Annotated in this window: 49 protein-coding genes and 12 pseudogenes; 44 read left to right on the top strand and 17 right to left on the bottom strand. The window is 32.4% G+C overall.

All coding sequences use genetic code 11. The features are described from left to right. Positions 1–273: 273 nt before the first annotated feature. A complete protein-coding gene (locus tag ACSG5Z_RS25415) occupies positions 274–2,256 on the top strand; it encodes a methyl-accepting chemotaxis protein (protein ID WP_435712475.1) in 1,983 nt (660 codons plus the stop codon). Positions 2,257–2,468: 212 nt separating this feature from the next. Here ACSG5Z_RS25415 and ACSG5Z_RS25410 read toward each other — a convergent pair whose 3' ends face one another. Continuing rightward, complete coding sequence (locus ACSG5Z_RS25410) at positions 2,469–2,690, bottom strand: helix-turn-helix transcriptional regulator (RefSeq protein WP_262720463.1); 222 nt, start codon at positions 2,688–2,690, stop codon at positions 2,469–2,471. 288 nt (positions 2,691–2,978) lie between these two features. On the opposite strand from ACSG5Z_RS25410, the gene ACSG5Z_RS25405 reads away from it, so the two are divergent. From ACSG5Z_RS25405 to ACSG5Z_RS25395, 3 genes are read left to right on the top strand one after another with little or no spacing between them, the layout of a single operon-like run. After that, complete coding sequence (locus ACSG5Z_RS25405; protein WP_435712474.1) at positions 2,979–3,299, top strand: hypothetical protein; 321 nt, start codon at positions 2,979–2,981, stop codon at positions 3,297–3,299. A 15-nt stretch (positions 3,300–3,314) separates the two neighbouring features. Then, complete coding sequence (locus ACSG5Z_RS25400) at positions 3,315–4,481, top strand: FtsK/SpoIIIE domain-containing protein (RefSeq protein ID WP_262720461.1); 1,167 nt, start codon at positions 3,315–3,317, stop codon at positions 4,479–4,481. After that, positions 4,468–5,079, top strand: coding sequence for a replication-relaxation family protein (locus ACSG5Z_RS25395; RefSeq protein ID WP_435712473.1), 612 nt, complete (start codon positions 4,468–4,470; stop codon positions 5,077–5,079). Before ACSG5Z_RS25400 ends, ACSG5Z_RS25395 begins: the two co-directional genes overlap by 14 nt. Positions 5,080–5,417: 338 nt before the next feature. Here ACSG5Z_RS25395 and ACSG5Z_RS25390 read toward each other — a convergent pair whose 3' ends face one another. Next, entirely contained in the window at positions 5,418–5,696 is a 279-nt protein-coding gene (locus tag ACSG5Z_RS25390) for a zinc ribbon domain-containing protein (RefSeq protein WP_255288473.1), read from the bottom strand. A gap of 406 nt (positions 5,697–6,102) precedes the next feature. On the opposite strand from ACSG5Z_RS25390, the gene ACSG5Z_RS25385 reads away from it, so the two are divergent. The 4 genes and pseudogenes from ACSG5Z_RS25385 to ACSG5Z_RS25370 all read left to right on the top strand — a co-directional run bounded on the left by ACSG5Z_RS25385 (position 6,103) and on the right by ACSG5Z_RS25370 (position 10,767). Beyond that, a complete protein-coding gene (locus tag ACSG5Z_RS25385) occupies positions 6,103–7,917 on the top strand; it encodes an acyltransferase family protein (RefSeq protein WP_435712472.1) in 1,815 nt (604 codons plus the stop codon). A 391-nt stretch (positions 7,918–8,308) separates the two neighbouring features. Then, positions 8,309–8,398, top strand: a pseudogene (locus tag ACSG5Z_RS25380) (nuclear transport factor 2 family protein); the annotation flags it as partial. A gap of 154 nt (positions 8,399–8,552) precedes the next feature. Beyond that, a pseudogene (locus tag ACSG5Z_RS25375) lies at positions 8,553–9,081 on the top strand (nuclear transport factor 2 family protein). A gap of 375 nt (positions 9,082–9,456) precedes the next feature. After that, positions 9,457–10,767 (top strand): S-layer homology domain-containing protein, encoded by a 1,311-nt coding sequence (locus tag ACSG5Z_RS25370; protein ID WP_435712471.1) that lies wholly within the window; start codon positions 9,457–9,459, stop codon positions 10,765–10,767. A 334-nt stretch (positions 10,768–11,101) separates the two neighbouring features. On the opposite strand, the pseudogene ACSG5Z_RS25365 reads toward ACSG5Z_RS25370, so the two are convergent. Beyond that, positions 11,102–11,286 (bottom strand): annotated as a pseudogene (locus ACSG5Z_RS25365) (hypothetical protein). A 663-nt stretch (positions 11,287–11,949) separates the two neighbouring features. Between ACSG5Z_RS25365 and ACSG5Z_RS25360 the strand changes: the two are divergent. The 9 genes and pseudogenes from ACSG5Z_RS25360 to ACSG5Z_RS25320 form a co-directional block, all read left to right on the top strand. After that, positions 11,950–12,045 (top strand): annotated as a pseudogene (locus ACSG5Z_RS25360) (AHH domain-containing protein); the annotation flags it as partial. A gap of 169 nt (positions 12,046–12,214) precedes the next feature. Continuing rightward, the gene (locus ACSG5Z_RS25355; RefSeq protein WP_002094847.1) at positions 12,215–12,415 is read left to right on the top strand and encodes a helix-turn-helix transcriptional regulator; all 201 of its coding nucleotides are present in this window, start codon (positions 12,215–12,217) and stop codon (positions 12,413–12,415) included. Positions 12,416–12,420: 5 nt separating this feature from the next. Further along, positions 12,421–12,713 (top strand): annotated as a pseudogene (locus ACSG5Z_RS25350) (hypothetical protein). A gap of 226 nt (positions 12,714–12,939) precedes the next feature. Next, positions 12,940–13,374 (top strand): annotated as a pseudogene (locus ACSG5Z_RS25345) (asparagine synthase-related protein); the annotation flags it as partial. A gap of 219 nt (positions 13,375–13,593) precedes the next feature. Further along, positions 13,594–14,148: a streptothricin N-acetyltransferase SatA gene (gene satA, locus ACSG5Z_RS25340; RefSeq protein WP_353842097.1), complete on the top strand. Its 555-nt coding sequence runs from the start codon at positions 13,594–13,596 to the stop codon at positions 14,146–14,148. Positions 14,149–14,605: 457 nt separating this feature from the next. Continuing rightward, entirely contained in the window at positions 14,606–16,438 is a 1,833-nt protein-coding gene (locus tag ACSG5Z_RS25335) for a GAF domain-containing sensor histidine kinase (protein WP_435712488.1), read from the top strand. Position 16,439: 1 nt separating this feature from the next. Further along, a pseudogene (locus tag ACSG5Z_RS25330) lies at positions 16,440–17,080 on the top strand (response regulator). A gap of 402 nt (positions 17,081–17,482) precedes the next feature. Next, the gene (locus ACSG5Z_RS25325; RefSeq protein WP_435712470.1) at positions 17,483–21,724 is read left to right on the top strand and encodes a S8 family serine peptidase; all 4,242 of its coding nucleotides are present in this window, start codon (positions 17,483–17,485) and stop codon (positions 21,722–21,724) included. 265 nt (positions 21,725–21,989) lie between these two features. Continuing rightward, positions 21,990–22,589, top strand: coding sequence for a TasA family protein (locus ACSG5Z_RS25320; RefSeq protein ID WP_435712469.1), 600 nt, complete (start codon positions 21,990–21,992; stop codon positions 22,587–22,589). A 208-nt stretch (positions 22,590–22,797) separates the two neighbouring features. On the opposite strand, the gene ACSG5Z_RS25315 is transcribed toward ACSG5Z_RS25320, so the two are convergent. Then, positions 22,798–23,586: an MBL fold metallo-hydrolase gene (locus ACSG5Z_RS25315; RefSeq protein WP_215559144.1), complete on the bottom strand. Its 789-nt coding sequence runs from the start codon at positions 23,584–23,586 to the stop codon at positions 22,798–22,800. 716 nt (positions 23,587–24,302) lie between these two features. Continuing rightward, a complete protein-coding gene (locus tag ACSG5Z_RS25310; RefSeq protein ID WP_431145041.1) occupies positions 24,303–24,602 on the bottom strand; it encodes a contact-dependent growth inhibition system immunity protein in 300 nt (99 codons plus the stop codon). Positions 24,603–24,795: 193 nt separating this feature from the next. Between ACSG5Z_RS25310 and ACSG5Z_RS25305 the strand changes: the two genes are divergently transcribed. Together ACSG5Z_RS25305 and ACSG5Z_RS25300 are read left to right on the top strand one after the other, a co-directional pair. Continuing rightward, the gene (locus ACSG5Z_RS25305; RefSeq protein WP_435712468.1) at positions 24,796–25,503 is read left to right on the top strand and encodes an IS6 family transposase; all 708 of its coding nucleotides are present in this window, start codon (positions 24,796–24,798) and stop codon (positions 25,501–25,503) included. Between the two features lie 65 nt (positions 25,504–25,568). Continuing rightward, positions 25,569–26,150: pseudogene (locus ACSG5Z_RS25300) on the top strand (5-deoxy-glucuronate isomerase); the annotation flags it as partial. 246 nt (positions 26,151–26,396) lie between these two features. Here ACSG5Z_RS25300 and ACSG5Z_RS25295 read toward each other — a convergent pair. After that, on the bottom strand, positions 26,397–26,627 hold the full coding sequence (locus ACSG5Z_RS25295) for a hypothetical protein (RefSeq protein ID WP_435712467.1): 231 nt from the start codon (positions 26,625–26,627) through the stop codon (positions 26,397–26,399). A 274-nt stretch (positions 26,628–26,901) separates the two neighbouring features. Between ACSG5Z_RS25295 and ACSG5Z_RS25290 the strand changes: the two genes are divergently transcribed. From ACSG5Z_RS25290 to ACSG5Z_RS25280, 3 genes are all read left to right on the top strand, one after another. Continuing rightward, positions 26,902–27,483, top strand: coding sequence for a hypothetical protein (locus ACSG5Z_RS25290; RefSeq protein ID WP_435712466.1), 582 nt, complete (start codon positions 26,902–26,904; stop codon positions 27,481–27,483). A gap of 162 nt (positions 27,484–27,645) precedes the next feature. Next, entirely contained in the window at positions 27,646–27,873 is a 228-nt protein-coding gene (locus tag ACSG5Z_RS25285; protein WP_435712487.1) for a hypothetical protein, read from the top strand. Positions 27,874–28,026: 153 nt separating this feature from the next. Further along, a complete protein-coding gene (locus ACSG5Z_RS25280) occupies positions 28,027–28,149 on the top strand; it encodes a hypothetical protein (protein ID WP_257146665.1) in 123 nt (40 codons plus the stop codon). An 87-nt stretch (positions 28,150–28,236) separates the two neighbouring features. Here the strand turns inward: ACSG5Z_RS25280 and ACSG5Z_RS25275 are convergent. The 7 genes and pseudogenes from ACSG5Z_RS25275 to ACSG5Z_RS25245 form a co-directional block, all read right to left on the bottom strand. Further along, positions 28,237–29,342 (bottom strand): annotated as a pseudogene (locus ACSG5Z_RS25275) (IS3 family transposase). A gap of 167 nt (positions 29,343–29,509) precedes the next feature. After that, a complete protein-coding gene (locus tag ACSG5Z_RS25270; RefSeq protein WP_435712486.1) occupies positions 29,510–29,665 on the bottom strand; it encodes an antitoxin VbhA family protein in 156 nt (51 codons plus the stop codon). An 8-nt stretch (positions 29,666–29,673) separates the two neighbouring features. Further along, positions 29,674–29,868, bottom strand: a pseudogene (locus ACSG5Z_RS25265) (ABC transporter permease); the annotation flags it as partial. A gap of 95 nt (positions 29,869–29,963) precedes the next feature. Next, positions 29,964–30,338 carry a hypothetical protein gene (locus ACSG5Z_RS25260; protein WP_435712465.1) on the bottom strand — a complete coding sequence of 125 codons (375 nt, stop codon included), beginning with the start codon at positions 30,336–30,338 and terminating at the stop codon, positions 29,964–29,966. A gap of 42 nt (positions 30,339–30,380) precedes the next feature. Beyond that, positions 30,381–30,701: a YolD-like family protein gene (locus ACSG5Z_RS25255; protein ID WP_327988448.1), complete on the bottom strand. Its 321-nt coding sequence runs from the start codon at positions 30,699–30,701 to the stop codon at positions 30,381–30,383. Then, positions 30,698–30,946, bottom strand: a pseudogene (locus ACSG5Z_RS25250) (Y-family DNA polymerase); the annotation flags it as partial. The pseudogene ACSG5Z_RS25250 and the gene ACSG5Z_RS25255, both read right to left, overlap by 4 nt. 1,101 nt (positions 30,947–32,047) lie before the next feature. Next, positions 32,048–33,175: a replication initiator protein A gene (locus ACSG5Z_RS25245; protein ID WP_435712464.1), complete on the bottom strand. Its 1,128-nt coding sequence runs from the start codon at positions 33,173–33,175 to the stop codon at positions 32,048–32,050. A gap of 687 nt (positions 33,176–33,862) precedes the next feature. Here ACSG5Z_RS25245 and ACSG5Z_RS25240 point away from each other — a divergent pair. The 18 genes and pseudogenes from ACSG5Z_RS25240 (at position 33,863) to ACSG5Z_RS25155 (ending at position 50,774) form a co-directional block, all read left to right on the top strand. Next, positions 33,863–34,297, top strand: coding sequence for an ArsC/Spx/MgsR family protein (locus ACSG5Z_RS25240; RefSeq protein ID WP_435712463.1), 435 nt, complete (start codon positions 33,863–33,865; stop codon positions 34,295–34,297). Between the two features lie 727 nt (positions 34,298–35,024). Then, positions 35,025–35,489, top strand: coding sequence for a DNA-binding protein (locus tag ACSG5Z_RS25235; protein ID WP_435712462.1), 465 nt, complete (start codon positions 35,025–35,027; stop codon positions 35,487–35,489). A gap of 480 nt (positions 35,490–35,969) precedes the next feature. Then, positions 35,970–36,764, top strand: a complete 795-nt coding sequence (locus tag ACSG5Z_RS25230; protein WP_435712461.1) for a hypothetical protein — start codon at positions 35,970–35,972, stop codon at positions 36,762–36,764. A gap of 223 nt (positions 36,765–36,987) precedes the next feature. Further along, positions 36,988–37,974, top strand: coding sequence for an N-acetylmuramoyl-L-alanine amidase (locus ACSG5Z_RS25225; RefSeq protein WP_435712460.1), 987 nt, complete (start codon positions 36,988–36,990; stop codon positions 37,972–37,974). Between the two features lie 1,205 nt (positions 37,975–39,179). Continuing rightward, positions 39,180–39,551 (top strand): single-stranded DNA-binding protein, encoded by a 372-nt coding sequence (locus tag ACSG5Z_RS25220; RefSeq protein WP_435712459.1) that lies wholly within the window; start codon positions 39,180–39,182, stop codon positions 39,549–39,551. Between the two features lie 30 nt (positions 39,552–39,581). Next, the gene (locus ACSG5Z_RS25215) at positions 39,582–39,914 is read left to right on the top strand and encodes a hypothetical protein (protein ID WP_435712458.1); all 333 of its coding nucleotides are present in this window, start codon (positions 39,582–39,584) and stop codon (positions 39,912–39,914) included. Positions 39,915–40,242: 328 nt separating this feature from the next. Continuing rightward, the gene (locus ACSG5Z_RS25210) at positions 40,243–40,410 is read left to right on the top strand and encodes a dihydrofolate reductase family protein (protein WP_435712457.1); all 168 of its coding nucleotides are present in this window, start codon (positions 40,243–40,245) and stop codon (positions 40,408–40,410) included. Positions 40,411–40,425: 15 nt separating this feature from the next. Further along, on the top strand, positions 40,426–40,635 hold the full coding sequence (locus ACSG5Z_RS25205) for a hypothetical protein (RefSeq protein ID WP_435712456.1): 210 nt from the start codon (positions 40,426–40,428) through the stop codon (positions 40,633–40,635). Between the two features lie 619 nt (positions 40,636–41,254). Further along, the gene (locus ACSG5Z_RS25200) at positions 41,255–41,473 is read left to right on the top strand and encodes a phage holin (protein WP_000471768.1); all 219 of its coding nucleotides are present in this window, start codon (positions 41,255–41,257) and stop codon (positions 41,471–41,473) included. 292 nt (positions 41,474–41,765) lie between these two features. Next, the gene (locus ACSG5Z_RS25195; RefSeq protein ID WP_435712455.1) at positions 41,766–42,044 is read left to right on the top strand and encodes a hypothetical protein; all 279 of its coding nucleotides are present in this window, start codon (positions 41,766–41,768) and stop codon (positions 42,042–42,044) included. A 507-nt stretch (positions 42,045–42,551) separates the two neighbouring features. After that, on the top strand, positions 42,552–43,280 hold the full coding sequence (locus tag ACSG5Z_RS25190) for a hypothetical protein (RefSeq protein WP_435712454.1): 729 nt from the start codon (positions 42,552–42,554) through the stop codon (positions 43,278–43,280). 398 nt (positions 43,281–43,678) lie between these two features. Beyond that, complete coding sequence (locus ACSG5Z_RS25185) at positions 43,679–44,266, top strand: hypothetical protein (protein WP_435712453.1); 588 nt, start codon at positions 43,679–43,681, stop codon at positions 44,264–44,266. Positions 44,267–44,385: 119 nt separating this feature from the next. Then, the gene (locus ACSG5Z_RS25180) at positions 44,386–44,607 is read left to right on the top strand and encodes a zinc ribbon domain-containing protein (protein WP_000428645.1); all 222 of its coding nucleotides are present in this window, start codon (positions 44,386–44,388) and stop codon (positions 44,605–44,607) included. Between the two features lie 124 nt (positions 44,608–44,731). Continuing rightward, positions 44,732–45,469 (top strand): 3D domain-containing protein, encoded by a 738-nt coding sequence (locus tag ACSG5Z_RS25175; RefSeq protein ID WP_435712452.1) that lies wholly within the window; start codon positions 44,732–44,734, stop codon positions 45,467–45,469. A 417-nt stretch (positions 45,470–45,886) separates the two neighbouring features. Beyond that, positions 45,887–46,150, top strand: a pseudogene (locus ACSG5Z_RS25170) (IS200/IS605 family element RNA-guided endonuclease TnpB); the annotation flags it as partial. 922 nt (positions 46,151–47,072) lie between these two features. Next, positions 47,073–47,780 carry a response regulator transcription factor gene (locus ACSG5Z_RS25165; RefSeq protein ID WP_012259945.1) on the top strand — a complete coding sequence of 236 codons (708 nt, stop codon included), beginning with the start codon at positions 47,073–47,075 and terminating at the stop codon, positions 47,778–47,780. Further along, the gene (locus tag ACSG5Z_RS25160) at positions 47,755–49,245 is read left to right on the top strand and encodes a sensor histidine kinase (protein ID WP_435712451.1); all 1,491 of its coding nucleotides are present in this window, start codon (positions 47,755–47,757) and stop codon (positions 49,243–49,245) included. Before ACSG5Z_RS25165 ends, ACSG5Z_RS25160 begins: the two co-directional genes overlap by 26 nt. Next, positions 49,245–50,774, top strand: a complete 1,530-nt coding sequence (locus ACSG5Z_RS25155) for a sensor histidine kinase (RefSeq protein WP_435712450.1) — start codon at positions 49,245–49,247, stop codon at positions 50,772–50,774. Before ACSG5Z_RS25160 ends, ACSG5Z_RS25155 begins: the two co-directional genes overlap by 1 nt. Before the next feature lie 195 nt (positions 50,775–50,969). On the opposite strand, the gene ACSG5Z_RS25150 is transcribed toward ACSG5Z_RS25155, so the two are convergent. Further along, the gene (locus ACSG5Z_RS25150) at positions 50,970–51,239 is read right to left on the bottom strand and encodes a hypothetical protein (protein WP_435712449.1); all 270 of its coding nucleotides are present in this window, start codon (positions 51,237–51,239) and stop codon (positions 50,970–50,972) included. A gap of 631 nt (positions 51,240–51,870) precedes the next feature. On the opposite strand from ACSG5Z_RS25150, the gene ACSG5Z_RS25145 reads away from it, so the two are divergent. Both ACSG5Z_RS25145 and ACSG5Z_RS25140 read left to right on the top strand, forming a co-directional pair. After that, positions 51,871–52,203 carry a hypothetical protein gene (locus ACSG5Z_RS25145; protein ID WP_001041141.1) on the top strand — a complete coding sequence of 111 codons (333 nt, stop codon included), beginning with the start codon at positions 51,871–51,873 and terminating at the stop codon, positions 52,201–52,203. A 627-nt stretch (positions 52,204–52,830) separates the two neighbouring features. After that, positions 52,831–53,265 (top strand): hypothetical protein, encoded by a 435-nt coding sequence (locus ACSG5Z_RS25140; RefSeq protein ID WP_001208833.1) that lies wholly within the window; start codon positions 52,831–52,833, stop codon positions 53,263–53,265. Positions 53,266–54,125: 860 nt separating this feature from the next. On the opposite strand, the gene ACSG5Z_RS25135 is transcribed toward ACSG5Z_RS25140, so the two are convergent. From ACSG5Z_RS25135 to ACSG5Z_RS25125, 3 genes are all read right to left on the bottom strand, one after another. Beyond that, on the bottom strand, positions 54,126–54,563 hold the full coding sequence (locus tag ACSG5Z_RS25135) for a hypothetical protein (protein ID WP_435712448.1): 438 nt from the start codon (positions 54,561–54,563) through the stop codon (positions 54,126–54,128). Between the two features lie 575 nt (positions 54,564–55,138). Further along, on the bottom strand, positions 55,139–55,384 hold the full coding sequence (locus tag ACSG5Z_RS25130; RefSeq protein ID WP_221839881.1) for a hypothetical protein: 246 nt from the start codon (positions 55,382–55,384) through the stop codon (positions 55,139–55,141). A 3-nt stretch (positions 55,385–55,387) separates the two neighbouring features. Next, positions 55,388–55,564: a hypothetical protein gene (locus ACSG5Z_RS25125; protein WP_000842045.1), complete on the bottom strand. Its 177-nt coding sequence runs from the start codon at positions 55,562–55,564 to the stop codon at positions 55,388–55,390. Between the two features lie 155 nt (positions 55,565–55,719). On the opposite strand from ACSG5Z_RS25125, the gene ACSG5Z_RS25120 reads away from it, so the two are divergent. Beyond that, complete coding sequence (locus ACSG5Z_RS25120) at positions 55,720–56,178, top strand: hypothetical protein (RefSeq protein WP_435712485.1); 459 nt, start codon at positions 55,720–55,722, stop codon at positions 56,176–56,178. A 687-nt stretch (positions 56,179–56,865) separates the two neighbouring features. Further along, positions 56,866–57,111 (top strand): hypothetical protein, encoded by a 246-nt coding sequence (locus tag ACSG5Z_RS25115; protein WP_098000095.1) that lies wholly within the window; start codon positions 56,866–56,868, stop codon positions 57,109–57,111. Positions 57,112–57,671 lie beyond the last annotated feature (560 nt).

The following is a 57,671-nucleotide window of genomic DNA, read 5'->3' as shown; positions in this document are numbered from 1 at the left end:
AAAATCATCTTTTAAATGAAGTCTATGTTTCTACAGTTAATGTAGAATAATTTGTAGTTTTAACATTGCTTACTATAAAAAAATTACATAGTTGAAAGGGGGATAGATACAACTTCACTTGTAAAAAATAAATCGCTATATGAGAAGATGTGCGTAAAGGGATGGAACGGTAATTTCATTTCGAATAATACCATAAATCAACGTAGAAAAAATAAAGGAGCAAACAATTAAATAAACTATATCAGTTGTAAGAATGAAAGGGAGAAGTAGATAGTGTTTAAAATAAAAGAAAGATTGGAACAAATGAAGCTTAAAACGAAGTTGTCTATGGCATTTATTGCAATATTAATTATACCAAGTCTTGTCGTAGGGGTATCGTCTTATGATAAAGCAAGAACAGATCTTAATGAAACAATTCTACAAACCGCGAAAGATAATGTGAGTATTTTAAATAAGATAGTTGATGATGAATTAGAAAATAAACATGTAGATGTAACTCATTTTGCAAAGATACTTACACAAGGTGATTATAATGCTGACCAATTGCAAAATGTACAAAGTAAATTTGATCAATATATACAGTTACATCCAGAGATAGAAACGATTTATACTACATCTAGTAATAATCAATTTATCCATGCACCTGTTGGAAAAATACCAGAAGGATTTAATCCGTTAGAAAGTAGTTGGTATAAGGATGCAGTAAAATCTAATGGAGAGATTATTGTTTCGTCTCCCTATAAATCAAAGGCTACAGGAAATATGGTAATAGCAATTGCAAAGCAAAATGCTGATAAAAGTGGTGTCATTGGTGTGGACTTGAATATTGATGATATCGTAAAAACTTCTAAAATGATAAAAATAGGAAAACAAGGCTTTGTATCTATAGTAAGTCAAGATAAGACTATCGTTGTTCATCCTACACTTAAGCCAGGTGAGAAGTTAGAGAAATCATTAGCAGATGAACTATACAAGAAAGAAGATGGAGTAATTACTTATAGCCTTAATGGTGAGGATCGAAACATAAGCTTTAAAACAAACAAAAAAACAGGTTGGAAAATAGCTGGTGTAATGCCTATTAAAGAAATTGAAGAGGCCACTAATCCTATTTTTTATAAAACGCTCACAATAATAGGGGCTTCATTGTTGTTAGGTGGAATTGTAATTTTCTTCGTCCTTAAATCCATTATTAGTCCACTAAAACAATTAGTTATTTCAGCTCAAAAAATTAGTCAGGGAGATTTAACTGAGAAAATAGATATTCGTTCAAAGGATGAACTTGGTCAATTAGGTGGTAGTTTCAATACAATGGCAGAGTCGTTACGTAATATTATTTCTCAAATTAACACATCTGCAGGACATGTGGCTGCTTCGTCTGAGGAACTAACTGCTAGCGTAGAGCAAGCAAGTGTTGCGACAGAACAAATTACAAAAGAAATGGAAGAAATATCGAATAGCGCAGAAGTTCAAAATAGTGAAGTGGCGTCTGGAGCGAAATTAATTGGTGAGGTCACGCGTAATATTCAATACGTAGCTGATAATGCTTCTGAAGTATCGACTTCATCCTTATACACAAAACAAAAAGCTAATGAGGGTGAACAATTAGTAGAACAAACTGTAACGCAAATGCAGTCAATCCATCATTCTGTTTCTCAATCCGATAATGTAATTAAATTATTAGATCAGAAATCGCAACAAATCGGAAGTATATTAGAAGCAATTCAAAATATTGCAGAACAAACTAATTTATTAGCATTGAATGCGGCGATTGAAGCGGCTAGAGCAGGAGAACAAGGGCGTGGATTTGCAATTGTTGCCGATGAAGTCAGGAAGTTAGCGGAGCAATCATCCGAATCTTCAATGGAAATTGGAAGTTTAATTAATGAAATACAAGCAGATGTACATGAGACTGTAAAAGCTATGAATGAAGTAGGCGTTGAAGTGCAGTCGGGGATTCAGGTTGCGAATGATACAAAACAAAGTTTTTATGAAATCTCAAAATCTGCAAATGATATCGTGTCAAAAGTACATGGTATGGTGGAATTATCAAATAAAATGACAAGTGATGCAATGGAAGTGGATACATCAATTAATCAAATATCTATGGCTGTGAAAGAGAATTCTTCAAGTATGCAAACGATAGCCGGTTCATCTGAGGAGCAACATGCTTCTATGGAAGAGATAAATTCTTCAGCAATACAATTAGCACAGATGGCCGAAGAACTTCAAGAATTAATTGGTGGATTTAAGATATAGGTTCAGATTCTAGGATAGAATCCTAGATAGTATGTTTAAGGAAAGAAGTTAAAAACCTTATAATGTAGCAAATAAATATATGTATTTTTTATAGAGATTGCAAATGCAGATCAACTACTTTAAATGGTAGTTGATCTTTTTTTATATTCATTTTTGAATATATCTTTCATTAAAGTGTAGGGTTGATACAGTAGTATTTATCGAGCAAATTATCACATCCAAAAATCTTCAAAGTCTACGCCGTATCCTTTTCTTTTTAAGGCTCTTATTATCTTTTGACCATTCCCTAATGAGGGCTGGTATTGATTGGAGCGAGAGATACGACTAATTGTATTTTGATTTACTCCACTCCATTCCTTTAATTCGGTTTGAGTAATATTATTTCTCCTTAAAAACTTACCAAACTTTGATAATGGTTTCCCCAAGCCAAACATTGTGAACACTCCTATTCTTAAATCCTCTATTAATCACATCTTTACCAAAGCCTGATTTTTTTAAACAAAAGTGTTAATAATGTACAAGCCCCACGTAATATGATGTATCAAGGTAGCCACTATGGTATATAGCAAACTTATTACCAGAGTAGATACCAAATTAACTAGCCTTTGTACTAGAGAAGTATCTACCAAGTTAACAGGCAAGATAATGTTATCAAGGTAATAGGCGTATAAACCCTATATTTTATCTAGTTTGTTCATTTTGTTTATAGAGGGGGCATTTAAATGCGTGCTAGTAAAGAAACAATTCCTTTTCGCGAGTTTATGGATCGGTCATACAAAGATAAAGAAAAAAAAATACGTAAATACAATTCATTAAGTCCTTTCGCATTCCTTCATATGTCGGATCAGGTATTACATATTTACATTGCATTAGGAGTTATGGGAACGATTTCAATCGGAGCAGTCATGTTAGAAAAGTATTTGGTGCGAAATGACTATATATCCGCAGCTAAATTTGTGAGTGAAGGAATTTATCACGGTATGCGAATTGGTGGAGTATGTCTGATTGGATATGTATTTATTCGCATCTTAATGATGTTTTAAGGAGGGAAGGGAGTTATGGGGATTATAAAGGAGTGGCTTCGTATGCAAAGGTTAAGGAATCAGCTTATGGAGGTGTTCGGAAAAGCAGGTTTATATACGGAACATCAAACACGCGGGGGAAAAGTGCCTATTTATCCAAAGGTACATAATATTTCTTCTTCAAAAGAAAGTGTGAGATATGTGTTTACCCTACCAAACGGATTAGATCCACAGAAGATTGAAAAGAAGTGGTTTTGTTTCCAGCAAATATTAGGACGGAATATTACAATTGAAGGGGATGTGAAAAAGTTTGTCCTACATGTATTTCATTCGAATGCTGGGCTAAAGCCGTATATTTATTGTTTTAGAGAATGGCAGACACAATTAGAAGGTTACGGTTTACCTGTTGTGGTCGGCAGGGACCAATACGGAAAAATGATTGCGTACGACATGATTGGTTCCAATTCACCGCACTTATTAATCGCAGGAGAAACAGGAAGTGGGAAAAGTAGTATGGTACGTGTTGTGCTATCCACACTCATTCAATATATGTCTCCTAATACGTTGCATTTGTATCTTGGTGATTTAAAAAACTCTGAATTTCATTTTTTACGTAGAGTGAAGCATGTAAAAGAAGTTTGTATGGAAGAAATCGAAATGAAAATAATGCTTCAAAAGTTATGGAAGGAAATCAGGGAACGAAGAAAACTTATGGAGAAATATGAAGTTGATCATATTGATGCGTACAACAAATTAAATCCAAATCATCCAAAGCCATATATCCTACTTGCTATTGATGAAGTGGCTATGCTTAAAGATGAAAAAGAGTGCATGACTACGATTGAAAAGATTTCAGCAGTCGGGAGATCACTAGGGGTTTTTCTTTTGCTTAGTATGCAGAGGCCAGATGCCAAGGTGTTAGATGGTAAGTTAAAACTTAATATGACTGTAAGAATGGGCTTTAAATGTGATAGTGTGATTAATAGTAATATTATGGGTACCTCTGGTTCAGAGTATTTAGAGCAATCTGGACAAATGATTTTTAAACGAAATGGATTAATGAAAGTGCAAGCTCCTTATTTGGAATTAAGTAAGGCGAAACAAATTGTTGAACCATATTGCATGTCTAAAGAGGAGAGGGTACTCAAGTATTCATCGCAAGTAGAAATTCCGTTATTTGGGGTGTTAGATGATGAAGAGTAGAGATAAAGGAATTCTGAATGATTTGAAGCAATTTAGATGTATGTCCCGAGACGATATTATTGACTTGCATTTTCAAGGCTTAAAGAATACGATAACCTGCTGTAATACGGTTATGAAACGATTAAGAAGAGACGGTCATGTTGATGCTAACGTATTGCAACACCCATACATTTATTTTCCGCGACCCAATCCTATCAGAAAAACGAGTCAAAAAATCCCTCATTTCCTTGGTATTGTGGACGCATATAAACAACTCGTTCATTATGAAAATCCTGAACTATTCGATGTTGAACCAAAGTATGGGAAAGAATTCATGGAACCCGATGCATTTACAATTTGGCGTAGATCTCCATTCTTTATTGAAGTTCAAAAGTCAGTATACAGTAAAAAAATAATGCAAGATAAGATAAATAGATATGAATTATACTTCCATAGCCAAGAATGGCATAATGAATATTGGCAACCGAAAGCTTCTAAATTTTTTCCATCAATCCTTATCATTACTGACAAACATTACGATGTTCAATCTCCGTATTTCCGTATATTCCAAGCAAATTCTATAGAGAGTTTTATAAATAATTTAGCGGTAAAATCATAAAATAAGATACTTTGTTCTCAATTCACATAATTTTCAAAATTAAAACCTTTGGATGTTAATATTTGTTATATAATATACTTATCAAAGCATTACCCCTGTAGTATTTATGATAAATTTTCAAGGTAGTTTGTTTATCTCGTATATTCACCTTAAACTGAAAAGAACTTGTAGAGATTCCTACAAGTTCTTTTTGTTGCTCTTATAAACACGAAAATCCCCTTCTTTACTCCCAGTAATTTTACTTTATCAAGACTACCCCCTTATTGAACTACTCCCACTGTTATCTCGTATAGACGAGGAAAATTAATAAGTAAGGGGCTCAATCGAATTCTAACTTATTAGTAGGTTATCACCATAGTTATTGTGGTTAGAAGCCTTATCGCTTCATTCTTCCAATTGATACTTGCGTTAATATCCCGATTATGGTGTGTACAACAAGAAGGGTAGTCCCATTTTCGTAGGTTTAGATTAGTAACGTCTTGGTTTTGATATCCATAACAAGAACATAATTGATTTGAAACAAATGTTTCCGATACGACAATGGTTTGTTTGCCATACCATTTCGCTATCAAGCTAACAAAGAGACTAAAAATATTAAAGAAGGATTTTTCCAAAATGGAGACGCTTTATCAGTAAGAGAAATATGTAATTATACATATCCTTTTTTTATAATGTTTTTATATATAAAACCTCTTACATATGGGTTATCGATTATATTCAAAATGTCAAAGGCCTTGATATGTCTGTAAAAACGTATCAAAATTTTATTTTAAGACACACAGTATATAAATTTTTGATTAGGCATATTCCTCTTTTTTAGGAAGAGGAAAAACACCTACTATAAAAATTTGCACAACAGAGCCAAATAACGTGATAAAGTATGTATTGCTGTGCATGTAAATATCAAAAAAAGCCTTACAAAATGATGTTTGTAATGGTTTAGCTTATACGATTTTAGGAAATTAATAGCATTTTATGACGTTATTATTAACCTAGTCTCCAAGAAATAGAGGTGAATGTAGGATGACTAAACCTTTTAAAAAAAATAGTCGTTATATGGTAGGGTTGGACAGTCTAAGGGGTCTAGCTATACTAGGTGTTATTTTGTATCATATTAATTTTAATTGGATGCCTGGAGGGTTTTTAGGAGTTACAGTATTTTTTGTACTTTCAGGTTATTTAATTACAGATATTCTAGCCATGGAGTGGAAGAGAAATAAGAGAATTGATTTGAAAAAGTTCTGGCTTAGTAGGGCAAGAAGATTGCTTCCAGGAATGCTTGTTATGCTCGTTATAACATTGGCATGGATTACGATTTTTCATAGCTCTTTACTTGAAAAAATGCGTGGAGATTCATTAGCGGCATTATTTTATGTTAGTAACTGGTGGTATATTTATCATAAATTATCGTACTTTGATAATTTTAACCAGATTTCTCCATTAAATCATTTTTGGTCGTTAGCAGTCGAGGAACAATTCTATGTTGTCTGGCCGTTTATTATTAGTTTAGGACTTTACTACATAAAAAAACAATCTCGTATGATTTTATTGATTTGTCTAGGAGCATTTGCTTCAGCTTTGGCAATGGCAATTTTGTATGAACCTGGAGTTGATCCGAGTAGAATATATTATGGTACAGATACGAGGGCCTTTTCCTTACTTATCGGAGCGGTACTTGCTTTAGTTTGGCCAAGCAATAGGCTTGCTAATAAAATTATCCCGAAGGCGCGTTTCATCCTTGATGTAGTGGGGGGCATTGCTCTTATTATTATTTTGGTTATGTTTTGGAAGACCAATCAATATGATCCATTTCTATACAAGGGAGGAATGGTTCTCTTATCAATTGCAACAGCATTGTTAGTGGCAAATCTAGCTCATCCAGCTAGTCGCATTGCTCAATTTTTACGATTTAGACCTTTACGTTGGGTAGGGGTAAGATCGTATGGCATATATCTCTGGCATTATCCAATTCTCACATTAACGACTCCAAAAGTAAATACGGGGGATTTTTCAATAATAAGAGCAATCCTTCAATTTCTTTTAATAATATTGATCGCGCAAATTTCATGGAAGTTTATCGAAAAACCAATCCGACAAGGTGCGCTCCGGAACATTCAGTTTAAGAACTTAAGACTTCAAAATGTCACTTTAGGTGTTAGGTTAGCTTTAGTTTGTTCATTATTCTTTTCGTCAATAGCAGTCTTAGGGTTATCAAATGCTAGTAAGGCTAAGGAGAATTATCAACAAGAGAAGGTGGAAGCAGTACAAACACAACAGGCGCCACATCCAGTTGCTGTTTGGGAAAATCCAAATCAAGAAACGCCTCTAAATCAAGGGGAATCAAAAGAAGTAAATTCTGCACAAACTAAAAATCCGCTCACAGTTACTGCGATAGGCGATTCCGTTATGATTGATATTACTCCATATTTAAAAAATACTTTTCCTGATATTAGGATTGATGCGCAAATTGGCCGTCAGCTGTCAAAAGCGATTCCAGTAGTTGAACAGTTAAAAAATGAAGGGAATTTAGGAAACAATGTCATTATCGGATTAGGTACAAATGGAGCCTTTACTACTGAGCAACTTGTTTCATTAATAAAATTAATTGGAAACGAACGTAAAATAATATTTATTAATACGAGAGTGCCACGTCCGTGGGAATCAATTGTGAACGAGAGACTGAAAGTAACAGTAACTAAATATCCTAATGTAACTCTAGTTGATTGGTATGCAGCAAGTGCTGGAAAGAAAGACTACTTTGCACCTGATGGTGTGCATTTAACCAATGTAGGTGCAGAAGCATACGCAGTCCTTGTGGCTAAAGCGGTTAATCAATAATTAATTATATTTGATCAAATTCTTTTGCAAAGTTAGCTGAATTAAAAAAGATCTATGTTTGGAGAAATAAATTTTTGGTATTTAGCAATAATTCCTGTAATTCATAATACATTGAAAAGCGAAGTTGAGTTGAAGACTTCGCTTTTTTGTATGGGACATGAATGGTGTCGATGCCTTTTACTATACATACAGCATTACGAAAATGTTGAATTTCTGTGGTTTTGAAAAAGTGGTTGTCACTTTACATGTTAATAAACCTGTTCTGTAGGGTTCTTTAACGGGCTACTTATATTTTTCTTACAAGATAATGTATTGGTTCAGTTAGTAATCTTTTAAATGATTTTCTATGATTAAGTAAATATTTCATTTGTTAATATTGATGTATGTAATTTGTCATCTTTATGAGTTAGATGAGAACGATAAGGTTAAGAAGTTTATTCAAATTGTGGACAGTGCAACTGTTAATGAGGTACTAAATTAGTGTTATTAGTTTCTAACATGCCTCGTATAAGGAGTATTGTTAGGATAAATGGGTTTTCCTAACAATATCTCTTACATCACATTCTGGGAAAGATTTTTCCTTTATTAAGCGTGTTAACGAAGATGAATTATAAAATTAGAAGAGGTAGGTATATATGAAAGTAGAGAAAAGTTTAATAGTAATAATTATTTCTGTGTTTATTTTAGGAATTGTGTCGACTTTGATATTTCAAGCTTCAACTGGTAATACCAAAGGTCACTCAATAAAGAGCGAGAATGTTGCACCAGTATCGAAAGATAATATGACAGAAAAAGAAAAGAATAAAAAGATGGTAGTTGAGTTCTATAATGAAGTTTTTAACAAACATAATATTGATATTATCCCTAAATATGTAGGTGAAAGAGTATAAACAACATAATCCTTTTGTTGCTGATGGACGAAAAGCCTTCATGGATTTCTTTAAGGAGGATTTTGTTAAAAACCCTAATTCCTCTGCAGAGATTAAACGTGTAGTAGCTGAAGGAGATACAGTTGCCCTCCATGTACATTCTCGTACTAATTCTCAAGATAAGGGAGTTGCTATAGTCGATATTTTTCGTATAAAGGATGGAAAGATTGTTGAACATTGGGATGTAATTCAAGAGATTCCAAATGAGGCAGCTAATAATAATACGATGTTTTAGATAGAAGATATATATAAACTAAATTTAGATTTCTAACAAATGACTCCATTTTGATTAACCTTTTTCAAAATGGGGTCTTCTTATTTTCAATATAACATGGGTTTGTGGAGCCTTTTTGATTATACGTTATTTCAAATCAACATTTGTTTTAATGAGGTTTAATTTATACGCAATAAAATTGATAATACTCTTGATGTATGAGTCACATCGTAGTAAAAACTCTTCTATAGCATTCTGGGGTGAATTAGTATTTTTATCATTAATAACATTAAATAATTATATATAAATATAACGCATTTATGTTATTATGTTTATGTTGGGAAATAAAGTATATTTTTGTTCGCAAAAATAATTAGGATAAGAAGGGGAAATAGCATGAAAATGAAAAAAATGATTTTAACAGGTGCAGTACTTGCAGCAACAACTTTAACAGCTTTAACAAATGTACAGGCAGATACAACATTTAAAGATGTTCCTACTGATCATTGGTCATATCAAGCAATTATGGATCTAAAAGAGAAAAATATCGTAGCTGGTTATGGAAATGGCATTTTTGGTTTCGGTGATAGTATTACACGTGGTCAAGTTGCTAGATTGCTTTATGTATACTTGAAACCGGCAGATGTAGATGCTAATTTTCAAAATCCATTTATGGATATAAAAGGTTCTATGTTCGAAAAAGAAATCTTAGCAATTACAAAAGCAGGGATTATGCGCGGATATGGTGATGGAAAGTTCGGGCCAAATGAGGTCTTAAATCGTGAACAATTAGCAGCTGTTCTAACACAAGCATTTCAATTAGAAGCGACAACTGTCACAACTTTCACAGATGTTGACAAGAATTATTGGGCTACGAAGGCAATCAGTGCAGTGCAGGAAAGTAAAATTGCTGTTGGTACAGGAAGTAACTTATTTGAGCCAAAAAGAGTTGTAACACGTGAGCAATATGCACAGTTTCTATACAATGGAATTAAAAGTGTAAACAAACCAGAGACAAAACCAGAGACAAAACCAGAGACAAAACCAGAGACAAAACCAGAGACAAAACCAGAGACAAAACCAGAGACAAAACCAGAGACAAAACCAGAGACAAAACCAGAGACAAAACCAGAAACAAAACCAGGAGTAACGCCAATAGGTATTCCCAATGCGTTAGTGACAGATGATTTTTTCTTTGATAGATATTCAATTGAAATTTCACCTGTAAGAGAGAAATCTATTTCTAAACAAGGTCAAAATCTTGTTACTGAAGTAAATAAGAAATATAATGCGGATTTCAGATATAGATACGTAGCATCAGAAATTGATCTATATACTCCTAATTTGCCAAGAATGATTGATTCTCATGGTTCATTTTCGTTTGTTGGGAAGGATAAAGATAATTTCTATTTCGTGTTTGTCATTGACAAATCAACTGTTGAGCTAGCTGAAAACTGGATGCATATGATAAATCCGAATTTCACACTTGATAAAGAGATTGATAGATTAGTAAATCCAAATCCAGAATTAAAAAAAGAAATTGATAGTTTTGTAAAAAATAATAAGGATTATATCAATCGTTTTGAAAAAGATAATCATAGCGTAGTAATAGATGTAAGTCCTCTACATTCGATAATCCCTGGAGAGTCTGTAGTTACTATAAATCCCGATTACCGTGTATTACACGTTTCTGTACAAGAAAAGTAAATATTTAAGTAGTGTATTGATTTTCGTACAGTGAAGTATGGACAAGAGCTTAGAGATTTTTTGAAAAAGACCGACTGTTATGTGCGGTCTTTTTTCTATGTAAAAAGCTATTCGAAGAAGAAATGAACGAGTTACTTCCTAGGAATGGGTGGCATATTTTTATTTTGCTAACTTGATTTTGATGTGACGGAACCGTCAGTGTTTAAAAATTTAAAAAAGCCCCTCAATCATGTTAAAGGGACCTTACTCACGCAAATGATCTGTAAATCAATTCATTTTTGATATACAGATCATTTGTATGATAATATTTATAAAGAATTGCTAAAGAATGAAATTACATAAATGCTTTTAGAAGTTCTTGAATTAATGGGATTGCTCCACCAATAAATTTTAAAACTGCCATTGCGATTTCCATAGTATTCTCTCCTTTGTTTTTGTATTAAGATGTTGAATCTTTATAACCTTATTATAGTAAGCGCTTACATTTATAACAATACATTTTTGTATGCAATATTGCATATTTATACGTTTGGACAAAAATTAGGCCCTATTAGTCATTCTTTAATGGTACCATAGCGAGGTGTGAGTCTTTAAGGGTTTTCCCTAATAGGAGGAAATATGGAAAGAGTACAAGTGATTTACAGTAATCTGAAAATTAAAAGTTGGGCTAAACAGGTATTAGCTGTAGGAGGAATATTAGGGTTCTGCTACTTGGTGTTATACGTTTTTAGTTTCTTAGTTGTTATGTAAATATTATATAACTAAACTAGTAGAGTCTTGCCTAGATAGGTAAGACTCTTTTGTTTTTATCTGTGATGAGCAAACTACATACAAAACCTCTCAAGTTTGTCAGATGCTATGTATAGTGCCTTATTTCTCTATGCTTTAGAACGGCTAGCTCCTATCATAGAAAGTAAATAAACTTCTATTAAAAAAATAAGCATAAGTTATATTACGTTTTGGTAAAATCTTTTTATCTTTGAAAAGGATTTAAATCTTACTAATAGATTTGATTCCTTTTTGTATACCATAATTTCAATATTAACATATGAATATAATATACTGAAAATAATTTAAAAGCAAGAACATTAGTAGGGATCCGCTACATGCCCATCAACTTAAAATTTTAAAGTAGACCTTAAACGAAAATTTTTCTTTTTTAAATTGATTGATAGTAAACAAGAAAGGTTGGCATTTGCAGATACAAGTGGATTTGGAAGCAATCAAATAAAAATTTTTGAAGTTTTACGCAAAGCTTGTGAAACATTTATGCTTTCTACTGTGGATTTTTAAAAAAATTAACTATTTATAAAAAAAGTTGCATCACGTTATCTCTTTATATAAAGGGATATTTTTCATCAGTATTTTAAATTTCGAGAAACCTTTTGTCAAAAATACTTTACGAATTGTAAGAAATAAATTACAAACTTTTTAAGAGGTGTTGCTATTGTTACATAATAAAATTGTAGTTTGTCGAGCGGAAAAAGGTTGGACTCAAGAAGAACTGGCAAAAAGAGTGGGGGTTAGTCGTCAAACTATCGCTACTCTTGAAAAAAACAAATATAATCCTTCTCTAATTCTTGCTTTTAAAATTGCAAATATATTTGAAAAGTCAATAACTGACGTGTTTGATTATCAGGAGGAGTGAGACTTATGTTATGGTTAACATCTTTATCTTTAGTTATAATATTCATCAGTCAGATGTATGTAATAAAATTTCAATCAAGTGATGAAGCCAAGATGAAAGAGGGAGAGAAATTCAATATAAAACAAATAATGTGTTGTACAACATCCTATATTTAGGTATCATTGCTATTATTATTTTTCAATCGATAGATATTGTTCCTTTAGAATTTTTACCAGATTTATTGTTATATTTTGTGCTGGCATTAAGTGTGCTAGGCTGTATTTTTATATTTATCAACAGAAACAGGAAAAATTACTAATATGAGTTAGGCTTTTTCTCTCGTCCTGTTAGGCGTTTGGATAAAATGTTTCTTATAAAAAGTGAAATTTATATACTGATTATAAAGGATTATAGTTAAAATGACAGCTGCGTTTATTTAAGTGAATCACATAAAATAATCAATCTTTTTTATAAAAACTTAAGGAATCCAAAATTGATACCTTTACATTTTGATAAAGTTTTTTAAAATGTGTAGTTTTCTTCTATTCTTGCCATTTATGCTAGAATAAAAAAATCTTACAAGTATGATGGCTGGCTTTGAAAGACGAGTTCAATTTTGTGATTACTGGCTTGTATAATACTTATGGAATGTCCCATTCGAAATGAAAAGCGTAGACAATATTGAAAAAGGTTTTACGTCGAGCTTTTGAAAATGTACTTCCAGAGGATGCACGTTATCGCAAAAAAGTGCATATTCAAGCACAAAGGATGCCTCTTATCTACAAGGTTTTAGTGATTGGATGTTACATGTGTTGAACAATTCTCAATCATCTATTTTGCCATTAATTAATATAGAAAGAGTTCGTGCTATTGCAGAAGGGAAATATAAGGTAATTTATGGTAATGATGCACGAAGTATAATAGATTATTTACTTCAAGTTAATAGTTGGCTTCAGGAATATATTATTAAATTAGTATGATAGATGTAATTTTTAAATAAAGAGGTTAGATAAACCCTCAACGAACTAAGTGAACCGCACCTCCAATGTATTAGATAGTTATCTAAGAATTGGAGATGCGGTTTTATTATTTTGATTTGCCATAACGTTAGTCAGTTAGTAAATTAGAATCAAATAAGGACCATAGAAAGAACTGGGGGAAATAATTTGAATTGGAGGTACCCAGTAAAGGAGAATACGATGAACCTTTTAATTAGAGAATTAGAAGTAAATGATTTAGACAATTTACCGGAGATTGATGATAGTTTCATAGTGAACTCTAGGTTAATTCTTTCTCTTTCAAAAATAAATAAGCAAATAGAATATACAGTAGAAGACGTTCCAATTTATGAGAAAAGTTATTTACAAGATCAATATGATGATGAACTAGCGTACACTGAATATATAAATAATCCTAATCAAGTAATTTACATTGCAATTTTACATGATCAAATTATAGGAGTAATGGTATTGAAAAAGAATTGGAATCACTATGCTTACATAGAAGATATAAAGGTGGATAAAAAATATCGTTCACTTGGAGTTGGTAGAAGGTTAATTGAGCAAGCAACACAGTGGGCAAAAGAAAATAATATGCCAGGTTTAATGCTTGAAACACAAAATAATAATGTAGCAGCATGTAAGTTCTATGAAAAATGTGGGTTTGTAATAGGTGGGTTCGACTTTTTTATCTATAAAGGAATACATGAAGAAAGCGATGAAGTTGCAATGTATTGGTATTTGCATTTCAAATGAAAGTACACCAAAACGCGGATATATAAATTCCTTGCTGTTACATTCGGGACACGCAAATAACTAAAAGAAAAAGGAGGTTTCTTTCTGAAATTAGGGGGCATCTTTGATTTTGCTACCAATAATCAAACGATATATTAATTAGACTTGGATAAAATCAATAGGTAGGTATTTACGGTTGCCTTTCTATTTTTTTTTTAGAATTGATTTAGTGAATCAAAATTCTATTTTTGTATATATCTTTTGTACTAGTAGATATAAGTCTAAAAATATGTACAATTACACCATTTGGCTAGTGGGTAAATTTTATGAACTGATTTATACTAGTATTGTGTCTTGCCTTTTTAGGTGCAGTACACAGCCGGTGATTGGCTAGTGGATGCTCTTCCATTTTGCCAGTGCCGGTTTTTTATTGGATAATAGAGAAAATAAAGTTTTTATAAAGAAAGAAGGGGTTGTTTTGAAAGATGTAAATTCTATCTTTATGAGAGAAAAGATTGCTAGTTCTTATCTTTATTTTATTTCTTTTCTTGGTTTGGTTACTATAACTATATCTTTACTTGAAATTAAAATTCCTTCTCATCCAACAATACTAATATTGTTGTTACTATTTATGGGGATCGCAGAGTATTTTCCTGTAAGATTTTGGAGAGGAACTAGCTCGCTTACCTTTCCGATCATTTACGCAATGAATTGGCAGTTTGGAATCCATATAACTATTGTTGCTATTGTACTCGTTACGCTAATTATTCATCTGCATCGCCGTTCACCGATACAAAGAATGTTATTTAATAGTACTCAGCATGCACTTAGTTTGATCTTGGCCGAATGGCTCTCAAACAAATGTATGTCCTTATTAATTAATAAAATAGATATGTCGGTTCTGTATGGAAATTTAATATCTTTATTATTATTTTGTGTATTTTTTTGTTTTTTCAACAATCGCTTTTACGATTTGTTAATGATACTTCTTCCGCAGCCATATTCAATTTATCAGTGGTATAAAAAAACTGTAACGGTATTTCTTTGCGAAACTTTTGGTTTCTCTTATGCGGCACTGATGCACGTATTAATTAGTACATATAGTGTGGAAGTAAACGAGATTACAGTACTGTTTTTCTTTTTTCCACTTGTAGCAACTTCAGTGATAAGTTCTTTTTCTGTACGGATAAGGATGGAAAAGGAACGATTATATGAGTTATTTCTTATTACGACCGAAATTAGTCGAGGATTAACCGGAGGAAACTTGAAACATATTAAACAAGCACTCAAAGGTTTTTTTGGCATACAAGCATATGTAATATGGACAAAAGATGATGGGAACTGGAATATTCTATTAAAAGATGGGAAAGTCCGCTCCTATATATCTGATGATTCAGAAAAATTTAGGGCGTTTGAAGGAATCTCTAAAAATCTTGTATTTAATGATTGGAAAGTTGGTACGGCTCCTGGAGATGAAATATTTGATAGTGTTATACGCTCACTTGTATATTTTCCTCTTATAGTAAATGATGAATTAGTCGGAATGTTTGTTGCAGGGAAAAGTAGAAATGCGGGTTTCTTTCCGGAAGATGTACAGTCGTTAGCTACATTTTCTAACCAATTAGCTAACGTTGTTAAAACAAGGATATTGATTTCTGAACAGGAAAAAAGAATGATCCTAGAAGAAAGAAATAGAATCGCCCGTGAAATTCACGATGGTATTGCGCAAACATTAGCCGGGGTGATATTCCAACTAGAATCCGCGCAGAAAAAATACCGTGATAAACCAAAAGATATGCAGCAAGTAGTTGAGAAAAGCATAAAAGATTTAAGAGGAAGCCTAGGAGAAGTTCGCTATTCTATTTATGCTTTAAAACCATATCCGACACAACAATTAGGTTTTAAGCAGGCGATAGCAAGTAAAATAAAATCTTTAAAACAAGAATACGGACTAGATATTACATATCATGAAAGAGGTTATGCACGTGCGCTTAGTTTTTCAAAAGAAAGAGTTATTTTTGATACATTACAAGAGAGTTTGCAAAACATTGTAAAACATGCAAAAGCAGAAAAGACCGATGTTTTACTCAGCTATCAAAGTGAGCACGTGCTTTTAAGGGTTAAGGATAATGGAGTTGGTTTTTCACTATTTGAGTCTATGGTTAAAACGAAGAATGAGCCACATTATGGTATATTACATATGAATGAACAAGCTGAACAATTAGGGGCTACTTTACAGATTGATAGTTCTGTAGGGAAAGGGACAGAAATTACACTGTTAATTCCAGATTCACAAACAAGGGGTGCGTAAAATGATTAAAATATTAGTAGTAGATGATCATGCTTTTTTACGGGACGCAATTCGGAGCATACTAGAGGATGAATCTGATATGAAAGTGGTTGGAGAAGCTAGCTCTGGGGATGGAGTATTGGGAAAAGTAGAAGAATTCGGACCAGATTGTATTTTGATGGATATTAACCTTCCAGGGAAAAATGGGATTGAAGCTACCGAGTTAGTGAAAAAAAATATCCAAATTGCCGAGTACTTGTGTTTACAATGTATGAGCATGATGAGTATTTAATGGATGCACTCCAGGCCGGTGCTGATGGCTATTTATTGAAGGATTCCTCATCAGAGCAGCTAGTAGCAGCAATTCGAATGTTATATCGAGGCGATTCCGTTATTCATCCGCGTATGACTAAAAAATTAATTACATATCATCAGCAAAAAATGAAAGTAGAATCAAATGAAAATGAACTGACGGAACGTGAAAAGGAAATTCTCTTTGAACTAGTAAAAGGACTTAGTAATAAAGAGATTGCTGAAGTTTTATATATTAGTGATAAAACAGTTAAAATTCACATCAATAAAATTTTTAAAAAGCTAAATGTGAAAAGTCGATCGCAAGCAGTGATTTATGCAGTCCGAAATCAATTGGTTCCGCTAGATTAAATAAGAAATCTTTCAAAGAACTATCGTGTTGCTTTATTCTGTATCACAAAGAATAAAGGCAAGATAGTTCTTTTGTACTATGTAGGCATAGAATCCTTAGAGAAAAGATACTCCTTTTGTTCAATTTTCAGAACAATCTAAATGTGGAATAATAAAAATAGAATTACATTTTAACCTTGTTAATAATTCATTTTGTAAAAATATTTTGTTGAAAATAAATGATGGGGGGCTCTTATAGAAAGAGTAAAGTGAGTGATTAGCTATATGAGGTATGGGGATGGTAGTATTGTTGGAAATCTTTCATGATACAAAAGATTAAGATTAATAGAATTTCCAATGCTAAATGGGAATTTAAGAATCAATTTGTTTCAAAAAATAATATTAAAAATGGGGAGATGCAATATGAAACGAGGGAAATTTGGAAAGATTCTTATTGGAACGTTAACAGCTGGAATGTTATTGTCTCAAGGAATTCCATATAACGTATTAGCGGAAGAGGTAAATACATCTACTTTAACTGGAATTGATGATGCAAATGCTATCTTAAAAGGCCTTACAAAGGAACAACGTAATGCCTTAAAAACGTTAGATACAAAACCGGGTTTTGTTATTTCGCCAGGTATCAATACCGCAAGTCCTAATAATGTGAATGTGATTATAGAATTTAAGCAAGCACCTAGCAAAATTGAAGTATTAAAACAAGCGGCTAAAGGGAAAAAGGTAGCTCTTTCAAATGCGGAACAAAAGGTAGAAGCATCACATAAAGGATTTAAAGCAGAGCTTGAACAGCTTCAAAAGAATAAAGAGAAAGGGACAAATTTAAAAGCTGCCAAAATAACAAGAGAATATAAGAATGCTTTTAATGGTGTAGCGATTTCTATACCTGCGAACATGATTGAAGATTTAGTTCGTACCGGTATGGTTAAGCGTGTATGGGAAGATCATGAGGTTAAAATTGATTTGCCGAAAGAAACAGCTAAGACTGCTGTTGAACCGAAAATGGCAGATAGTGTACCGCAAATTGGTGTGGACAAGCTGCATGATGAAAAAATAACAGGTAAAGGAATTAAGGTAGGTGTACTGGACACAGGTATTGATTACAACCACCCGGATTTGAAAGATGCATATAAAGGGTATCGTGCAAAACAAGGTGAGGATTCAAGCAAAATAGATCCGAACTCCATAAAAGGATGGGACTTTGTTAATAATGATGCTGATCCAATGGAGACAACGTATAAGGATTGGCAAAATTCTGGGGGATATCCTGAGATTTATGATGGAAGTGCATATTATACATCCCATGGTACGCATGTAGCTGGGACAATTGCTGCAGACAAACAGAATAGTGTGGATTATGCAGTGAAGGGCGTAGCCCCGGATGTAGATTTATATTCATACCGCGTATTAGGTCCATATGGAAGTGGACAAACAAGTGGTATTCTTGCTGCGATTGATAAAGCAGTGAAAGACGATATGGATGTTATCAATTTATCACTAGGAGCGTCTATTAATGATCCTTTATATCCTACTTCTGTCGCAGTGAACAATGCGATGTTGGCTGGTGTTATTACAGTAGTAGCAGCTGGTAATAGTGGTCCGGAAGAAGGTACCATTGGATCTCCTAGTGCAGCAGCACTTCCCATTACAGTTGGAGCCAGTGACGCTGCAATGACTATTCCAACGTTTTCCGCCGATGCAGGTGATGTACATGTAGATAAGATGATGCTACTTGGAAAAAGCTTTACTGATAAGATTGAAGATTTGAAAGGACAATCCTTATCGGTTGTATATGCGGGGCTTGGGAAATTAGGTGATTTTACAGGGAAAGATGTAAAAGGGAAGTTAGTTCTTATCCAACGAGGTGAGATTACATTTGATGAAAAAATTAAAAATGCTAAGGATGCAGGCGCAAAGGCAGTAATTGTATATAACAATGTAGATGGGGAAATTACAAGTTATCTTGGGGAAAGTACTTCATCTATTCCATCGTTCCGCTTAACAAAAGTAGATGGTGAGAAATTACAAGCAAAAGCTGTACAAGGAGATGTGTCGTTAGCGTTTGGAGAACTTAGTAATATAAAAACAGAGGGAGATCACTTAGCTGATTTCAGCTCCCGTGGTCCTGCAACTAAAACAGATGATATTAAGCCAGATATTATAGCGCCAGGTGTGTCTATTTTCTCAACTGTTCCTGAATATATTAATGATCCAAAAGATGGAGAAAATTATCCGGTAGCGTATGGACGTATGTCAGGTACTTCTATGGCAACTCCTCATACTGCAGGGGTAGCGGCACTCATTTTACAAGAACATCCAAATTATAGTCCATTTGAAGTAAAAGAAGCACTTATGAATACCGCAGTTGACTTAAAAGAAGAGCGTTCTGTATTTGAGGTGGGATCAGGAAGAATTGATGCATATCGTGCAGTTCATGCAGATACATCTATCGAGGTTATCGATAAAACATCAAACGTTGTAGATGATGAAGAAGTAGAAATTGAAGAAAAAACAGGTTCTATTGCATTTGGGTATAAAAATCAAATTGAAACTGGGCCTATTAAAGATAGCCGAAAAGTGTTAATTAAGAACAGTAGTAAAACAGATGGGAAAGAATTTAAATTAGAAGTAGAGTTTTCACCTACAAGTGTAGGTGTGCAAGATGCAGCGAAGAATGGTGTGAAGCTAAACGTACCAGATTCTATTAAAGTAGCTCCTGGTACATCAGGGGAAATTAGTCCTGAAATTATAATTCCGGAAAACGCTGAATTTGGCAGATATGAGGGCTATATTCATATTTCAAATAAAAACAATGAAAAAGAAGTATATCAAGTACCATTCGCAGTTAAATTCACAGAAAAAGGGATTGCGTCTGTGGATTTACTAAGAGATGCAATGGCAACAGATGCTTCTAAATTCCATCCATTTATGGAAAGACCAAGTTCGCCGTTGACATTTAAATTAAATAGTCCCCTTGAAACCATTGATGCAGTTGTGAAGGACCGAAAGACAGGTAAGGCACTAGGAGTCGTTGGTACACTTAATGCAAGTAGTCTAACACCAAATGTTGAGTATATGATGTTTTCTGGTATGGGAGGGTATGTACTTCCATTCACAGGAGATCCAGCTCATCCAATTGGAAATAAACCTGTTATGTTGCCTGATGGAGATTACGAATTGAACTTCGTTGGATATGATAAAGAAGGAAAATCGTATACAAAAGGCGATAGCATAATCATTGATAATGTAATACCTGAAATGAAATTTAAGGATGTAGAACCTGGTATACACGAAGTCAATGATTCCATGTTTAAAGAAGAAGACGGTCAACATGCATTATGGGTGCATGGTAATATTTATGATTCTACAGTAGATGCATTAAAGGCAAAAGGCCTGCAGTATGATCAAAAAGCGAATCAAATCGTATATTATCAAAACTCAGCCTTCCCATCAGGTTGGTTGAATACAATTCAAGCAAATGGTGATTTTAAATTTGGAGTACTTCCAGAGGAAATAAATGAGCCATTAAATTTAAAATTATTTGGATATGACCTTGCCACTGCAGGGAATATGGCAACTGGATATAAAGATTATGTCTTTGTAAAAGAAGGGACAGAATACGCTGTTCCAAGTTATGACAAAGATAAAATAAAATTAGGTGAAAAAATTACGTTAACTTTGAATCTCAATAATGTAAAACAGCTTATGTCAGGTACATTTGAAATTCCTTATTACAAGCAGCTCTTTAAATTTACAGATGTGAAACCAAATCCAGCACTTACGGAATATGTAAAACAACAAGGACTGAACCTTAAATTAGAAGATCCGAAGATAAGTGAAGAAGGAACTTGGGAAAACAAGGTGAAAGTTGGCGCGTCATTGGAAGGAAAAGAATTTAAAGGATTAGATGGAGATACACCATTTTTAGATGTTACATTCGAGATGACGAGCGATGAATACTTTAATGATTTAACTGCATTTGGAGTAGATAAGTTCTCTTATACAAAAGCTGGTGCATCAGAAGGCAATGAGATTCCTGTATTTAAAGATAAATCTTTTGCTATTGTTTCGAAACATTCAACGGTTACAGGTTATATTGGTCCGGAAGCTTTCTTGAATGAAGAGGGGTATTTAGGTAAGAAAGACTATACAAAACTAGGAGCAAAAGTGTATGCAGTTGGCAAGGACGGAAAGAAATATACAGGAACGATTAATGATAACGGGCAATTTGAAATTCATAGTGTCCCAGTGAGCGATAAAGAATATGATATTTTCGTAGAAATACCAGGTCATTTAAATAGTAAATTAACAACAAAAATAGGGAAAATGCAGGATGGAGAATTAGTGGGACAAAACTTTAGAGCTGACATGGATGATAACCTTGCAGGTGATGTAAACGGCGATAAAATGGTGGATATTCAAGATGCTAGAATAGTAGCTTTGTCATATGGAAAAGGAAAAGTATCTGTAAAAGATGGAGATATAAATCAAGATGGTGTTGTAGATGAAACGGATATTCGTTTTATTGAGAAAAACTTCTTGAAAAAGGGCCCAGATGCTAAAGGAAATCAGAAACCGAAAGAAAATGTAGGGCCAGTGACATTAGATAAAATCTTACGCTCTATCGGTTTAGAACCAAAAAAATAAGTGGGCAAACTTCTAGAGAAAATAAAGCAATCAGACCATGAATAGCAAATGAAATGAGATTGGCTAACAAATGACCGGTAATGATTTACGGTAACATTACCGGTTATTTTAAAAGTAATAGTTGTTTGAGTACATGAAGTAATTAGTTTAAACTAAGTTCGCTTTCGTTATGGGACAAGGTAGTTGTTTAATTATTATTGTTTGTGGGATGGAAATAAGGTTTGTAGTTTGTAGTTTGAACTTTAAAAATAGGGGGACTTGTGAAATGGGTATGAAGAAAAAACTTGGTATGGGTGTCATAACTGCAGCACTGGGCTTATCTTTAATTGGCGGGGGAACATATGCGTATTTTAGTGATAAGGAAGTATCACAAAACACGTTTGCAGCAGGTACTTTAGATTTGAGTGTAAATCCTGAAGTTGTTATTAATGTCGACAATCTGAAACCAGGTGATGAAATGGAGCGCGGTTTTCAATTAGTTAACAAAGGAACCTTAGCAATAGGAGATGTGAAACTCCTGACAGATTACAGTGTAATCGATGCAAAAGGGGATAATGGAAATGCTGATTTTGGTGATCATATCCGTGTTGATTTCTTGTGGAATTTGGATAAAAATGAGGTTCCAATTTGGTCTACTACATTATCTGAATTAAAGGTAGATACGCAAAATGGAAGTATTCCTGACCTTGTAAAGAAAGGTATTGTAGATCGAGAAGGAAATGGACTTGCTCCTGGTGATGATGACACATTTTATGTAATGTTCACATTTGTAGATAGTGGTGAAGACCAAAATGTATTTCAGGGAGATGCATTGAAATTAAATTGGACGTTTAATTCCATGCAAACAAGCGGTGAAGAAAAGTAAGTGTGATAATTTGTATACTGTATGTTTAAAACTGTAACACGAAGCATAAGATGGCCGTTTTGATCAGCTTATGCTTCTAATATGTATACAACAAAAATAACAACTAGCCCCTCGTAAGAGGTACTAGTTGACGTGAAATTCGAAAGAGAAAGTTAAAAGTTTTTAGTTTCTTGCTCAATTAAAGCCCCAATTAGTTTAATAAACATAATTAAAATTGCAAACTAAATCCTTTGAATTTATGAATTCCAGTTCCGAATCTTACTTGATCTTTTTCTTTAAGTTCCTCAACTGCATTTCCCACTTCTTGTAAAAGGCTTGCATCAAGACCTATTGTATTATGTCCTCCATAAATCTTCGTAACATTGGGGATTTTGGATATTTTCTTTAACGATTGCGTTAAATCCATAGGGTTAGTCGTAGGGAAAAAAGCATACACTGGAGTCTCATCATAAAGCAAATCACCTGTAAATAAATAACCTTTACTATTATCTAAAATTGAAATATGTCCCGGAGAATGTCCTGGAGTATGGTAGATAGTCAATTTTCTATTGCCTATCTCTATTTCATCACCGTCATTTAACAAACCTGTAGGATTACCCTGAAAGGGTTTATAGGTGTCTGGATTAAACGTTTTTGGTGTAGGAATTGTAATATCACGACTTACATCTTTTCTGATTTGTTCGATAGAAAGTTTCTTAATACCATTGACTAGCCAGTCTTCTTCATCCTTATGTACATAAATATTCTTAAATTCACCATGACTTCCAATATGATCCCAATGGACGTGTGTTGTTAAAACAATAATCGGTAAATTTGTAAGCTGGTCTGTAATCCTTTTTATGTTATCAATCCCAAGACCCGTATCAATTAATGCAGCTTTCTCCTCACCGATTAATAAATAAGAGTGAACTTGTTCCCAATGTCCATACTCACTAATAGCGAAAGTTGTATTATCTATTTGATTTACTGTAAACCATGAGTCTTTAATTTTAACCATTTACTAAATTCCCCTTTCTAAACTCTCATACCAACAATTTTCTCTATTAACTTACTTGAAACCTTCTACTGTCATTCTTGAACTAAAATGCCATTTGGTTGAATAAGGAACAGTGTATATCCTATACATGTTCGGTTAACGTAACGTCTCATTATCAGAAGTTCTCCTTATCAACAATCCCCGAATAATTAATATTCGTGAAACATCCTATTCACCTACGTATGCAGTTTCTTATTCATTCCATTATATCAGTGGTTAAAAGCAATCATTATCTTTATTTCCTTTACTCCATATGTATAAAATTTCGCATAAAATAATGGCCAGTTTATAGGTTAATAATTAACACAAGACCAACTTATGGGTAAAGCTCCTCATAAATATATGGGTTAGAAAACTGATGCCGATTTCCCTTTTAAAATACATCTTAAGATATATTTTACGATGTATTTTGTTGTATGTTGGAGAGTATAGGAATATTAAATAATTGTCCTGCCTTTGAGATACCTTGAGGGGATTTTTCTCGTAATGTGGAAGAAAAACAGTTTTGGGAGGTGCTGAATTATATACTATATTCATTGGCAAGGGAGAGAAAAGAAGTAAAAAATCATGAATGAAAAGGAGGGGGATATATTATGTTACGACAAATGAACCTTTTGTATATGTGAAGTAGAAAAAGTAAAAAATAACCTGTAAAGGGCGGTTGAAAATCGGTCTTACTATTTATTTTTTAATGCTCTTTTTAAGAGTTCAATTATTTGTTCTAGCCATTCTATAGGAGTAAGGTTTAAAGCAGGAAAATAAATTTCGGTATTATATATGATGAATTCTTCTTTTTCATGAACGGATAAACCACTTTGTAGGAATGCTGTAATGTCTTCAATAGTATTCTCTAAACATATATTAGTAACTTCAGTGATAAATTCGTTTATGGCAAATTGGAGTGATTCAATATCTTGATGGAAAGTTCCTGCTAAAAAATCACCTAATTCTTCATATTGTATGTAATTATCTTTCATGTAAACTCACCTATATCTTTCTGGATATCCTGTACTCAAAAAACTACCATTTTATGAGTATCTATTTCTAAATGATTTATTTCCATCCATTTAATATTTTTGGTTCTGGTGCAAAAACTTAAGGACAATTGCAATGAATCTATAAATCTTGGACATACTGTTACTATTACTTTAAAAAGGGTGCGTAATTGTTATGGAAAAGGAAAATGTATTCAAATGGAAGCATTATCAGCCTGATATTATTTTGTTAACGGTAAGATGGTACCTACGGTACAAACTCAGTTTTCGTAATTTGGTGGAAATGCTAGAAGAACGGGGTTTATCCATTTCTCATACAACGATTATGCGTTGGGTTGATCAGTATGGTCCTGAATTGGACAAACGAATCCGCCGTCACCTCAAACAAACAAATGACTCTTGGAGAGTCGATGAAAAATATATCAAAGTAAAAGGTCAATGGATGTATCTGTATCGTGCTGTTGATTCGAAAGGAAACACAATTGATTTTTTCCTAAACAAAACAAGAGACCAGAAGGCTGCAAAGCGCTTTTTCAAGAAAGCTTTGCGGTCTTTTCATGTTTCAAAGCCACGTGTGATAACAGTCGATAAGAATCCAGCTTATCCGATAGCAATTGAACAGTTGAAAAAAGAAAAAAGCATACCTGATGGTATGCAACTTAGACAACAAAAGTACTTGAATAACATAGTAGAACAAGATCATCGCTTTATAAAGAAGCGAATCCGTTCTATGCTAGGGTTCAAATATTTTGACACAGCTAAATCCATTCTTTCTGGAGTAGAAGCCATGCATATGATTAAAAAAGAACAGCTTGATTTACGGAACCAGTCTGTCCAAAATCAGAAAGAATTCATCCATCAATTGATTGGACTTGCAGCATAAGATACGATTCTATTAGGAATATATGCGCGTTATTCTCTTTTATTTTATTTTTGCACCAGAACCTAAGGCAGTTTGTTTTTGAAGAAAACCCTTGATGTTTGCATGTGGCTAAAAATGTGAAGGTTACAATTACTGCTCTGTCAGATAGTGAAGTGCTTGTTCAAAAAACAGATAATGATCAAGAATTTGTGTCTAAGTTGTATACTCCAAATGAGTGTCAGAGTGTTGTAGCTGGAGATGGAGTATGGGAGGAAACAGCGCAGCGTGTTATTCGTACAATTTTTGACTATAATAATGCGGTATATTCTAATATGGTAGTAGGAGAAGTTATTTCTTATCCAGGGCGATGGTCCAGTTATCCACCACATCACCATGACCAGTCGGAGGTATATTATTATCGCTTTAACAAGCCACAGGGGTTTGGATGTGCAATGATAGGTGAGGATGCTTATCGCGTTGTACATAATAGCTTTATTACAATTCCAGGTGAACTAGACCACCCGCAAGCAACGGCACCTGGATATGCAATGTATTTTTGTTGGATGATTCGACATCTAGAGAATAAACCATGGAATGATCGTATCATGGAGGAAGAACACAACTGGTTATTAGAACCAAATGCGAAAATTTGGCCAGAAAAAGAATAGATGAAAATAAATACGAGCACTCCTATTTATAGTGATAGGGTGCTCGTTTTTCTATTTATGCGCAGAAAGGAAAATCCTTCTTACTGTTACCGTCGGGCTATCGTCCTGCACACATTTGAAGAAGGAGAATACTTTCAGTAAGTATGTAGAAATAATCCTTCATTTTGGCGTTTGCTTCTGACCTGATAATTATTTTTTTATGGGGAAAAAATTAGTTTACTGGTTATTAAGTTTTTTCTTTGTAATTTATTTGTTGTTTGTTGTTCTATCTACATCTGAAATGGGTGAGTCTGTGCTGTATAGGTCTTGGTTACTATCTTTATTACTATCTTTATTGCTAGCATTATTGTTATTGTTTGAATTATGTTTCACTTGAGATGATGTTTTTAGCATTTGTTCTTGTTCCTTACTAGGGGTATTCAGGGCATCCGATAGGACGCGATTAATCTGTTCGCTTAATAGATTTTCTTTGTCCATATTATACAGCTCCTTTTTGGAATGAGATAAAAAACAGTGGAATTATTAATAGACACTCCGATATTTTGTGTCTTTGAAAGGAATTATATACAAACTTATATTGCAAAGTTAACTAATAAAAAAATGTTAGTGGTGAATAAAGAGGTACAGAATTGAAATTCGAAAATGTGGTTCTTCTATCTAATAAGATATGATTTGATATTTTCTTAGTTTTGGTTATGTAAGTTTATATACTTAAAGTAAAGGGCTTAATTCATTTAAGGGGGATGATAATTTGGAGGTATTTAACTCAGCTGCTCCTGCACAAACAAAAAATGAAGATTTACCATTTGATATTTCTTGGATGACCGATTGGATTGTAGATTGGTTTGGTTCTTTGTTTAATGGTGGCAGTGATGTAATAAAAGATGGGGGAGATAAAATAGATGGTGCAGTCCATGCGAGTGTGCCTGCATTCTTTGATGTTATTTTCCTTATTCTTTCTGTAGTAATTTTAATATCATTATTAGTTTTTGGAGCTTCTTTACGGTTTAAACATATAAAGTGGAAAAAAAGATCTATATATTTTGGAGTAGGGTCATTCATTCTCATACTATTAATAAGGATTCTACCGGTGTTAATGTTGACAACACATTCTTTTGATTTTCAAACTTTTATGAGTAATATGGTGGGTTTAATCACTTCTATAATTTTAGGGACAGCTGTATTAATGTTTTTAATATCTCTAGCCCTAGGTATGCTTTATAAGAAATTTGAACATCTGAAATATGGGAAATGGAGTTCGAGTTTGAGATATAGCTCAATTTTTATTTTCGTAATGACATTGATAGTACCGGCCTTGCTGCGCCATTTATAATCTGTGTTTATCTAGGGGAAGGAGGGAATAGTGCAGATAATTTCTATTATTTCTCTGTGTAATTATACTAGCACTTGTTCTCCTCTAATTTTCTGAATTAAGTCTTGGACATTAAAAGGAATTTTGTTGTACGAAGTTTTGGCAAAGGGGGGAGAGTTGCTAGTGACTACTTTTGTTGTCATGGTGAGTATATTCTTAATTCTGTTCGTAATTGGTCCTAAAGCGACTAAGAATAAAGAAGAAAGAGATAAAATTGAAAAAGAACATAAAGAGAAAATGGAGGCTTTAGAGGAAGAAAAAATCGACTTAGATATTAATGGGACTAAAGTACGGTTACACAAGAAGCCTAAGCTAAAGAACAGTATCTATAGAATAAAGAGTGACAGATAAATTCTTAATAGGATCATCAGTTTCAAACATAGTTATTAAGTTTTAGTACAATCAAAAAGCAAGGTTTTGGTGGGGGCAAGTTAAATACTTATAGACAACTAGCTTAACTATAAGGGCAAAATGGGATAATGGACAACAAGTTATTTAGACTCTATGGAAGCAGCAATTGATGACCTTATAAGAGAAGGCATATCTGGTTTTATATTATTGGATAATCCTAATGAAGAAGGAGGTATTCAAGAAGTAGAATTCATTAAAATCATTAAAGATGAATAAGGAAAGGCTATTGCTTCTGAAGTGATAAGTAATAAAAAGCTGAAAAACTTGAAGTGAACCCCGAAAACGGGGCACCAATCAAAACACCTAAACCACTTGTTCCCTAAATTCTTTAGGGGATAGGTGGTTTAATTTTTCTTGAATTCGCACACAATTGTAGTAATGAATGTATTCTAGCACAATCTTTCGCACAGTTGTGTTGGATACTTTTGTTATCTTTTGTGAATAGAAAGCTTCACTTTTTAAATGACCAAGAAGCTTTCCATGACGGCATTATCATGGCAATTTCCTCTCCGGGACATGCTGGTGATAATGCCGTTTTCTTTGGCATACGATTGAAATTCTTTTGCTGTATAAATACTTCCTTGATCCGAGTGAAGAAGGGCATCTTTTACTTTTCGCCCTCTCATTGCTTGTTTCAATGTTTTCATCGCTAATGTCAGTGTTTGTGATTCGCTGATGACACAACTAATAATTTCACGATTAAAGGCATCCATGATCGTTGATAAATACAAGGTACGCTCTCCAATCGATGAGGGGCTACCATTGGTTCCGTACCATTGATATATTTCTTTTTCTTTCGACGTACTTTTGAAAGAATGTGATTTTGTCTCATGATTCGTAATACTTTTTTATGATTGACACACAGTCCCATTTTTCGAAGAGTAGCGGTCACTCTTCGATATCCATACCGGAATTTATGCCTAAGACAGACGTCCTTTACTTTTTCTTCTATTCAAAATGGTTTTTACTATATCATCTTTCAAATCTTCCGTTCGTTGTAACCAACGATAAAATGTAGAACGGGGTAATTCTAATACGTTACACAATTCTTTTACCGTTATTTTTGTTTTTACATTTCTCCATAAAGTAATTACAGTTTCTGGTTTCAGCCCCTTTCGATTTCCAGATACTTTCCCCATACAAGTAATTTTGTTTTAGATGTTTATTTTCTAAACGTAGCTGTTCTAATTCACTGAGCTCTTTTGGTCCTTTTCTATAAGAATATTGTTTTCCTACAGGTTGTTGAAAACGATACGTTTGATCTGTACGATACCATTTCATCCATGTCTTAATTTGGGAAACATTTTAATTCCAAGTTTCTCCATAATTGTACGATTTGAATAACCGTCTTTCTTCATTTCAATGACTTTCCACTTTGTTTCTTCTGGGTAATGAACTCTTGTCTTCAAACGAAAAACACCTCCATTGAAATTGCATACTTAGTATGCGAATTCAGGAGGTGCTTTTTTCAGGTACCACTATTCGGGTTCACTTCAGTTAAATCTCATTTCAAAATGGTTTTTACTATTTTTATGAAAGCTGGTTTCAAGGTACAGATATTAAAGTAAAAGATTATTTATTTGCGTCTGGCAATATCATCTGCTAGTTTAATCAATTCCTCCATAGTAATCTTTCCTCGTAACTTATCTTTTATGACTTTCTCCATTTCCTTTGTAACAGTTAATCCCTCAATTGCTAAGGTCGTCTTTGCTGCTTCAAAATCTTTTTGCAGCTCTTCCTCGCTAAGAACGCAATTCCAACGAAGAAGCCTATAAACATAAGTCCGCTGAATAGACCATGAATGTCATTGTATAGTTGATACTTACTATTTAATGCTTCAGACTTCGCGTTTTTATATTTATCTACCTGCAATTCGTCGAGTTTTTTCCATTCTCTTAAGTATGAATTATAAGCATCTGTTTTCCCGGCAAACACGATATAATAGTGAGGGATACCGCTACATGCCCATCAACTTAAGAAAAATAAATGTCCCAAAAAAGATAAAAGGAACAAATGAATTTACTCCTTTTTCACTTGAATTCCACATGACATTTAGTATCAATGATTCCAAAGGCAACTTTACATGGGAACGGATTTTTTCCTGTTGAAGCAGCATGCATACATGAAAGTACCCAATAATCCAATTCTAAAGGTAAACGGAATACTTGGATACTACTATCATCGTTTTTTACTGTTACGATTGGTGTATTTACTCTAGTTGTAGTGAAACCGTCAGTTGTTATCATTGCTACTGCATCATTATTATGAAAACCAGCGCTTAAAACCTCGTAAATTATTCCATCATTCTCATTGATAATCATAGGTATATTTAAATAGGGATAGTTATTTATATCATTATGAATAACTGTTCTTGCTGTATTCTTTCTTATCTGATTCCCTTGCATTTTATACACTCCTTTATAACAATCCAAACGTTTAAATCTATTCTATTTTACATCCAGTATATCCGAAAATTGTAGTGTCAACTTATTATAAAAAGCATCCGTGCATATGATAGCGCTATTTAACGGATCTATATCGATGATGGTCATATAGTTAGTAAGTAAATAGCCGCCTTCATAATATGTAATTAGTATTTCTTCTTCGGACAATAAGGAACATAAAAGCATGTTCTTAATCAGTTCTTTTTCTTCAGAGGTTAAAATGGGATATGCTACTTTATTTTTCTCTTTGATTATTTCACGAATTCCGGCGAATCGCGCCCATTTTACCATTCCTCGGCCTTGTTGCATATTAGCGTTGTTCATGCTTTGTGTCCCCCTAACAGTGTGTTTCTGTATCTTGCTGTTGCATTATTTGTATACGAAATTCCTCTTAATATGCTATTCTCTCCAAATTTTGTGCGTATTTCATTCGTTACTTTCGTTAGCTTTATTTCTTGTCCTCTTTGCGTGACATTATCAAAAAGTGAAATTTGTTCTTCTCCTTCTTGAAGTAGGTTTGTTAAGGATATGTTTGTGCTACGAATGGTTTCGTCAGTATATTGCTGATTTGAACTATCCCATTTTCACTTCCTTTAGAAGAAGGAATTCCTAAGTAAAGAGTTCTATCGAACTCTAATTTATTAGGCTAGTTCCACAGTCCTTGCGGTTAGAAGACTTATCGTTGCATTCTTTAGAAGGAGTCATCTTGGTTAAAATGATAAAAATGTGAAAATCGACATATAAGATGATCCTATTCAGTAGGATTAAATAATTGTACATTGTGATTCTTTTTAAAAACAAAAGAACATTCGTTCTTATTATACACGAACATTAGTTCTTTTATAAAGAGGTTTTAAAAATTTCTTAAAATAAAATTTTTTTATTAAGAAGAATATGTAACAAAGGGATAAAATCCCTAACAATAAAAAAAGGTAGTGGAGAGATAATGTTATTGATATAACATATTTAAGAGACATAACTTTAGGGATTTTTAAACGTTTTATGAGTTCAGGAGTTGGTAGATATGATTCATATAGATATTGATGTGTTGATTTATCAAAGAGTTCAACAGTTCTTTAGGTCCAAATTGTACATAAAGGAAAGATAATATTTTGTTCTGATAAAGAACAAAAGTTCAATTTTGAAATGCAGGCTTTAAAAATGTATTTAAAATTGAATGAGGAATAATAAATCAACGAAGCAACTTCCAGTGACTTCATAAAAAATGAACTAAGGGAAGTTCTATATATGTATGTCTAAAATACAGAATTTCACTTAAAAATTGTAACAAAGTGTCTTTTTATTTTCTCAACCGTTGAATTGCTATAGAACAAGGACTCTTCCTATAGCAATTCATGAGTTAAGAGGAGAGAAAAGTATGCAAATAATTAAAGTTAAATATTATAATAATATAGTTAAATAGGATCTCCATTTCATTAAGAAATGTGTATGTTCTGATTTGAAATTTAAGATGTATGAACCAGCCACTTGTATATTGAACGGTGTTGAAGTTAAGCAAGTAATGAAGGCCAAATTAACTTATAGGTGGAATCTACTTAAAATGAAGTTAAGTACATACATAAGTTATTTGACGTGCGTCATAACCTGTCATTAAATAGGCTTTATTGGGTCTATATTTCTAGCAAATGTTTTTTGCAACTGAACCTTTTTTAATTTGCTTCAAGCCAATTGTAAGAAGAAAAATGAAAAGTGGTTTCATGATTTTGTTGGTTTTCTATATTTTTCAGTTTTTTCACTTCGTTTTGACGCTTAAGAGTATTCTCTCTAATACGGTCTACAAGATTATTAGCGAAAAATGCGGGTTCGTATTCAATTACTTCGCCTTGGGATAAATACTTTTTGACGTTCATAGCATGTTTACCTATTGCATTTAATACATCTACCTTGTGGAATGTTGTAATTCCAGCTTCTGCAAGTGTTTTCTTCACAACATTAAGTGCCTTTAGATCGGGACAGATTCCAACTTGTTCAAGGATAGGGTTTAATAAGGCATAATTATTTTTTTGTAAAACAATATTATTTTTAAGTTCTTCTATTGGTTCTTCATCTATTTTTGATTTAGAAGATTTATTTGGGTTTGTATCATTCTCGTTGGGATAAATCTCACTAAGGTCAAGATAACTAGAATAAATATTATTAGGATGTACTTTTTCCTCCCCTGGGGGTGGAGTTTTCCCCTCACTAAGGGGTGTACTTTTTCTGTCACTAGGTACCGGAATTTCTCCTTCCCTAGTAATGGAATTTTTCTTATCTACTTTTTTCACACCGTATTTATCTATAGCAGTAGCTATACACTCTTCTAATGTTTTTAATGGTTCTTTCTTCTTTTTCTTACGCATCTTAACATGTTTGTAGTATTCTTTTTCACCTAGGAAATGTGCTAATGACGCTCCACTAGGATCGGGTTCATTCAAGTAGATTCGATTAGCGCCTCCATCTACTGATTCTGTGGACACAAGTTCTTCAGCTATAAGCTCTTCCATGAACTTCGTAACAGTTTTGTTTGAAATATTTAATGAGAATTCGATTTCTTGATTATCTAAAATACAATAAATATCACCTTTTTCATCTACGAAGGCAGGCGTGTCGTTTCCGTTATCAACTGAAATTTGTGTTGTATATATAGATAAATTAAATCGATCTCTTATTAACATGTATAGTAATTTCGCACCGATACTTAAATTCTCACGATATTGTTTTTTCCAAATGAAAACTTTAGGTAGTTTGTAGAACTCTTCGTTTGTTATATCCTTTATATTAATTCTCTTTTTTAACATAAAAAAAGCCTCCAGGTTCATTGGTAGTATAATAGTTTGCAAAGGGCAAAAGATTAAAAAAGTAAAGAACAGTATTGTTGTATTATTAAAGATTGTAGATTTTCATAATAGAATAAATACAAACTGAAATATTATTTTACGCATTCCAATTTAGGCTCAAAATGAAAATATAAGTGTTCTTACTTTTAAATTTTGTCCTAGGCTCGATGTGGCGAACATCGCAGCCTGTTTTTTAGGTTAATTTTCATAAAATATTTCAAAAAAAGGTATTGACAAATCAAATTCAACGATGTTTGTTTTTCTTGGTTTTATCATACAAGGGACAAATAGCGATTGCAATCACCTTTTTTACAATTACTAACTTTAGTTATTTAATGACAAAAATGTTATTTTCACTAAAAAACAATATTAACTTTGTTAATCTAGTGTTTATTCAACAAAATAGGATATATTTTCATTTGTTACATGAATGAAATATGTCGATAATGTCATTTATCTGAAAGATAGGAAAATTAAGCGAGATATGGTTTTTGTAATTAAGTAGGGGCTAAAGCTCCTACTTTTTTGTGTTTTTAAAGTTTGTAATTTTTTTCTGAAATGAAGTGGTGCTTTTGATAAAATTACTAGCATTTTTTAAATCAAGTGTTTATGTTACCTATATTAAGAAAGCATTAGGAGGAATTATTTTTGAAAAGCCTTAATATTACTATTTATACAATTAACAGTGCGGAAGGAGAAAGGGTTGCAGAAAAATTGGCCAAGTACGATTTAATAGCGACAAATAAACACATTGTACGAGATCGTTTTACTTTTACTGAGTTCAAAGCTTTGTTAGCGTTAACAGACAACGGTTTAGATGACTTATTAACTCAACGTGGTAGTACAATTGATTTTCTTACTGAACAAGGGATTGATCTTGATGACTTAACGTTACGTGAAGCATACAATGTCATTCTTCAAAATCCAAAGTTGCTAAAAACAACTATCTTGACAGACTGGAACAGGATTGCATTTGGGCTAAACGGTACGAAGATGTTCCTTCCACGACATTTAAGAAAGCAAGAACAACGGAAGATGTACTTAAAACCAGAAGCGCAAATCGAGTACGAGAAAGCTAGTTGAATATAAAAGTTGCTAATCATGTGTAGCAATTTGAAAATGATTTTTACTTAACTAAAATCTTTTAGTGTATTCCTAATACTACTAGTAGGGTTAAAGATATAATTAATTACCTTGTTAGTTATACAACATTACATACATTAAGAATTCATAAGGGACAAGTTAAGTGTGAAAATTAGTATGGCGAATTCTTGAAGAATATACCAAATTTTTAGAAACAATTGCAATATTGTTTTGCATTGTATTGTCAATAAAGATTTTAACCAATCCTTAGTATGTGAAAGTTTTCTAATTATCTATACAGAATTGAAGTCATTACCTAATAGGAATGTTCTATTAGGTCTTTATTATTGATAGGGTAAGCTGAATGAGTTACGAACGGATGTTAGAAAATATTTCAATGGTAAAAGAACATATGGTACTCCGGGACATATTATGTGTAGTAACGAACTTGCTGTGATTGAGGGATTGACTAATGTAGTAAGTAGACTGTAATTACATACTTGATTATTAAGGCATATTTAGTATTTGTCCGCAATTTTCAATGCATATTTGAAGTTATTAATCGGAGTAATAGATCGTAAAGGTCCTGTTTTGATTGGATGAGAATGAACTTATCGAATCAGCGATCTTTTTTTAATATTTTTAGTGGATTCTACTGTATGCCTCTATAAAAATATAATCTAATCTATTGAAAAAACAAAAAACTATGTGATAAAGGATTTTTTAAATGACAAATATACTAAAAGAAATTTATGTGAATAACGAACTAGATGTACTAGTAGACACTAATACGGAGGTGTTAGAAGCAGCAAAACTAATGAAGAGACTACAATCTCATATTAGCGAATTCTCCTACAATTTACAATCTAGTGGAATGCAGGAGAAGGAAATTGTTTGTGGTGGGCAGATTCAGAGTATTGTAAACATGAATAATCTAAGTGATACTGCGAGTGCTAATATTGTTTATGTAACACTTAATGATGGTTTTGGTGAGCTACTAATTGTAGTACCAATATCTTTATGGCAGAAACTCAGTGCTAAAAAAGATGATGTTGTAATTGCAAGTGGGAAAATGTTTGCCTTAAAAAGAGATTGTAAATTCAAATCAAGGGCAAATACAGATATTATTGTTTCACATGGATTTGAACCTTTTCGTGTGTTAGTGAGAGAAATTAAATTATTACCAGAATAAATCGTTGGATAACGTCTTATTGATTTAATGAAAATTACAAGTGTACAATTTTCTTCTGACCTATTGACTTTTTGTTCTCAAATGGTTTTGTTTGTACATGCAAAAAAATATAACGTCGAATCCTCTTAAAGCGACTCAAAATAAGAGGTAAGATGAGGTGGGCTGATGCACTTCATAAAATACAGTCTGTAGTCTTAAAGAATTCAAAAGGAATATGAACAGATTGACAACAGAAGAATTAAGGTAGTGTTCTGGATGCAGTACCAGATGTAGTTGTTCCTCACGTATCTGGTTTTCTAGTTAGAGGAATTATACATTAGATTGCATTACATTAAAAACAAAAGAAGATTTCTTAAACACTAATGAACACCTCTTAACTAGAGTGGATTTTCATATTTTTGAAATTGCAGATAGCGAACGCTATATAAATCGAGTAACAAATAACTAAGCAAACTAAGACAATACAGGAGGATTTTAACTATGCAAAAAACATTAGCTAAAGAATACATTGAATCTGTAGCAAAGGCTTTATTAGAAACATCTCCAAGAGAGGTAATAGAATTTAAAACAGTATTAAATTCACACCCACAAGGTAATGAAACTCATGCAGGGATAAACGAAGTAATTTCTCGTATTTTCACTGATCCATTATTGACAGAACTCTTATCTATTGTAGGAATTGAATCTGAAGAGAAAACAATACAAGAACCAATTCTTGCTAGCTTATTAGCTTCTCAAATTTCAACTCAACAACTTTCTAAACAAATTCGTGAACAAGTAGCGAAAGTAGATATGGATTCTTCAGTAATGATTCCTTACATGAAATTAGAACCAAAGGCTAATCTTGCAGCTTTCATCAAGGAACAAGCTGCTTTCAAAAAACTTGTAGAAGATATAAAGGCTCAATCCGAAGTGAATACCAAAGAAGATTTTGCTGCAAATATTAAAAATCAAGTAGAACAACAAAGACCTGCTAAGACTACTGAGGGAAAAATAAAAAGTATCCTTGATGAAGTTGTTAACGAAATTATTGAAGACGGAGCTGCTAGTCAAACAGTTTGCTTAGACCCTAGTGGAATTAAGGTTTACGAAATTCTATTTTCTTCTGCTTTCTATAAAAAGGCAAATATGTTAGGTTTTAAAGAGTCTGTAGAGTACAAGCACGAATACACAGCATATATCCTAAGTGAACTTGCTACTTATTTAGTTGAAGAAAAAGGCTTTAAACTATCCTTTGAGGTGGTAGAAGATAAGGTAGTAGCAGGTTTAGCTTAATAGCCTGGTATTAAAGAGAATATAGGATGGAAAAGGCTACCCTTGTTTTCTGGAAATAGTGTAGTAGACAAATGGTAAAAACAGTGCGGTACAGAAAAAAATAGACATATCAGTTCTCTTCATTTAGGAGCACTCAATAAAGTAGATTAAGTTTAACCTTGAACTAAACATAGGAAGTGGTTAATTTAGTCGTGCATTTTAATCTATACGGAGGTGTACGACTATGGCCATTCCAGTTATACAAAATCTTGTGGCTGCAAGTAAATATCCAATCAAAGCTCCTTATTCTATGAACGCAGAGTATATTACAGTGCATAATACGTATAATGATGCTCCTGCAAAAAATGAAATAAATTATATGATTGGAAATAACAATGAGGTTTCATTTCATTTTGCAGTAGATGATATTGAAGTTATTCAGGGTATTCCAGTTAATCGTAATGCTTGGCATTGTGGAGATGGCGGTGGGAATGGAAACCGAAAATCTATCGGTGTTGAAATCTGTTACTCGTTGTCTGGTGGTCCAAGATACGAAAAAGCTGAAAGTTTAGCAATTAAATTCGTCGCTCAACTGTTACGAGAACGCGGATGGGGAATTGATCGTGTGCGTACTCATAAGAGTTGGACAGAGATTGGTGTTCGAAACGGTAATTCTAGAGCAGTTAAGAATTGCCCACACCGTATCTTAGATGAAGGGCGCTGGAATAGTTTCTTAGCAGCAGTACAAGCTGAACTTACTGGTACGGGTGCAACTATAGCACCACCAGTAACTCAACCCCCATCTTCAGATGGTATTGGTGTTGTTGAGATTCTTGTTCCAGAACTTAATGTAAGGGAATTTGCTAGCTTTGATTCACGAGTTGTTAAGACAGTGAAAAAAGGTGAAATGTATCAAACTTGGGGACTATCTAATGGTCTATACAATGTTGGAGGAAACCAGTGGGTGTCAGCAGGTCCTGCTTATGTTAAGTTTACTCCTGCAGGAAGTTCTAATGGAAATCCAGAAAATTTAGCGGGAAAACGTGATCCAATTGGGAAAATTACAACTACTGCAAATCTAAACGTTCGTACACAATCTTCTACAGATGGGGATATTATTCGTACTATCCCTAATGGAGAAACGTGGAATATCTACGATATTAGTGATGGATGGGCGAGAGTGCATGATGGTTGGGTTTCTCTATCTTATGCAAATCTAACAAGATATTAATTTCCAAAAAGTAGGCACATGTTGTGTCTGCTTTTTTATTTAGATAATTTAAAAGTTATTATTGAATTTATTTGATCATAGGGTTTTATTAATAATCTAGCAAATATATTTAAAATTAAATTAATAGATTTTAGGATGGTCTTCGCTGTGAGGAAGAAGACCCTAGTATTCAATACTAGATTAGGGGAGTGGTAGGGGCCCTTAATTTAAATATAAAAAGTAAATACCGGAAAATAAAAGAGAAGTACTTATGATTTTAAATATTATTTCTTCTTCGCTTAGCTGTTAGAGCGCTTATCTTACACACATAGAGTTACAGGTTCAAGTTTGTCATTTTAAAAAATTATAGTTCTATAGCTCTGCATAACCTATGCGGTAGCACGGATTAAAATACCGTTTGGGTCGTTTGTTTTTAATAAAACGAAAAGGAGTTTGATATTAGTTGAAAACATTTTTAAGCAACTTAGTCCCAAGGGTTTATAAGACTAGAAATACAATAATTATTTATTGGCTAGGTTATGAATTAGTACTAGGTAACTAATGTAACGATAATACTACAGATAGATATACTAATGGTCGAAGAGGATTACTAGCTAGGTGGGTAGTAGTTGGTAAGGTTTACGCGATTTTGTAACCTGTTCTTTCTGGTAACTTATGATTATTCTCTCACTCGTACTATTAACAGATTAGATATATTTAAAATACTATATACGCCTAATGTAAAGAGTTTACTTGTGTAGAAAAAAACTACGTGGGAAAGCTCTTTTTTTACCTTGATTTTTAATTTTTAAGTGCTTACGTTTTGAGAGAAGTTATTTATTAACAACTCATAAAAGCAGTTTGATGTTGTTTCATTAAAAACATTTTACTATAACATGAAATGTTTAAGAAGTACTTCTATTTTCATAAATCATGACACTACTAATGATAATCATATTTTAATAGAAATATGTAGGTACTTCTTTCAAAAAGATAGTAAATAAACTATCAGCAATCTCCTTTTCATAAACTTATAGAGAAAAATGGGGGAGAAATGTAATCTTCACGTGTCATAAATAGAAGTAAAGTTTTTATACAGGATTTTAAAGAAAGGTAAAATCTCCACTAAATTGGCTGTATTTCTGTTGTTAAAACAGCTTCATGACTATGTGGCAAATGAAACATTTTTACCAAATTAATTAAACATTAGTTGGAGGTAATTTATTATGCATCAAATTATTACAATTACAGGTCGCTTAACTCGTGATCCTGAGAGTAATACGTATGGTGAAAAGACAGTTTGTCGTTTTGCTGTAGCAGTAGATGATGGGCATGGAGATAAAAAAACTACTGATTTCTTTAATGTATCTGTTTGGGGGAAAATGGGTGAAAAGGTACAAAGATACCAAAAGAAAGGTTCTGTTGTGCAAGTAATCGGTAAAATGAAATCTTCTAAGAAGGATAAAACTACGTACTGGGAATTACGCGCAAATAACATTGTATTTTTTACCTTTGATAATAATAGTAATCAACAACAAAATAACTTTGAAATGTTCACTGGTGACATAAATATCAGTGATGATGATTTACCATTTTAAAGTAGGTTATTTATTGGTGGAGGTGATTATATGAGTGATCAGAGAAGGTTACGGTCGGAGTTAAAACAAGGGCTCCATCAATTTACGATGACCCTTTATAATTCTTATAGACAAACTTTATCGCATGATAAATCTGTAGAACAAATATCCAACTGTTTAATAGAAGAGTATGAATATTTAACTAAACAAGTTATGAAACAAGAAAAAACTTTTAATCTTGGAAGCCTTGTTGAAAAGGTGGAAAAACGTGCTAAGGATGAAAAGGACCCCGTAAAACAGTTTGAGTTGTATGAAGATGTGGAAAGTCTATTGCGTGCACAGGAACTTGTTACAAAATACGAAACGGGGAAGGATAATAAATGAATATTGCAAAATTAATGTCTACAATTAATAAGTTTTGGTTTTGATAATAGAATGTTTTGTCGATTAAAAGATGATATGACCCATTTCATATCAACAAAGAAAGATAAATTTATTATGAATTATAAAAATTTTTTTACTCAGTCACAAAACATTAAAGATTGATTTAATACAGTACTTCCTATAAGAGAATCCAATACCTTTGAAAATAGATTATTTCTATTTAATAGATGTAAAATTTGTTTTTTGAGGATTTGATTATATTCAATTTAGGGGTGAACAATTAAAGGATAAAGATATTGTTGTTATTGTTAGTCAGCAAACATATAAATTGTTCCTACCAATAGTTTCTCATCTTTATTCTACGCGCATTCATAATACACATAATGAAGTAGATTCATACTTTCCTATGTTAGACAGTTCGGAATGGTCAACTAAAATACATTTCTGCTATAAAAAAGTGAGGATTACGACCATTCGTTCAGTATATATTTTTTGAAAGGAAGGGTTAGCTATGCTAAAGAATCGTTCATGTTCATGGTGTGATAGCACCGGTATTACGGAGAAAGGGTTTTGCTGTATGTGTAAAGGGAAAGGGTATATGGAAGTAATTGATCAAGCAGTGTTTGCTGCAAAAAAACAACCTAACTTATCATGTCTTATCCGCGCTATTTCTAAGCATACGACTCCGGAGCAATTTTCAAACATCATGAATGATTGTTAAGTCTTAGCCAATTAGTTCAAAAGCTCCTTGAAAGAGGCTCCCTTTTTTTAGAGTTAATACCCGTAACTAAAGTAGGAGAAAGGTAAATGTACTAAGGTAAAGATGTTTGTAAGTCACTTATTTAGTTTATATATGTATAAAAGTTTAAATTTACCAGTTGATTATGATGATAAGGAACAAGAAAGAGTCTAACCTGGCTTCCTAAAATTATTAACAACAGCAATATTAAAAACCGCTACATTGAAATCCCTCCATTAATACTCTAAAGAGATGTTTGAAAGAGGGATTTCAAATTAAGGGATGAAGCTGTATCAGAGGATATAGTTCATAAGTTAATAGAAGCTTACGGGCAATTAAAAATTCCTACTAGCCTTGAGAAAAATAGTGGATTTAAAAATTGTAGAACTTGGATATGTGGTTAAGGTAAATTATGATAATTGTATGCACCAATGTGTGAAAGCTAAATAGCAACAATAATAGAACTTGTTTACTCTCCCTTAAGAACATGATTTTGTAAATGTGATTTAAGTTGGGAGAAGAAAAAGTAGGATATGGCTCTAATCTCTGTAATTCGTTATGGTGATTAAGTACCATATCTTCTTTTTTTGGGGTGTTGCATATGTTTAAAGATGTTTTAATGGATAATAAGGGGGCATTAATTCGAATTATTGTCTTTGTACTAGCTTGGTTGAATCAGTATTTGACTTCTAAAGGCTATCAACCTTTACCTGTATTAGGTGAAGCAGAAGTTGCTGCTGTTGTTACATTTATCGCATCAGTGCTGACATTGATAAATGATAACAAGGTAACGTCAAAGACAAAAGAACTTAAGGAATAATGTCATCTTGTAAGACGGGCTTAAATGCTCGTCTTATTTTTTACCGACTTATTGACGTTTTCAAATTAACTGCTTACGTTTCTATTGAGAGTTGTGAATAGGGGGGATTTGCATTTATGAGTACTTACATTACCAAATGAAAATACAGCATTTAAATTGTAGCCACCAACTATAATAAATGCGAAAGTTAGGCGCTAAATCCATTTGAAGAAGTTGAGAATTGTGAAGAAAATTTAATAGATAACCAATTAGATAGAAAATATTTTTGTATAACCGAAAGGGGAAGCTCAAGATGATAATTACAGAACATGCTGTCAGGAGGTATAAGCAACGTGTTGGAAAAAGAACTGCTTCTAAGAAACGTGTTGTAATGCAAATTAATCGAGATCTTGCTCGTGATGTAAAATACCGCAAACCTTCTAAGGTTAAGAATCATTATATATTAGTAACATCTAGATACCAAGCTGTTTGTTACAAATCTAGAGTTGTTACCATCACTGGTCTGAAAGAGGATATTACCAACTACAGGTATACCAATCGTTGTGATCAGGAGTTGAGTCTTGTTGCATAAGTGTAGCAAGAAACAAATGGAAAATATGAGAATACAGCAATTTGTAAATTATGTAAAGAGATTCGGCTTTATAAGAATACTAAAGGAAGGGCCTAGAAATTAGAAACTAGAAAGAAAAGCAAACGGCTGGGAATGTCGTTTAGAAAAATAGAGATTTAAAATCCGGGATCACTTAATGGTAAAAGATAAAAAGGCTATAAATACACATTTTAAAAAATAATTATTAATTCTAAGTATTTGTTTTTAAATATACATTTGAAGCGTTTTGAGAAAATTGACCCCACTCCGTTATTTCGTTTGATGAAAAATATCTACTTTATTTATCTAGTGAGATCATTCAATTAAGAAATAAGAAAATCTAAGAGGAAAATGAAAGGATGCATTAGTGAGAATGTTTAGAAAGATGACAATGATTTCATTGAATGTTTATGTAAAGTTAATTGGTATCTTAAAATGGAGTATGGCAAAATTATTAGAGTGTAATGCATATGTTTTTATATCTTAGGGGTGAAAAATTTGAATTCAGCAAACTTGGGTTGGTTTATTTTATCTCAAACAATTTTGGGAATTGGCAGTTATGCAATTATGTGCGCTATATTCTGTTTAAGGTTCCATCGAAACATTACGATAATTTCTCTACTTTCATTTTTGACTAGTATTATTAATTACTCCATCTACTTTAATAAACAAGAAGGTATTGGTTATTTAGTACCGATTATAGGAATACTGATAACTTTCCTTTATTTAGCTGCTATAGAGAAGCTTTCTATTATTTGGGCACTTGTAGTGACTGTTGCAGGAGGTGTCATTATACCTCTTATTATTCAAATTATGATCATATTTGCTTCACTTGGATTTTTTAGTCCTTCTGAATTGAAAGAGCATATTTGGAGGAATTATGCAATGGATATTACATCTGGTTTTAGCTATGCCTTATTAGCATTTGTTCTTTATTCTCAAGAGTGGACTTTTAAATTTGATTTCGAAAAAATACGTTTTAAATATGAGAAATATATAGTGATAGGAATTTCTCTTGTTGCGGCAATTGTTCTACCTGCTTCAATGTTTATGACACATGTAAAAGGTACTGATTTGAATTTAATATTTTTAACTATTAGCTCAACTTTAGTATTTATTCTACTTTTAATATTTTCTATAAGAAAAGAACGGACAGAAAAACAGTTTGACAAAACAATTAAGGAGGTAAAAACGAATGCTCAAAAAAATGATGTTTAATCTTTCAATGGCTGCAACTAAGATGTCTATTACTAGTAGTATTTCTTGGTGGTGGGAATAGATAATTAATGAAGAGGGCAGGCATCTTTGTGATGATGGCTTTCTTTTTATAGGTAATAATCAGATTTATTTGTAAATAAATAAAATGTCATAGAATCTTCATTCTAATTTAATTAGTTTTTTTATGTATAATATAGGAAAATTAAGTTGTATCAGTAATTATATTCAGGGAATAATTTTACAAGAAGTGTAAGCGGGAATGTCTATCTAAAAAAGATGTCCATGTACTTATAATTTTTAGACAAGATTCAGTTGGAAGAGTAGTAGGTTTTAATAATATTACTGAAAGAAGCCGAATTCACCATACTTATTCATATAACAAGGGAGTAGTAAATAAAATGTCAAACAAAGATAAATCAAATATATTTGAAAAAACATTTGGTGAACTACTAGAAAACAACAAAGAAAAGAATGATGCGATGATTTATCAATCGAGAGATAAATTAGAAGATGTCTTGTTAAGAGCAGAAGGGAAAAAAATCTTATCGTATGAAGATAGGGAAAAATCAACTGAGGGGTATATTTCTCCTTCCATTAAAGATGAAAAATTGGAAGAGTTTGTAGGTGAAATGCCATTACCTCCTATTAATAGAGAACAAGAATCAAGGGCTGTATCTATTGGTTTACAAGAAATTCGGGAAATGAAGGAGTATATGCTGTATATTCATCGTTATATGATTAATGAATTTAATCGAATTTATGCTTCATTTCCAATTCTGTTTGCAAAAGACTTTGAAGATAAATTCGGCACTGCTCATAAGGAATTAGCCACAATAATGGAAGATATCGAGCGTTTCATTATTGGAGATATTTATAATGTAGAGGCAGTGAAAAATGATTTTAAACTCGTTCAAACACTCGAAGGAAAGCGGCTGTCAATCCTCTATGATTTTTTAGAATATCAAAATAATAAAAAATTACAATAAAGACTTGTAAAATCAAGTGTAAGTGCTTATATTCTGTTTGGACATTTTATATTATGGTGTAAATGATTTTTAAGGTAAAACAACTGTTACAAATTTTGCATAGGGATGAGGTAGTTTATATGGAGAACAAACAAATCGTATCATATAATGCACAATCAAGAGGTCATAAGACAAAGGGGAATACATACAAAGAACGTTACGTCGAGAATACATGCCCGGAGTGCCAAAATCCTCGTGCATATAAAGATGAATGGAAAACAAGGATTAAGTATACATGCTTAAAGCGTGCTTGCCGTCATCAGTGGTTCGAAAAGAAAGAGTTTCCTGAAGTTAAAGAATAAAAATAATGTATAAAGAGTCCGTTCTTTTAGGAGGGCTCTTTTTTATTTTACTTCTCTATAAAAACTTCTAACCTTCTCACTACTGTAACAACAGAAATATAATAATGAGAGGACTTGATTCAAAATGAAAACAAAAATCAAAAAGGGAAAAATAATACAGAACTGTTTAAAAGTCACGGCAGCAACCGTATTGGCTAGCGGTGTAGGATTTCAATTTTATGAGATTCAAGAGTTAAACAAAGAAGTGAAATCCTTAGAGAAAAACCATAAACAAACTGTTCTAAAATTAAAAACCGCGAATGAAAACAACAAAGTATTAGAAGAACAAAAAAAACAAATTGCAGCTAATACAGAACAGCTTTCTATTGAATTAGAAGAAATAAAAAATGAAAACGAAGCTATTAATGAGGGGAAACATCAGTCTCAAGAAGAGAATCAGAAACTTCAAGCAGAGAATGCAGATTTAGCTAAGCAATTGCGCGAAGCGAAGGAATCTGCCAGGCCAGTGATGCCTGAAAAACCATCATCAGACAAATCTGATCCTCCTACTGCTAAAGATACTAGTGTTTCTAGAACGATTATGGGGATTGGTACTGCTTATACATTAAACGAGCCAGGAGTTACAGGTATAACAACTTCAGGTAAGACAATACAACCAGGTATGATTGCAATGGATCGCTCGGTTCCAATGGGAACAAGAGTAAGAATTATATGTGATTCTTATCCATATATTAACGGAATTTACACTGTCGAAGATCGAGGTGGTGCTATAAAAGGAAACATAGTAGACATTTATATGACAGATGCTGACAGAATGAATGACTTTGGACGAAGAGATATCAAGATAGAATTTCTTAACTAGTTGATGATATGGATATCATTGGGCACGGTTGCTGAGAAAATCAGGAGAACATTAGAAGGAAAAGCAATTTTGGTATAACTATTATTTAGGTAAACAAACTGAAAGAAGTACAATGAATAGCGTAATACTTTATATTAAGAAAAATAGAATTAAAAAAGTTTTATAAAAATGGCCCATTGTATTATTTGATGGGCCATTTTTATGCATTCCTCAAAGAACGCGAAGTAAGTAGGAGAAGATGAGTTTGTTTCGGACAAGAGATGACAGGAGCCATATTAATTTTTCCACATACATAAAGTGGTACTATATACCGAATGTATGTTTGGTGTATAATAGACGTATATCGAAATGGAGGTGAAAGAAATGAGGCGCAATAAAGTATCTAAATTTTGTATCTAACCAAATTAAGCACAGGCACTGGTAACTAATAAAATAGTTGGCTATTTACATGTTATATTCAATCACTTTCTATTCTCTTTGGGATAACGTATACAAAGATACAGGGAAAGGTTTGACATATGGTATATGCTTTCACAAACTTTCTGCCATGAAGAAAGTGTTTATTTTGCAAAAAGAAGTGGATAGTATTGCGATTCAGTCGTCTATTTGCAACATTGCGGATGCATATACACTTTTTTTCAAAAACTAAACAGTATCCTGGGTTTCAAATCTAATAAGAACGAAGGAATCTTCTCATTAAAATAAACAGCTAGTAAAGGTAGCTAGAATTCATTAATATATGGAAAATTATTTGGACAAAGTCTCAAATTAAAGAATGAAGCGATAAGGTTTCTAACCGCATGGACTGTGAAGATGGTCTAATAAATTAGAATTCCAGAGAAATCTTTATTTAGGAATTTTCTCTTCTAAACGAAGTGAAAGTGTAGGCAGTTGAGTATAGTATGTAATATAAATAGGAAGGAAAACGTTTTTCGACTAAATGAAATAAAAGTCTATACATCAGAAGAATTGAAAGATAAAATGGAACTTGACCTAAACCAACATTTAAAACAGGTAGTTGAAATGCCGAGTATGCTAGGTGTTTGACTAAGAATGGATTATGAAAGTATTGCTTCTATTTCAGATTGGTATGTAAATAAGAAAAAGCTATCGATTATATTGGCAGAAATACTGAATTAATTAGATTTTTTCTATACGATGACGTACTTAAATGTAGGATTAAATTCATTCGTGGCAAATATGTCGTGAAAGATGATTGAAGTGTGTAAACATTTATAAGTATGCTTTCAATCTTGAATAGGTAGGGCAGAATTTTAGGAACACGACAAAAGTGAGAAAATGAAGCACAATGTAGAATTACTCTAAGTTTTAAAAGAGGATTTAAGCAGAAAAGTTAATGTACATGTATTTATAAAAAGTGTTTCACGTATAAAGGTTAAAAAATAATATGAGGAATTTGGACGATACTTACAAGATTGGACGTTACTCGTAAGTAGTACCTTTTACAGACATTAATTGCATTATGTACAAAAAAATTATGGAAAGATAAACGAATTCACTGCTTAATTTCGCCTTCTAACAGGGGATTTTTTTCGTTGTTTTCAAACATTTCGCACTTAAAAGACCTGTGGGAGGGAGAAAATTGTACAGATTATTATTACTTGAAGATGAAGTTGAAATCGGTAGCACACTTGAAATGATTTTAAGAAGCGAAAATTATCATATTGATTGGTTTACTACTGGTGATGAAGCAGTCAATGCTGCTGTATCTAATGATTATGACTTAATGATATTAGATGTCATGTTAAAGAAAACAGTGGGAGAGTTAAATACTCGTATTTCAAATGGCCTTGAAGTTGCAAGGTTAGTGAATCAAAAAAAGAAAATTCCATATTTACTCCTGACATCAAGAAGCGAACCGCTAGATATTATGCAAGGCTTAGATATGGGAGCAGAAGACTATATAACAAAACCATATGACTTAACGGTGTTGCTTGCGAGAATCCGAACAGTTTTAAGAAGAAGTTGTAGTAACGATATTTCTAACGGAGGAATTACTCGATGCGGTAATATTGAGATTAATTTATTAACGCACAAAGTAATTGTTGAGGGTAAGCATGTTCATTTAACTAAACAACTTTTCGAATTATTACATTACTTCATCATTCATAAGGGACAAATTATTTCTAAAGAAGAATTATATAAAAATATTTGGGGATATGATCCTTCAGAACTTCAAGAAACAAATACTCTGGAAGTAAATATCCGTAGGTTAAGAAATTCACTTGATGTTGATATAATCAAAACAGTTCGAGGTAAGGGTTATGTTCTTGAAGTCTCTAGTTGCTAGAAGGATAAAAAATAATAAATTACATATGAAGATAATGGCGGTGGCAGTCATTGCTGTTACCTTAATTACAATACCCATTCAGCTACTATTTTTTGTTTCTGTTGTTTTAAAAAATGGGGAAGAAGCGTTTAGTCATATCAAGTACAGGGCGATTCAGATTGAAAATGAAGCTTGGAGAATTGGCGGGGTTGATAAGATACATCAGGAATTTTTTGATGGAATTCTATTAAAAGGTGAAGAAATAAAAGTTTCATCTGCAGCAAAAAACACTGAATACACTTTCTACATTAAACAAAACGAAGAAGCAATAAGTAGTGTAGATAAATACTTTGCAGCCTTTTTAATAGAAACTTTAGTTAAAAGACATCAAAAAGAAATAAATAAATTAGGTAACATATCAATTCGTAACGATGAAACAAACGGCCTTTATTATATGACTTATAAGCATACTTTTAAACATGGAGATACTAATGAAACAATTATAGTAAAAAGAAACGTAACACCAATTGTTATAAAGCTAATAGAGAAATATCAAAAAGAATTTTTTATTTACTTATTGTATTTCATTATTGCTATAGGCATATTTATCTATTTTGGGCTTGGCCTAGTATTTCGCTTCTTTGGGAAAGCTCTTGATAAATCATTTGTGGAGTTAAAAGAAAAGGATTACAAGGCTAGAATAGACATAAAGGATAGTTATGGAAAAGAAATAAGCAATGTCCAGCATCAAATTAATGATATTCTCGAGCAAATGCAAAATAATATTGAAGTTAATATAGAGTCCATGCAGGATGCTTCACATGAGGTAAACAATAAGTTAACCTCAATTAAACAATCTATTGATGTGCTACGATTTTACGGAACAAATAATAAACTAATTGTAGAACAAAAATTAAAGTCAATAGATGATAATATTGAACAAATTACAAAAGTTATGTCTACATTTCTCGATCTTGCAAAATTAGACCAGGGAATTTATATGGATGCTACAAAATCTCGGGATGTAAAAGAAATGATTGAGAATTACCTACAATATATAAAAAAGGTTTTTCCTGATTTTGATTTTATTGGTAAATATGATGTAAGCTCGCCAATTATTCATTTTAATAAAGAACATTTTGTATTAGCCTTAAATCCTATCATTGAAAATGCAGTTAGGTATTCATTGCATAGTAATGAGATAGTCATTCATATTCGAGAAGGTAAATATTCAAACTATGTATATATTGATATTATTAATTGGGGTATTAAAATCGAAAAAGAGGAAATCCCACAGTTATTTAATAGATATTACAGAGGGAAGAATATTGAAAATTCAATGAAAGGGTTCGGAATGGGTTTAACAATATCCAAAAAAGTGATGCATTTATATAAGGGGAAAATTCATGTAAAGAGTTATGAAGATGGCAAAAACATTTTTACATTAATCATACCCTTGCATCAGGAATCGAGAGGTGATACCTAATGGGAAATAAGATTAGGAAATTTCTCAATAATTTTGTGAAACGTGATAAACTACGTGTGCAAGTAGTTTTATTAACCCTTATACTTGTTCTTGTTTCAGCAATACCAGTCAATTTATTTTCTATTTATAATGAGCTACAACTAACAACTCAAAGAGAATTTGAATCTATGTTTTCCAGGGTAGAGAAAATACAGGACAAAATAGTTTCATCAGGAATAGGTGCATCCCAGGAACTTGATTCTGAGTTCTTTAAGCAGATTAGCTATTCAGGTGAATCAATGAAAATTCGCATGGGTGAACAAGGAGCACAAGATTATCATTATGCAGCTGAGTATGAACAGAATGATAAATTTGGTATGTTTGAAGCTCAAATACTGACCTTATTCGTCCCAACCTTTTTTGATTCTATTAAAGCACATATGAGATCACTAGATGCTACTGCTGATAAAGATAGTTATAGTTTTTATATTGATGAAAAAAATAAAGCATATGGTGAGATTTTACATTCTTTTAAACATAAAGGTCATTATGACACGATAATCATAAAAAAAGATATAACACCTAATTTGAAGATGCAAATGGTTAATAGCATGGAAAACTTCCTATATATGTTCATTTGGTTTTTCTTCTTTTCAGTTGTGTCAGTATTAGTATGTTTAAAATTTATTTTTAAACCATTACAAAGTGCAATCGATTCAAGTTTTGAAAATGTAGTAGATAATAATTATCAAACAAGGATTGAAGATCCTTTGTATGGAGAAGAAATATCAAAAATTGTTCATCGTTTTAATGCAGTATTAGACAGGATGCATGAGCTTGTACAAAACAATCTTAATTCCATGCAAGATGTATCGCATGAGATAAAGACATATCTTACGGCAATCAAACAATCTGTTGATGTTATTAAAATATATGGAAAAAGTGATGAAAAACTAGTTGCTGAAAAACTAAATGCTATTGAAGATAATATAATTAGGGGAACGGCCATTATATCAACTACGCTGGAACTAGCCCGTTTGAAACAAATCCCAAATATTGATAGTGCCAATTACTATGACGTGAAATATTTAGTAAATTTCTTGTTAAGATTTAAGCAAGCAACCTATCCGAGTTTTATTTTTGAGACAGACTATGATTCTGAAGAAGTTGAGATATTTATAGACAGGAACCATTTTTTCTTAATGATGAATCCAATTCTTGATAATGCTGTTAAGTATTCAATGAATTCAAATATAGTTAAAATAGATACTATTTCTAAAAGAACTGATAATATGGTATATATTTCTATCACCAATAAGGGGGTTGTTATTGATCAAAAAGAGATTCCTTTTCTCTTCGATCGTTATTATCGTGGGAAAAATTTGGGGAATTCAAAACAAGGATCTGGTTTAGGGTTGACCATAGCTAAAGAAGTAATGGATCTGTATAAAGGTAGAATAACTGTTCATGGCACAGCAGATGGAGTAACATCTTTTATATTAAGTTTTCCAAAGGCCATTAGAAGAGAAGACTCAGGAAATTTATCCTGAGTCTTTTTATTTTGATGGTGAGAAATAATAATTATATAGATACATTAATCTTAGGTGGCAAAGTATTTGTTGGAGTAATTTGAAAAATAATTTTTTGGGATTATAACTAGGGGCTGGACTATTTCTACCCCAATCTACTTCAAACTTGCTGTACATTCAAACAATAGAGATTGAATGTATTCATCTTGTGGAGCTTTAACGCTCGTATTTTTTTAAGTGGGCTAAGATATACTCCATTTTTGCAGTTGAGTCATTTGAATTTTGTTTGCGTTGGTACACTGCAATTTCTTGGAATAGGCTTTCTTCAAGAGCTTGAATGTCATCTCTATTATAGTTCATTATTTCATCCATCTCCAATGTATATATGAGGTTGAGCAAGTCATCAATTTTCTCTTCATCTACTATAAGTCTGGAGAATTCTTCAAGAGATAAATCTACCCCTATATTACCACGGTAAATCTTCAAGCAACCACACCTCCCTTATGTAAGTCTATAAATACCTAACATAGACAGCATCTCTGAAATCATTGTATCTCTTAATTTATAGATGAAAATGATTTATAGGAAGTGTCTTATTTCTTTACTTTACCGGTACTATAAAAGATTTTACACTAACTAATCGTGTAGATAGGTTCTATCTCAGTCCTATATTTTTTTATAAGATAAAGTATTGTGTCCAAAGCTTTTGTTAGTTTTTTAATGTATTAATGTTTAAATTAATGGTTTAGTCCTTATAAAGGGTTTAGAAATTTTATATTCTCAAAAAGAGTTTCAATTCACTCAATTCTTCTGTATTTTCTTTTTAGAGAGTTTTTAAGAAGAGAATTTTTAAATCTTAATTCAAAACGGTTATATCGTCGTTATTTGTCATTTCTATAACTTTTCACCTCAAACTTTAATAAATTTAAGCACAATAATTCCTTCCTGGACTAACTTATTTTAAGAATTTGAACCATTAGAAATGAGGGTGTAAAGTATTATCTAAAATATTTAAAGGTGAGTTAGCTCAATTTAGCAATTATAAGAAAAGGTACCTTTTAGCTTTTTAGCAAATGTGGTATAAAGGAAGATGGAGTGCTTGAGGGAGGAATTAGTCATGAATAAGCAAGAAGCGATAGAGATCATTAAGAATTCTTTTTATCATTTAATGTTCGAAGAAAATGTTAAAGTGGGTTCAATTAATGTTCTTTTATATTTTCCATCTATAGGCATAGCAGTGTTAGAACCTAATAAAGATCGAAGACACTTACTTACAGAGGATAATATTGAAGATATGGATGAACTCTATATTAAAAAAGAATTAAAAGCTAAACCCATTTATTTAGATTTTGAAAACGATGAATTCAATATTGGATTTGTTATCAATGACATACTGTTGGAGGCAAGATTTGCACCAGCAGAGAATTTTTTGGAGAGTAGAGGTACCTAAGAGAAGGGGGTTAATTATTACATAACTCTTTTTGAAAGTCTCAAAATTTAATTATTGAGTCCTATTATAGGAGTATAAGACTTATCTTTCTTGATATGTACCTCACTATAAATGAACTATACTTGAAAGGAAGAGACGTATTTACGTCTCTCTTTTATTTTGAGGAAAATATAAGGTTTGCGAATTTCTGGTATAACTCTAAGTTAGAATGTAACGTTTTAAAATCAAAAAGAGCTTGTTCCTCTTAATTATTAAATTGAAAAGTTAGGCGAACAAGTTAATTTACTAGAAGAAAGCACAGAGTTTTATAATCAAGTCCAACAGAGTGTGTTGTAATGAAATGTTTAGGTAGTAGGTTTAAATATTTTACTCATTGTGAAATTAAAATAGTGGACACAGTAAAGAAGACTATGCTTCAAAAGGATTAAGAAAATTTGTATTCATAGAGTTTTTCCCTTTTTTAGAACATCTTAAAATTAAAGAGAGAAAAGAAATTTAAATTTTTATTTATTTGGTAAAAAATATCAAAATTTTGTTTTAATTTCTTATTATTTTTTATATAATAAGAACATCAGTTCGTGAAGGGTAGAAAAATCATAAACTAACAGAACAAGAGGGAATAGGAAAATGAGAGAAATGAGATATGGGTTATCGGGATATTTAGCACCGGATGGTATTTTCTATGAATGTGATTACGGTAAGCATAGCGAACTTGCCAATGAGCTTATTGAAAAATATAAAATAAAAAATAAAACGAACTATAACGAAATTGCAACTAGAGGAGAATTTTTAAAATTTGGCACATATCCTTGGTCAAGTAAAGAGGGGTGTAGTGGTTGCCACGTTTTTAAAAGTCTATTCCACCCATTATCTAATAAGCAATCTATATGGATAAATGAGAATTTGGATAAACTTACTGACAAGCAACGTTCTGAATTGAATAGATTACTTGATCAAGAAGAGCTCATAAGAAATAAATTAGCTATGGAGAGTAAGAAAGATGTGGAAAAAATACAGATTTCATATAGAGTTGGTACAAGATTATCAGCTGTTGGTGTTTAACGCTAACATTTTTATTAATTTTACTTAAATAGATAAAAAGTATTAATTAAATAGTTATTGATGCGGTCGTCGGAGTTAATAAATTTAGGGAAATGACAGCCTAGAAATACTAGGTTTAATCAAAAGGAAATTAAATTGTGGGGATAAGAACAATTAGAAAAGGAATTTGACTTATACTTTTCAGTTGATAACACTTGCTTGTTTAAAGCACATTAACTTTGTGTATTGAAGTGACTTTGAGGTTTCGAAATAAAATGTAACCGTAATGGATAACAAACTCATTTTGGTGCAGTTACTAAAATTTTTGAATTCGATGAAGAAGTTTATGTTCCAACATAGCATAAATAACATATAGACGTGTATTTGACGTGGTACTATATGAGTATCATATAAAAAGAAAACACGTCAATTAAAAACATATTATGGTTAATCTAATGATATTAATTATTTCAGGTGTATACAGTAGATGCCAGATGATATCTTCTCAAGATACGAGGTATTTGGGGATTTTTTAAGAACCTATTAAATGATTCCAATCTACATATCGATTAATGATGCTGGTGATGATGTATTTCTTTCGTATCTTACAATAGTATATAACCTGTTTATAGGATTTGAGCTAAATCCTTAATATAGTATTAAAATTCTTTGTATAAATGCAGGCCGTTGAATTTGCGGACACGATCATATTCAAGGTAATTTTGGAAAAGAAGATATTTAATTTCATATGAATATAATTGGTTGCCCGAATTATTATTCTAATTACCTTAAAAAAATGTAATACCAGAAGGGGTGAAAAATGAACACAAACCATTTGGTATTAAAGCATTTTATAATTTAGGCATAATAAAAAACCACGATTACTCGTAGTTTTCTTTTTTACTAACTTTAATCTTAACACTTTCAATTTCTTTCTCTAGATAATCAAAGTTTTGAGTGACTTTGTTTTCTAAGCTAGTGAAATTGAATTGTACCTCTTTTAATGTTGTAGCAATACCTTCAAGCTGTTGGGTGTTCTTCTCTAAGTTTACGAATAATTCTCTTTCACGATTGTCAGAGCGAAGCCGATCTGCCGCTATCATTTTATAATGGTCTTCACGCTGTTCTTTCATGTTTTCATTCATAGAGGTGATTTGTTCCTTGTGACTATCACTAACACTACGGACATATCCCATAACCTTTATGGACATAAAGATAACAAATAGCATGATAATCGCAAAGAGAACCATAAAAGGTTTATCACCCTCAGTAATGCTAACAAAAATCTTTTCGATAATGCCAATTTCATCCGGAGTCATGCAGCGACTACCTCCTTATCTGGAGCTAAATTTGTAATCCGTCGCAGTAGTTCATCATGGGGCAAGGTTTGCACATGAAACTTCACCTGCTTTTTTTCGGTACGAACTCCTTTTAGTACGCCCTTAAGGCGTTTTGCTTTATTCTCGTCTCTATATAAAGACAAATGTTTATCTGTGCAATGTAAAAATAAAAAAATTAATCAAGCTTGGATTAGAATAGTTCATAAAAAGGATAATAGTAGTTACTCGTAGACTATGTTTGAGGGGAAATTTAGAGGAAGTATCTGTTTTGTTATTGTTGATTTTAAAATTAATAATTTGAATCAAGCAATAATTGTGTGATTCAATTGATGAACTTTCCAATCAGTTTAAATTCGTCTGTTAGGAATAGGTTGTCTTAAATGGGAATAGTTATTTCGGGATATCTATGTTTTCTTTGTAGAAAACATAGATAATTTCTATACCCGGATTTAAAATCTGTGATGTTTGTTGTTGGTTTATTTATATACGTGAAGGTAAGAAGTGTCTAATTACTTCAAAAATTAAGTAATATTGGTACGTATTTTTTATTCAAACTATTCAATCGTATCTTCACATTGTTTTACTGTTGCTTCGTAATCAATCTCGCTCATCTTTTGTTCTTCTTCTATTAATAAAGAAATAGATTTTACCAATTTTTTAGCTAGTAAATTGTCGGAGTTTTTGAGTCGATACAATAATCGAACTTTGTTTTGAAAAGAATAGTTCGCCCATTCGTCTTCTCCAATATATATATTAACTTGTGGTTTATCTGAATTATTGTTTTCAATGTATTCGATCATTTTTTAAGCGCTCCAATTGCTATATTCACTTGCGGGATCTTCATGAGCATAAGAACCACAAACGGGGCACCCTTTTGTATCTCGCTCATCAATTACATACTCAATTACGTACTCTTGGGAACAGTTTAAGCATTCTACCCATTTTTCTGAAAATTCATATTCTTTTCTTTGACTTTTCAATTTTTATCACCTCTCTTACACGTATACAACAACCTTTAGTAATGTATATTGTCAATTTCTTGTTTGGACAATTCCTAACTGTAGTTCATGTTTAGTATTGATTTTTTAATAAAGGAAAGGTTGTAATAAGTTATTGTAGAGAGGTGGTGTTGAAAATGAATTATATGAAGAAGATTGATGAAGCGATTGAGTTATTCAAAAATTTAATTAGTGCAACTACAAATGAAGCAAAGTCGGCTGTTCTTGCAACTAACCAGGACAACGAGATTGCTGATAAACTTTTAGTTCTTTTAAAGAATAAAACGTTATATCTTCCAGCTCTGAATTTGTTGCCGTCCATTACTAAGAATGACAGCAATAAACGTTTAAGGAATTATGTTAGCTTTGTTAATGCTATTGATAAGTTAGAAGGCAAAAAGCTAAATGCATATGTCTTTGATTACGTACTTCGTCATATTGATGAAGAAGAATTGAAAATGTACAAAGCTATTTTAACGAATGCTGACTTAGTACCAGTTGTTAAAGAACCAGTGGATGAGACTGTGTTAGAAGAAAAAATTCAAGAAGAAGTGACTCAAGGAGAAAAGGTTCAAGAAGACGTTGAGTCAGCATAATTCTATATTTATGAAAAAACAAGCGGATAAGAGTTTTGGCTTGTTTTTTTATCTTGACTTTCTTCTAAAAAAGGTTATGTTACAAACGCTCCTGTGAGAGAAGCAAGACGTGAGACTAAAATGAATAATCAAATGATTGTCCTTGCTCTAATGGTTATGGATGAAATTGTAAATTTGAAAATCCTCACATAAAAAACAACTATGACTCTAATTATGAAAAATAAGTTATTAATGATATTGAAATTCGGCAAAATGAGTAGGGTTCAAGTGAGCAGGTGAGCGTTTCTTAAATTCGAATAGGAGGCATTTTTCTCTTTAAAAGCGTGATATAGTCTCAATTTGTGTAGTGAAATGTGGCTACACGTAATGGTGCGGGTTAGATGTAGTGAATCTACCTCAAGATAGTGGAATCCGTAAAGATTCTATATGAAGTAAAATTTGTAATGTTTTGCTACAAAGAAGTGTCTTGCTACGTGGCCAACAATCAACAGATTATTAGCTACGACCTGACATCCAAAATAAACAATCAGTTTATGAGGTTCATATTATTAAAAATAATTTAAGTAGTTTTGGAGAGAGACTTTTCTTCGAATTCATAGCTAAAATGGCATATTTGAGGGGAGTTTCTGGAGCAGGAGATAAGTACTATGCTCAAATGGTAAATGGAGAGAGAGGAAGAAATGAAATATGAAGAAATTTATTGAGTCATTAAAAAAAGAAATAAAAGAAATTCTTGACTGCTGCAAGCAACCTTTATGGAAATTAAGATATTTCTTTTATGGATGGGCATTGGGGGGAGTTATAGGTACGGCTTATTTTTACAAAATTGGTGAGATAGATGAATATGGAGTGCTTCTTCGTATAACCGCAGCCATAATTTTGTTTCTTCTCCCATTGGCTTATGGAGAGAAAAATGAGGTAGGATCTGGTTGAATCTATTGTTTAATGTTAATTCTGATATCAAGACAATGGAATCATTTATGTAACAAAAGCTGATTTGTGAGGCAGGCAAAGAAGTACTGTAGAGGAACTATAACAAGATAAAAGAATTTCCAGGCCATCTTTATATACATGCATTGGGATTGAAAAGATTCCAAGAAAGAAAAATGGCATCTTTGTTAAGAAAAAAAGAGTAATTCTATACCGCAGTGGTGCATATGCACATTACTTGGAAGGTTTTTGAATTTTTAAATGGGTGTTTAATGGGTGACCTAAAAAGGAAATAAAAAGAATATATGATGAAGAAAAATATCATCACTTTAATTTGCATAGGTTTAGTTGCTGATGGAAAAGGGAAGAGAACCCTTCTTACTGGGATAATATTGTCGACGTTATCCAGTCGAGAGCTCGTGGTTTAGAGGATTGAGTGTTATATAGCAATAGCTTATATATAATGTAGCGTTCATCATATAATTTTAATCTTCATATGTGCTTGTTATGTTATTTACTCCTTTTTACTTCTCTCTTTTCTTGGGGGCCTCTAATTAGAGGTC

The sequence above is a fragment of the Bacillus pretiosus genome (assembly GCF_051294775.1).
Classification (GTDB): Bacteria; Bacillota; Bacilli; order Bacillales; family Bacillaceae_G; genus Bacillus_A; species Bacillus_A wiedmannii.
This window is presented reverse-complemented; position numbering and strand designations above follow the sequence as displayed.

Bases quoted from the DNA above. Each gene is read 5' to 3' on its own strand.
- ACSG5Z_RS25410 (WP_262720463.1), bottom strand. From the start codon at position 2,690: ATGTTTGGCTTGGGGAAACCATTATCAAAGTTTGGTAAGTTTTTAAGG.
- ACSG5Z_RS25405 (WP_435712474.1), top strand. From the start codon at position 2,979: ATGCGTGCTAGTAAAGAAACAATTCCTTTTCGCGAGTTTATGGATCGG.
- ACSG5Z_RS25400 (WP_262720461.1), top strand. From the start codon at position 3,315: ATGGGGATTATAAAGGAGTGGCTTCGTATGCAAAGGTTAAGGAATCAG.
- ACSG5Z_RS25395 (WP_435712473.1), top strand. From the start codon at position 4,468: ATGATGAAGAGTAGAGATAAAGGAATTCTGAATGATTTGAAGCAATTT.
- ACSG5Z_RS25385 (WP_435712472.1), top strand. From the start codon at position 6,103: ATGACTAAACCTTTTAAAAAAAATAGTCGTTATATGGTAGGGTTGGAC.
- ACSG5Z_RS25370 (WP_435712471.1), top strand. From the start codon at position 9,457: ATGAAAATGAAAAAAATGATTTTAACAGGTGCAGTACTTGCAGCAACA.
- satA (WP_353842097.1), top strand. From the start codon at position 13,594: ATGAACCTTTTAATTAGAGAATTAGAAGTAAATGATTTAGACAATTTA.
- ACSG5Z_RS25325 (WP_435712470.1), top strand. From the start codon at position 17,483: ATGAAACGAGGGAAATTTGGAAAGATTCTTATTGGAACGTTAACAGCT.
- ACSG5Z_RS25320 (WP_435712469.1), top strand. From the start codon at position 21,990: ATGGGTATGAAGAAAAAACTTGGTATGGGTGTCATAACTGCAGCACTG.
- ACSG5Z_RS25315 (WP_215559144.1), bottom strand. From the start codon at position 23,586: ATGGTTAAAATTAAAGACTCATGGTTTACAGTAAATCAAATAGATAAT.
- ACSG5Z_RS25310 (WP_431145041.1), bottom strand. From the start codon at position 24,602: ATGAAAGATAATTACATACAATATGAAGAATTAGGTGATTTTTTAGCA.
- ACSG5Z_RS25305 (WP_435712468.1), top strand. From the start codon at position 24,796: ATGGAAAAGGAAAATGTATTCAAATGGAAGCATTATCAGCCTGATATT.
- ACSG5Z_RS25295 (WP_435712467.1), bottom strand. From the start codon at position 26,627: ATGGACAAAGAAAATCTATTAAGCGAACAGATTAATCGCGTCCTATCG.
- ACSG5Z_RS25280 (WP_257146665.1), top strand. From the start codon at position 28,027: ATGGAAGCAGCAATTGATGACCTTATAAGAGAAGGCATATCTGGTTTT.
- ACSG5Z_RS25260 (WP_435712465.1), bottom strand. From the start codon at position 30,338: ATGCAAGGGAATCAGATAAGAAAGAATACAGCAAGAACAGTTATTCAT.
- ACSG5Z_RS25255 (WP_327988448.1), bottom strand. From the start codon at position 30,701: ATGAACAACGCTAATATGCAACAAGGCCGAGGAATGGTAAAATGGGCG.
- ACSG5Z_RS25245 (WP_435712464.1), bottom strand. From the start codon at position 33,175: ATGTTAAAAAAGAGAATTAATATAAAGGATATAACAAACGAAGAGTTC.
- ACSG5Z_RS25235 (WP_435712462.1), top strand. From the start codon at position 35,025: ATGACAAATATACTAAAAGAAATTTATGTGAATAACGAACTAGATGTA.
- ACSG5Z_RS25230 (WP_435712461.1), top strand. From the start codon at position 35,970: ATGCAAAAAACATTAGCTAAAGAATACATTGAATCTGTAGCAAAGGCT.
- ACSG5Z_RS25225 (WP_435712460.1), top strand. From the start codon at position 36,988: ATGGCCATTCCAGTTATACAAAATCTTGTGGCTGCAAGTAAATATCCA.
- ACSG5Z_RS25220 (WP_435712459.1), top strand. From the start codon at position 39,180: ATGCATCAAATTATTACAATTACAGGTCGCTTAACTCGTGATCCTGAG.
- ACSG5Z_RS25215 (WP_435712458.1), top strand. From the start codon at position 39,582: ATGAGTGATCAGAGAAGGTTACGGTCGGAGTTAAAACAAGGGCTCCAT.
- ACSG5Z_RS25205 (WP_435712456.1), top strand. From the start codon at position 40,426: ATGCTAAAGAATCGTTCATGTTCATGGTGTGATAGCACCGGTATTACG.
- ACSG5Z_RS25200 (WP_000471768.1), top strand. From the start codon at position 41,255: ATGTTTAAAGATGTTTTAATGGATAATAAGGGGGCATTAATTCGAATT.
- ACSG5Z_RS25195 (WP_435712455.1), top strand. From the start codon at position 41,766: ATGATAATTACAGAACATGCTGTCAGGAGGTATAAGCAACGTGTTGGA.
- ACSG5Z_RS25185 (WP_435712453.1), top strand. From the start codon at position 43,679: ATGTCAAACAAAGATAAATCAAATATATTTGAAAAAACATTTGGTGAA.
- ACSG5Z_RS25180 (WP_000428645.1), top strand. From the start codon at position 44,386: ATGGAGAACAAACAAATCGTATCATATAATGCACAATCAAGAGGTCAT.
- ACSG5Z_RS25175 (WP_435712452.1), top strand. From the start codon at position 44,732: ATGAAAACAAAAATCAAAAAGGGAAAAATAATACAGAACTGTTTAAAA.
- ACSG5Z_RS25160 (WP_435712451.1), top strand. From the start codon at position 47,755: ATGTTCTTGAAGTCTCTAGTTGCTAGAAGGATAAAAAATAATAAATTA.
- ACSG5Z_RS25155 (WP_435712450.1), top strand. From the start codon at position 49,245: ATGGGAAATAAGATTAGGAAATTTCTCAATAATTTTGTGAAACGTGAT.
- ACSG5Z_RS25145 (WP_001041141.1), top strand. From the start codon at position 51,871: ATGAATAAGCAAGAAGCGATAGAGATCATTAAGAATTCTTTTTATCAT.
- ACSG5Z_RS25140 (WP_001208833.1), top strand. From the start codon at position 52,831: ATGAGAGAAATGAGATATGGGTTATCGGGATATTTAGCACCGGATGGT.
- ACSG5Z_RS25135 (WP_435712448.1), bottom strand. From the start codon at position 54,563: ATGACTCCGGATGAAATTGGCATTATCGAAAAGATTTTTGTTAGCATT.
- ACSG5Z_RS25130 (WP_221839881.1), bottom strand. From the start codon at position 55,384: ATGATCGAATACATTGAAAACAATAATTCAGATAAACCACAAGTTAAT.
- ACSG5Z_RS25120 (WP_435712485.1), top strand. From the start codon at position 55,720: ATGAATTATATGAAGAAGATTGATGAAGCGATTGAGTTATTCAAAAAT.
- ACSG5Z_RS25115 (WP_098000095.1), top strand. From the start codon at position 56,866: ATGAAGAAATTTATTGAGTCATTAAAAAAAGAAATAAAAGAAATTCTT.